Raw genomic sequence first — 57671 nt, 5'->3', positions numbered from 1 at the left:
GAGAATAAAAAGATAAAAATTTAAGTCAACTATTCCGTGAGGCGCAAGATAAATTGATAAGGCGAACAAAGACGGATGCGTAACGAAAATCGATTATGAGCATAAAGCCTCGGTTAACAACCTTACTTCATCTTCCGAATCTTTTAAAATAGTGCTTAGTGTTACATCATCGGTTAACAAATCAACGTTGGCGCAAGCATTACACCCTTTTTGGTCAGAGGGTAAAGCAAAAGGAGATTTGATCGGAGCCAGTTGATTGGCAATTAGCAGTGTATCGCCGAGTGAGCTTGGTGGAAATGCTAAATACCCTTGCCATAGATAAATTATATTCTCCAATACCAACTCTGGTACTGAAAGTGCTTTTAAGATGGCAGTGCCGATGATAATTTCACAATTGAGCTCATTCTCGTCTTCCAGCTCGTCGTCACTGTTCCATGAACTCGCCATGCTTTCATCGATTAATCCCGGAAAATATTTTTCTCGAGCTAATAAGTAAAACCAGCTGATTTCATGGATCATTCCGGCAAACATGGCTGTTTCCGGATCTTGCCGTGTGACTCGACGTGCGATCACTTGGGCTAGTGCAGCTACATAAGCGGAATGTTTCCATAATTGGGTAACTTGCTCACTTTTAGCTAACGATGCTACTAGTTGTTGCACCACCACGGCTGTTGCTAAATTTCGCACCGTTCGCATGCCAATCAGCGTAACCGCTGAGCGCACATCGGTGATTTTTCTGCCTGAGCGGTTAAACACAACTGAATTAGCGATTGCAACCACCTTTGTCGATAGCAACGGTTCGGCTTGAATCAACCGTACTACAGAATCGATACTACAATCGGGATCTTCTAATTTTTCCTTGATCTTGATCGCCGCAGTGGCTGACGTCGGAAAAATCAATCGACCTTGTTCTACTTCGGCTGCCAATACACCTAATATTGCGCTTTTTTCCATAAATACCTCTTTTCACTGTACCGGGCACTGCGTGATTTATTTTCACTATCCTGTAGGTTACGCCAAGATGCTAAAAATAAATTAACAAAAAGAGCAGCTAATAGAAGCTATTTCTAGTGCATTCTGTTGTAACAACTGAAATAATGAATAGTTTTGTAACCGGCAGCGTCTGTGGCAGCTTATAATGAAACCTTTATCTTGTATATAATCCTAATTATTGCAAATTTAAATATCGGTTAAAACTCAATCCATGGACACCACAGACATCAAAAGTTATATGTATTTCGTTGGCCAGGAGGCACGTGCGGCTTCCCGCTTGGTTGCGAAAGCCGATACTGCGGCTAAAAACCAAGCATTAACCGCGATGGCCAGTGCAATCCGACGCGATGAATCATCTCTATTGGCGGCCAATGCTAAAGATCTGGAGAATGCGCGCGCGAAAGGCCTGGATGCCTCAATGATCGACCGGTTAGCTTTGTCGGCTAAAAGTGTGGCAACGATGGCGGAAGGTTTGATGCAGATTGCTGCATTGGCTGATCCGGTGGGAGAAATCAGTGAATTGAATTACCGTCCATCCGGCATCCAGGTAGGAAAAATGCGTGTGCCTCTTGGTGTCATCGGAATTATTTATGAAGCACGCCCAAATGTGACGGCTGACGCTGCGGGTTTGTGTTTGAAATCGGGCAATGCAGCTATTTTGCGTGGCGGCTCGGAAGCCATTAATAGTAATCAGGCAATTGCTGCATGCGTAAAAGAAGGATTGCGCTTGGCCGGATTACCGGAAACGGCGGTACAAGTGATTGAAACCATCGATCGCGCGGCAGTTGGTGAACTAATCGCGATGAAAGATTTTGTTGACGTGATCGTACCTCGTGGTGGTAAAGGTTTGATCGAACGTATTACAAAAGATGCACGCATTCCAGTGATTAAACACTTGGATGGTGTTTGTCATGTTTACATTGACAATGAAGCAGACTTTGATAAAGCGGTACGGATAGCGGATAACGCAAAAACCCAACGATACGGTACCTGCAACACGATGGAAACGCTACTGATCCACGAAGCAATTGCACCGAGGATATTGCCAGTGCTGAGCAAAATCTATTTAGATAAAGGCGTCGAGCTACGAGGCGATGAAACGGCTTGTAGCATCATCCCACATATGAAAGCGGCTACTGAGCAAGATTGGTATGAAGAATACCTGGCCCCTATATTGAGCATCCGCATTGTCGATGGATTGGATCAGGCGATTGACCACATTACGAAATACGGCTCGCAACATACCGATGCGATTGTTACCGAAAACTATGCCCGTGCGCGCCGCTTTCTACGTGAAGTCGATTCCAGTTCAGTGATGGTCAATACCACTCCGCGTTTCGCAGATGGATTTGAATACGGTCTGGGTGCAGAAATTGGCATTTCTACCGACAAAATCCATGCTCGCGGCCCAGTTGGACTAGAGGGATTGACCAGTCAAAAATATATCGTGCTGGGTGACGGGCAGATAAGACAATAAATTCATCAATAAAAAAGGTGTTATGGCGCAAGTTGTTGAAGTAAAGATTCCCGATATCGGTGATTTTAAGGATGTTCCAGTTATCGAAGTGCTTGTTGCACCCGGAGCATCAGTTGAAAAAGAAACCTCGCTTATTACGCTGGAAACTGATAAAGCTTCGCTGGAAATACCTTCTCCACACGCCGGAGTGATTAAGGAAATCACAGTTAAAGTCGGCGATAAAGTATCTGAAGGCTCGGTTATCCTGACTTTGACAATAGCTGAACAATCCACGGATGCAGGGAGTCTTAAAAGAGCAGCCAGAGACAGCCAAGAAATACCGGCGGCATCAGTCGCTACTTCAATCCCATCAACGCAATCCATGTCACAAGGCGATATTCATGCGGAAGTGGCGGTTATTGGTGCCGGCCCCGGAGGATATACCGCGGCTTTCCGCGCAGCTGATCTAGGGAAAAAAGTGGTCCTAATCGAGCGTTATCCGACGCTCGGTGGCGTGTGTTTGAATGTAGGCTGCATTCCATCCAAGGCTTTGCTACATATTGCCAAGGTAATTACTGAGGCGGAAGAGGTGCAAGCACAAGGAATCGTATTTGGCAAGTCTCAAGTAGATATTAGCAAGCTGCGCAACTGGAAGGAATCAGTCATCAGCAAGCTGACCAAAAGCCTGAAAGTGTTGGCTAAACAACGAAAAATTACAATTATTCATGGTATCGGAAAATTTGCCACGCCACATCTAATACAAGTTGAAACAAGCGAAGGCGAAAAAACGGTATCATTTGACAATTGTATTATTGCAGCGGGCTCCAGTGTGACCCGTATCCCCGGTTTTCCGTATGACGATCCACGCTTGATGGATTCTACCGATGCTCTCAAATTAAGCGATATACCTCAACGTATGTTGGTTATCGGAGGCGGTATTATCGGTTTGGAAATGGCGACCGCCTATGACGCACTGGGAAGCAAAATCAGTGTTGTGGAATGGATGGATCAATTGATTCCGGGCGCTGATGCTGACCTGGTAAAGCCATTGTACCGCCGCATTAAGAAACGCTACGAAGCGATTTATCTTAAAACCAAAGTAACTCAGATTGAGGCTGGAAAAGACGGACTCACTGTGACCTTTGAAGGCGAGAATGCGCCGAAACCGCAAATCTATGATCGCATTCTGCTGGCGGTTGGGCGCCGCCCTAACGGACGCGCCATCGGTGCCGAGGAAATTGGCATTCAAATCAACGAGCGCGGTTTCATTTCTGTGGATCAGCAGATGCGCACCAATCTTCCGCATATCTTTGCAATCGGAGATATCGCTAGCGAACCAATGCTAGCCCATAAAGCAACCTATGAAGGTAAACTAGCCGCCGAGATAATCGCCGGACACAAAGCAGCTTTTGATGCCCGCACCATTCCTTCAGTGGCATATACCGATCCCGAGATCGCCTGGATGGGCCTGACCGAGAAAGAAGTTATTCAGCAGGGAATTGATTACGAAAAAACCAGCTTCCCTTGGGCAGCCAGCGGCAGGGCAATCTCAATAGCACGTGAAGAAGGATTAACGCAACTACTCCTGGACAAAAGCACACGACGTATCCTGGGTGCCGGTATTACAGGCGTCAATGCCGGTGAACTGATCACTGAAACTGTACTGGCATTGGAAATGGGCGCAGATATGCAAGACATTAGTTTGACAATCCATCCCCACCCCACCCTTTCGGAAACAGTTTTATTTGCAGCCGAAATGGCAGAAGGAACTATTACCGATCTTTTTATACCTAGGAAATAGTTTCATTGACAAACCCATAAGTTATTGTCAAAAAATAATCTTTACAATTACTTCAATTTCTATCATGACCCGCAAAAAAATTTATCTCATTTTATTCATCCTCCTCAGTATATGCAGTGGGGTGAAAAATTCATTTGCGACACATATTTCGCAACCTATCTTAATCAACCCTAAAACACACTATGCTGTTGGCGACACCATTATTCTAAGTGGATGGGTGGAATACAATATGCAACCCGCACCTGATGTTTTACTTAATTTCAGGCTAATTCGTTTTGATGGATCGCTAGTAGCGGATCAATCCTATCCTAGCAACCAGGAAGGCAGTTTTGAATTTAAATTAGATACCCAGAAAGAAACTCCCGGTGAATATCAATTCACCGTTACGTCGCATTGTTTGGAAATTCATCGGTATACCTGTACTTATAAAAGTCAAACGCTATCTATTCAGCTAAGCAATCCATAGCAATATATGACCGCGTAAAGCTTATTGAGTATCGCAAAGCAAGGATATTTCAAGCTGCGCTCAATAAATGGACAGATTAACTGATATTATTCGTGCAATTATAATGCCATCGTTTAGATAATTAAAAATAAGAAAGCTATGAGAATTATTCACCGGCCTTACGCGAAAACTTGTTGCTGTTATTTGTTGTTAGCGTTCGCAGTATTCATCTTATCGGCCTGTAACACACGTGAAAGCCAACTAGTTGAACGTGAAGCCAAGATTAGTGCTAGAGAATCAGAGCTAGTTTCCTTGTTATCTGAATTGGTTGAACAAAAAAAATTGTTAGAAAAAAACGATTCCGAGAATCTTCCCGAGGCAATACAGAACTCAGCGGAAAAAACTTGTTCGTGCGATTCAAACCCTGATGAAGAAACCATAAAGAAACCACCGGATATGACTGAGGCTAAAACTAAAACATTATTGGGTGACATAGAAAATATTTTTCTTGATCCTCCTGGCATGGAATTTAGCGCACGAATCGACACCGGAGCGCAAACTTCCTCGTTGAATGCGCTCGATATTGTTGAGTTTGAACGAGATGGAAAGCCTTTCGTAAAATTCAACATCATTCATCCGCTTACTGGAGAGAAACTGGAACTGACTCGGCGATTACGACGGCACGTACGAATTAAGGGACGTGGCGGCAGGGAATCACATCGCCGCCCGGTGGTCAAAATTCGTGTTGTACTCGCCGATATTGATGAGCAAATCAATTTTACACTGGAGGATCGCAGTCGCTTCAAACACCAAATACTGATCGGGCGCAATTTACTGCAAGATCTAGCTATTGTCGATGTCAGCAGGAGAAATGTTGCAACACCCAAAACCGAAAACTCAGACACAACGGGCAAGATTAAATAATGCATGCAAAACTAAGACTCTATATTCTCGTTATCCTAATCATGGGATTTGGAATTGGTCTGATTTTGTACAAACACTTTGCTTTAGGATTTCCCTTATTACCAGACGACAAGAAAGCAGTCTGGACTATTGAAGCTCGAATAGATTTTACCGCGCGCGGCGATCCTGTAATCGTGTCTTTTGCATTACCCCCGAAGACTCCTGATATTGTTTTTATGAAAGAAGACTTCGCTTCCCCTGATTACGGGTTTAGTGAAGTTACTTCACCGACTGGGCGTCGTGCTGAGTGGAGCAAAAGAACCGCAAATGGCCTGCAAACAGCTTATTATCGGCTTAGTCTGTATGAGACCGAGCAAATTGTTCCTACTCAATTAACAGATGACCTTCCCGCAGAACCTGAGAAACCTGAATTTGATGAAGTTATCAAGACGGCAGCAATTACTCTGTTGGAACAAGTGCATGGCAGATCAGCCAATACTGAAATTTTTACTCGTGAATTGATCACTACATTAAACTCCAAGGCGCCCAGCCAGAATCAGAGCCTACTACTTAATGAAAAATCTAGTGAAGATTATAAAACGCATTTAATTATCAATCTGCTGGCAATGGAAGGGATCAGCGCGCGTATTGTCCGCGGGTTGTACTTGGAAGATGGCCGTCGCAGACAATCACTCATCAATTTTGTGGAAGTTTATATTGGTGGGCAATGGCTCTTGTTTAATCAGAATACCGGCATACATGGAAAACCGGAGAATTTTCTGATCTGGCAGCGTGGCGATCAATCTTTGCTCGATGTAGTGGGCGGCAAGAACTCACAAATATCATTCGCTATTATTAAGAACGTTCATTCGACCCGCAACTTGGTGGTAAGCGATGGCATGAACAAACAAGCTGGCTTGGTAGATTTCTCTATCTACAGTCTACCCATTGAGCAGCAGAATGCATTCAAAATGATTTTATTGCTCCCTATTGGCGCTCTAATTGTTGTTATCATGCGTTTACTGATAGGCATAAGGACTTCCGGCACTTTTATGCCTATTCTGATTGCATTAGCGTTAATACAAACGACCTTGCTGACTGGCATTATCATTTTCTTAACAGTTGTCGGAATAGGACTACTGATCCGATCATACTTGTCACGTCTAAATCTCCTGTTTGTAGCGCGCATCTCGGCCGTGATTATTGTCGTGATCGCAATCATCGCAAGTATCAGCATCATCAGCAACAAACTCGGGCTTGATCAGGCCATGACGGTCACTTTCTTTCCAATGATTATTCTATCTTGGACCATTGAACGTATGTCGGTGCTATGGGAAGAAGATGGTCCCCGAGAAGTATTTATCCAGGGAGGCGGTAGTCTGTTGACGGCGGTGATTGCCTATTTGTTTATGACCAACCAAACCGTTGAGTACTTGACTTTTAATTTTCCCGAATTGATGCTGGTTAATCTGGCCCTCATCCTAGTGTTGGGACAATATACCGGTTACCGTTTGTCCGAGTTGTATCGATTTCATTCACTGGAAAGACGCAATGCTTCTGGCAAGCGCTAAAAAACTCAGAAGTTTAGGCATCATCGGGATGAATCAAAGAAATTTTGGTTTGATCTCTCGTTATAACCCGCGCCATTTGTATCCCCTTGTTGATGACAAGCTCAAGACTAAACTGTTAGCGCAAAAAGCCGGCATTACGGTGCCGAAGTTACTCGGCACCGTGCAATATCAGCATGATGTCAAGTTATTGAAAGAAATACTCCACCCACATGATCAATTTGTGATCAAGCCAGTCAAAGGAAGTGGGGGCAAAGGTATTCTGGTTATTACTGAACATGATCATAGTCTTTACTTCAAACCCAGTGGTGATTCCATCCAGCTGGCGGAAATTGAAAGACACGTATCAAATATTCTAAGCGGTTTACATAGTCTGGGCGGCAAACCGGATACTGTCATGATTGAATCGCTGATACAATTGGATCCAGTTTTTTCAGACTATAGTTACGAAGGTATTCCAGATATACGTATTATTGTTTTTCGAGGCTACCCCATCATGGCAATGTTACGACTGACGACGCATGTTTCGGATGGTAAAGCCAATTTACATCAAGGTGCAGTGGGTGTCGGGATCGATATGGGATCAGGCAAAGCGTTGCATGCAGTGCAATACGGCAAATCTATTTCACACCACCCCGATACACGCAAGACATTCTCAGAATTAGCGGTTCCTCATTGGGATAAACTGCTGCAACTTGCCGCTGCATGTTATGAAATGACCGGATTGGGGTATTTAGGTGCTGATCTGGTATTGGACAGAGATCAGGGCCCCATGATTATTGAACTTAACGCGCGTCCTGGATTGGCCATCCAAGTGGCTAACTTTTCCGGCCTAGCGCCGCGCGTTGCTGCAATCGAGGCACTTAAAACTATTGATCTCGATCCGAAACTACGCGCCGCTTTCAGTAAGACTCATTTCGCTGCCGATGCAGATACTCCATCGGCTCGTCAGCTCCGCACACGTAGTAATGACCCTTGAGCTTGAAGCTATTTTGCAAAATCAGACTTATCGCCAGTCAGCATTTTAATCATTTTTATTGACAACTACTTTGTTCCGCCCTCTTTGTTTTGCTTGATAAAGCGCAGCATCAGCTGCTTCATTCAAGCTTGCAGCATCGGGAAAATGTGCAAGATCTCCTATACCGCAACTAAAATTCACAGAAAATTCCTCATCGTGACTCAAATGTAATAGCCGCGAGAAAACATTACGTATCTCGTCAATCACTTTCGCTGCCGAAGTTGCATCCGTATCATTCATAATAATTGCAAATTCTTCGCCGCCATACCGCCCGACAATATCCGTTTCTCTTAAACGTTGCTTGAGCAACCGCGCTAGGCTTTTGATAACGCGATCGCCTGCAGCATGCCCATAGGTATCATTAATATTCTTAAAAAAATCAATATCCACCATAGCAAATGATAATGAAGTATTCAATCGACTGGAACGTATTACTTCACGCGCCAGCTCTTCTTTGATGGCAGTATGGTTGAGTAAGCCGGTCAACCCATCATGAATCATTAAAGATCGTAAGAATCGTGCCCGAGTCACGCGTGTTGTTACTGCTGAAATCAAATAGACCGGATCGATGGGCTTAACCAGAAAGTCATCACCGCTCAGACTCATAGCTTCCGGTTGCGTATTGAAATCATTCTCAGAAGAAAGATAAACGATAGGCGTACTCAGAAAACCATCTATCTGCCGGATAATTTTTGCTAATTCAACACCATTACATCCCGGCATGTACAGATCCATCAAAATGAGATCAGGATTAAAATCATTCAATTTATTTAATAGTTGCATTGGCTCGGAAACTGTTTTTACATGCATTTCTGCCTGTTCTAATATGGCTGCATGATAAGCAAGCAGCGTTGGACTATCATCCACAATCAATACACGAAATGGTTCCTGAATTTGCGATGCTGTGATTAAGTCCAGTTGATCAATCAATTCATTGGAGTTAATAGGTTTTGTAAAATATGCGACACTGCCGGCTCGTACTGCGCCTAACCGATACGCCATATCGTCATGCGCTGAAATAAATATCACTCGAACTGGCTGAGCTCGCACTTTCTGAATTTGTTCCATGATTTGAATTCCGCCCATTTCATCCTCAGGAAATTCGATATCCATTAGGATAATCGCATGAGGGTACTGTTCAACGGCGACACGGAATTTATCGAGATGATTGTAAACTTCAACTTCATAGCCATAATAACGTAACTGCAAAGCAAGCTCTTGCGCGGCCTCGTAATCATCTTCCACTACAAAAATTAGATTGGATGCGGGAATATTTGGAAGAAGTGCAGGCTCATCAGTAGCTTTTGAAATAACCTCGATAGTTAGTATCGATTCTTTTTCAATCGAAATTTTCTTCAATTCAAGAATCTGTTGCAGAATCCGGGATGTTTGCAATGCATCGGCTGATATATCTTTCTGCATCAGGTTCTTAAGAACCTGTTCCAGTGCTCGCGCCTCTATACTCAGTTCGGGATAACCAAATGTTTTACCATTGCTGACTAAATTATGTACAGAACGATGCAGCTCTTGAAGCACTTTGATATCCCATTCAATTTGTAGCTTGGCCCAGAGAGCTTCAATTTCATCCATTCTATCTGGAAGCTCGTGCGCAAATAGTGCTAATAACAAACGCATCCTTTCCCGGAATTCTTTGTGTTCTATCACGTTCATAGTTTTATCTGCCTAATGATATGAGATTTCAGCTATCAGTTACATTGAAGGGATCTTCCCGATCCTGCTTGTTGTTTTCAAAGTAGAGTCCAATAAAGTACTCCGCTCCAAGGAGCAAGGAATTAACCCTAGAAGAGATTAAATTCACATCCCCATTCATTTTAATTTTAAAAATTTAATCTCTAAATCTAACATATAAAAATCAATTACTAAATCAAATTACTTCTAAACTTTCTTATCATCATATATAAGATTGCAAATCCAATAAATAAAATCACGAACGAGTTGATTCTCCCGAAATATAAAAATCTATTGTCAATATAAAATAATCCATTGATTATAAATATCAAAACAAATAACTCCTGGAGGCCGTCACTTTAATCAAGCGAAGAAGTGGCCACACTTGATTGGACAGTTTTTTCCATATCTTAAGTGGAAATCTCGCGTTAATGCCTACGCTGTATTTTGCATTGCAGGCAGGTTATCGAAGTAGAACTCATTTGGCGTTTTGTCGTCAAGCGCGGTGTGAGGTCTATATTGGTTGTAGAACATGAAATATTTTTCTAAGCCTTGTTTTGCATCAAAATAAGTGCAATTGGCCCGGCTAAAGAGAATTTATTCAGCGCTTTCGTAAGCTTATTATTTCAATAAGATTATATTTTTCCGATATATCGTCGATATTCACATTTCACACATTATTCACATGTGCTACGATATGATCCACCAAACAATAACCTCGATAAACGAACGGTTTATTCTAACTGCTTCTAAGCCGCGGTTTCCAAAACAGAATTTAAGCAAGGAGAATAAATTATTATGCCACCAAGAATTGCCCACGTTGACGACGATTCAGATATTCGTGAATCAGTTCAACGCATATTACTTAAAAATGGATATGAAGTAGATAGCTATTTGTCAATGCAGGAGTTTATCGATTCATTACAAGATGAAACAAAAAAACCAGATTTGGCTATTCTGGATGTTATGGTTGAATCCATGGATGCCGGATTGACAACTTATGCAAAAATTCACAAGCAATATCCGCAAATTCAGACTATTTTTCTGACGTCGTTAGGTGACATGATTCGACCATATTTTGAAGATGGTTCACATGAATGGGTTTGCATTATGGAGAAACCTGTTGAGCCAATCAGTCTCATGGCAACGATTAATGAACGCTTGAAGAAAGCAGGTGAGGCTGCATAATTTTGTGCAATAAATAATATGGCAAGCACTGAATTCTCCTGGAACAAGCCGAATACTCAAAGTGTATTGCTTGAAATAAAGGGAGATAAATTAAAACTTAGTGACGATGTTTTAATCAGCAATATTCGTTGGTTCATAACTTTCCGCTGGATACTGGTTGCTACACTGGTTTTCTTTGAAATCCTGATGCTATCGACATCAGATGCGCTGATGCAATTAGGCATCAGCGAGCAGCAGAAATGGCCGATCGCCATTATCATCGTACTGATTGTAGCCAATATTGCTTACATCTTTGCGTTAGATCATTGCAAGCCAGGAAAATATAACTCGCCTTCGACTAATTTATGGATTCAGATTATTGTTGACCTGATCTGCTTGTCAGTCGTCGTGCATTATATTGGCAGTACTTCCACGCCAATTTCTTTTTTCTACGTACTCCATATTGCTCTTGCCTGTATCTTTTTTTCTACCCGTGAAAGCCTGTATGTAACAATTTTGGTCTGCTTCATGGATTCGATCGTAATCATGATTGATAACTTTCTAATCACTCAAGCACCGCTTTCTACACTAATAAACAATCAATTTTTGTCTGAAAGTGCTCGCAAAGATGGCGCTTTGATATGGATGTTTTTCCTTGATATACTTTTTTTTGTCGTTTGGTATGTTGTTTCAAGGCTTTCTCTAATCGTTCGCGCACATGAGCACCATCTTCTCGATGCATACAGGAAAATCAACCAAGCACAAGTCGAGAAAGATCAATATGCGCTATTGATCACGCATCAACTTAAATCCCCGCTTGATGCTATTCGCAGCAAAATAAACTTAATCAAAGAAGGTTATTTGGGTGAAACAACACTTGAGATAAGTACTGCACTAGAGCAGATTGATCACCGGGCAAAAAATATGTCTAGCCTAATACTTGATCTACTCCGACTGGAGCGTTTGAAAGATACTTGTCTTGACACTGCAGTTTTCGAGTATGTTGAAATTCAATCTGCCTTACAAAAATGTATTGAAAAACTGACCCCGGTCGCTAGTTCTAAGAATGTTGCACTCAATTTATCCATTGAGAATTTTATTTGCAAAGTAATCCCTGATCAATTAGAAATACTTATAGAAAATATCATCACCAATGCGATCACCTATTCGCACGAAAATACTAGCGTTGAAATCTCATCTAAAGTAGATCGCAATAATTTTCGTGCTAACATTACCATCACCGACCATGGCATTGGTATCGAAGAGAAAGATTTGCCCAATATATTCAACGAATATTTTTATTCTCCTAGAGCAGCACTTCATAACAAGGCATCTAGTGGGATTGGTTTATCCATCGTTAAGATCGCGGCAGAAAATAATCAATTAAAAATTAAGGTTACCAGTGAGCCAGGAGTAGGGACTACATTTACTGTGGCTTTCAGCACAATCGAGTTTCCAGCAGCAACTGGAAGTGCCATACCAATACCCTTAATCAATACCAGCTTGTCTTAGCTGGATAACTCAGTGTAATATGCAGGAAGTTGCTCCATGCTGAAGGAGTTATTGCAAGTTTAATTCAGTTCAGAACTACCATGCCAATAGCGCCGATTTAATTTTCTCCAGCTCTTGACAGACCAATTATTATTTTCAAAACGTATCAAAATAGCACCATCGTTATCGCTACGCATCAACTGACTACTCGAATTATGATAACGCGAGGTTACAGTTTCGCGCGGATGACTATAACGATTAAGATAACCAACCGTGAAAATTGTTAGAGCAGGATTTATTTCTTGTATAAAAGCATCGGTTGATGAAGTGTGGCTGCCATGATGCGGTGCAATCAATACTGTTGCAGGAAGCTTATCACTGGAGCGAGCTAGCAATGCCAACTCGTCTTTCCTTTCAATATCAGCCGGCAATAATACACTGCCATGAGCTGATGTAATTTTTAATACACAACTTCTTGCGTTGGTACTCCGTTTTGAGTTCAAATAATCCCGCTCTAATGGATGCAGCAATTCAAAATGCACTTCGTCCCATTGCCAGGTCTGTCCCGCGCGGCACTGGTCCTTTAAGATTGCTGCCTGCGCTATGGGATGTCGATCGTCTAGTGATGACCACAACTGCATAACCGGTATCTCATTCAACACTGATAGTGCACCGCCACTATGATCCGAATCAGCATGCGACACGACCATAGCATCAAGTCTGCTAATTCCTTCTCCACGTAGAAAGGGCACAATAATGCGACTACCACTATCGGTTTCACCGAATCCAGGGCCCGTGTCAAATAATAATGCATGATGCTCGGTACGTGCTACGACCGCAAGCCCTTGACCAACATCAAGCACAGTCAGCCACAAATCCCCGGTTTTTGGTTGATCCAACTTAACCAAAAACATGGACAGAACTGCAACCATACCCAACCAACGTGCTGGAAAACCAGAAAAAAAGCCCATCCCCAAGCTTCCCGGCAACAGCATCCACAGAATTCCAATAGTAGCTACACTTATTGTCCATATTGGTGGAAAGTGTTGCTGCCATACCGCATGCGGCAAATTGCTTAGTGACTGCAGCATTGCCATGATGACACTTAACACATCATGGATGAACGGTAACATAAAATCGAATGCAGGTATGGTTGCTAACAATGTTAGCGGAACTACTATAAGACTTATCAGGGGAATGGCGATGGCATTAGCGATCGGCGATACTAAGGATATCTGTTGAAATAGCACCAGCAATAAAGGAATTAAAGCCAGCGTAATAGCCCACTGAATCCGCAACCAACCACTGAGCCAATGTATTTTTCCGGTCCGGCCAACAGTTAGTAGCATTATGACGGCAACTGCGCCAAAAGATAACCAGAATCCAGGAGCTAGAATTGCCCATGGATCTAATAATATCACTCCAAGCAACGCCCATGCCAACACTGTAGTTGCCGGTGTCTGACGCCCCATCCATAACACAATCGCCACTACCGCCAGCATATAAAACGCCCGCTGTGCCGGAATTGCAAAACCTGAAAGCACAGCATAGCTAAAAGCCACAATTAATCCAGCCATCACAGCAGCACGCCGTGCCGGAACACGTAATGTCAGATAAATATTACAGCGCCACAACCAATATACCACTGCAAATACTATGCTCGAGATCATCGTGATATGCAAACCGGAAATCGCCATGAGATGGTTAGTTCCAGTACGCGTAAAAACTTGCCATTGATCACGGGGAATTGCATTCTGATCACCTGTTGCCAACGTTTGCAATATTCCTAAATAAGTTTGATTTGCTAAGCTTGCAGCAAAACGATGTTGAATTCCTTCGCGAATATGCGCTATCCAATATACAGGACGTTGAACCATCGGTTGCAGGCGTTGATTCTCAGGCGATACACGCACATATCCAGTTGCACGGATATTGCGCTCCAATGCCCATCTTTCAAAATCGAAACTATGCGGATTTTGATTGCCATGTGGCCGCTTCAAATGCACTGTTAGTTGCCAACGCTCACCTGCACTAACCTTAGGTAATACTGCTTGATTGGCTCCCGACTGTCGCACTTTATACCAAGACAATGCAATCCGCTTGGGCACGATCGCACCCTCAGTATTCACATGCTCGACGTCAAGCTGAAAACGCACACTTCGATCATTTTCTTGCGGCACATTAGCTATCACACCGACTATTTGTATGGCCTTACGCTCCCAGATACGAGGCAGAGAATCGCTCAAACGCCAGTGCGCTAAAATCGCCGCCCAACAAAACCCAAACACGAGAAAAACAATTCCCAACAAGATTCTGCTTATTACAATATGAATTGCCGCTCGGAAAAACCCAAACAGCCCAGCTGCAATTGCCATTGACAACAACAACCCAATCCATTCTACTTCTGGCAGTACGGTTCGGTACTGCAGCCAACCAACGCCAAAAACAAACGCTAGGATATTTAATCTCACGCAAGCATTCTTCAAATTTAGTTTATCTGCGATAACACTATTTATTTACTTTACTTGGAACTTCATTGGGCATTTACTATATTTTATATCATAAAATTAGTATGTTACAATTTACAATAATTTGTTCCATATACATAGCGGCGGTATTTCCTCTGAATATAATGCAAAATCCATCCAATATTCGAAAAGCTAGCTGTAGGTAGCCTCCAAAACTTAATAACAGCAAACATAGAGGAGAAAACGGTGATATTAGATGCAGAGAATTCAAGCCACTCAATGGATTACGGATCTTCGAGCAGAAATTATAAGCTCATTATCAGTATCTCAGAGTTACTCAAAAACGACTCGAAGAATCACATAATCGTTATGTAAATCTTATGATTATGCAACATGGAACAAAGAAAATACTTATTTCTCAAAAATGATGACTACACTATAGAGTATCAGATTGAATTAAAAACTTAACACCCTATACCTCAAAGGAATAAGAATGACAAATATTACTGCAATTCTGGGCAACGAAAGCGAATTACTTCTCAACCATGTTTGCAATACGATACCTAAAGATAATTTGCAACTGCCAGGTTCCGATTTTGTCGATCGTGTAATGTTATTGAGCAATCGCAAGCCGAATGTTTTGCGCAATCTTCAGGCACTTTATTGTCACGGACGTTTATCCAGCACAGGCTATTTATCATTATTGCCCGTAGATCAAGGGGTCGAACATTCAGCGGGTGCATCATTTGCGCCTAATCCAATGTTCTTTGATCCCAAAAATATCGTAGAGCTTGCTATTGAAGGCGGTTGCAATGGCGTTGCTTCCACCCTGGGGGTATTGGCAATTGTGTCACGCCAATATGCGCACAAAATCCCCATGATTCTCAAAATCAACCATAATGAATTACTGACTTATCCTAATAAATTTGATCAGACAATGTTTGCTAGTGTTAACCAGGCCTTCAACATGGGAGCTTGTGCTGTAGGTGCGACTATTTTTTACGGCTCGGATGAATCGCGTCGCCAAATACGAGAGGTTTCTGCAGCATTTGAACATGCACATGATCTGGGCATGGCCACTATACTATGGGCATACACACGCAATAGCGCATTTAAAGTTGCAGACAAAGATTACCATGAGAGCGCCGATTTAACCGGTCAAGCGAATCATCTGGCAGTCACCATTGGCGCAGACATCGTTAAACAGAAAATGGCTACCAATAATGGAGGGTATAACGCAATAAAATTCGGAAAAACTCACTCTAAAGTATATAGCGAACTAACAACAGACCATCCGATTGATCTTGTACGATACCAAGTGGCTAATTGTTACATGGGACGGATCGGTATGATCAATTCAGGTGGCGAATCGGGTAGTGATGATTTGCATCAAGCCGTTCGAACTGCTGTAATTAACAAACGCGCTGGGGGCATGGGGCTCATATCCGGACGCAAGGCATTCCAGAAACCTGTTGCCGAAGGCATCAAGTTGCTCAACGCAATCCAAGACGTATATTTATCACATGAAGTAACGATAGCTTGAGCGGTATAGTAGTTCAGACCCCTACCTGAACTACTATAGCAACAACTAATCACTTGGCAGATGATTTTATAGCATCCAAGTTGATTCGCGCATCTTCGTTTCCCTGTGCGGCTGCTTTCTCAAACCACTCGATAGCTTCCTTTTCATCTCTCGCTACGCCTTCACCAGTAAAATACATGGCACCTAAATTATTTTGTGCATCTACATGTCCTTGTTCGGCAGCTTTCTTGAATAACTCAACAGCTTGCTCCATATCTTGAGGCACACCTTCGCCATTTGCATACATGAGCCCTAAATTGAATTGTGCATCGGCATAGCCCTGCTCTGCTGCGCGGTAAAACCATCCGGCTGCAAGCTCCGGGTCGGTATTCAACACTTGACCAGAAACTGTCTTGGAAACAGCATCACCGGTATAATACATCACACCTAAACCATTCTGAGCAACCGGATCTCCAGCTCTCGCATCTTCCATGAGCGCCTTAAATTTTTCCTCGGCAAAATTTTCATCGTCTATACCTGCCGGCATAATTTGTTCCTTCAGCGCAGCTTTTTCTTCTTCCGTCAAGCCTTCACTCATAAATGACGGGATCTCACCCATCCTGGTGATTTCGCTCATGGGGTTTGGTATTGAGCTACTTTCTGATTTATCATTTTTTGTTTCTTCGCCGCAACCTTGAAGTAATAAAACTACTATAGCAAATAATAAAACAGCAAAAACTTTCATTTATAATTTCCTTTATTTCTCAAATGAAACGATATAAGTAAATACACTATAGCAAACTCGATTAGAAGTTGTGATTGATATTTACTAATTAGCACCAGATTTTCTTAACAATTCAACAATCTCCCGATAACGATAGTGACTAGCAAGCATCAATGCAGTCATTCCATTGCTAGCTTTAAGATCCAGATTGGCATTTGCTGCAATCAATGAATAAACTGCTCTCAAATTACCATGTTGGGCCGCAAGCATTAGCGCGGTAGCTCCATTTTCCAACTGATAATTTACTTCGGCTTTTGCATTAACCAAATTTTCAATGGTTTGTTGATGCCCCTCTCGTGCAGCCAGCATGAGAGCTGTCATACCATCGTCTCGTTTAGCATTTACGTCAGCATGGGCATCTAACAACAAAGTAATCACCTTCCTTCTGTCTTTCTCAGCAGCTAAGATTAAAGCCGTGCCATCTCCTTTAGAAACAGCATTTACATCAGCACCGGCTCTCAGTAAAATTTCAACAACCTGTTCACGACCATCCCGGGAAGCTCTCATCAAAGCCGACAAACCATCCTCTGCTCTTAAATTCGCATCCACACCAGCTTGCAGGAATTGTTCAACGATAGCAGAATTTCCTTTATTAACTGCAGCTAGAAAAGCCGCACTCAATTCTTGCGAATTTATCTGTTGATTATCAAGAATATTCTTAACCAAAGAAAAATTTCCTCTCTCTGCAGCAGCGATCAATTCACTATCAATAACCGCTGACCAAGCATTGAAAGCTTGAGAGGCAAATAAAAACACTATTCCTGGTAAAAATTCTTTGATAAAAAATCTTGGCATGAAAAATTCTCCCTGATAATTCAATGATATTCACACAGATAATTCTAATAATCCCACTTGAACCCTAATCAACTTATCGGTTTCGTATTTATTGGTCGAATGACAGAATTATACAATTTAAATAATTCTTTTACCGCTGTCTCGCCTTGAATTCTCATGCCAATTACATTTCAAGACCATGTGCAGTATGCTATTCTTGCAAAAGCTGTTATTAAGTACTGCTCTCAATACAAAAAGAATCTCATTCAAGCCACTATATCAATTGGAATGTTTTAACGTTGGCATCTTGGCAGATTATGTGATTATAGTTAATAAGCTAAAGTTCTTACTCCAATAACCATTCAAAAAATTAATTTTATGATCATTGATCATTATGACATCGTTATTGTGGGTGGTGGCCCGGTAGGCATGGCATTAGCTCTTGGCCTACGCGATAGTGGAGTATCGAGTCTACTTCTTGAAGCTCGCGGGTTACCAGAGAAAGACGAAGACCCGCGCCCATTGGCATTATCACATGGCAGTTATCTGATATTGCAGCGCCTAGAAGTATGGAACAGGTTAATAAAAAACACTCCGATTCAAACGATTCATATTTCTAATCGCGGCAGCTTTGGGCGCACTATTTTGGAATCTCAGGATGCCGGTGTTCCTGCATTAGGTTATGTAGTGAATTATCATGATCTTTTTAGTGCCATGCATGCGCAATTGACTACCTCACAATCCAATTATATTACGGGCGCTTTAGTTACCCGAATCGATACTACTGAAAACTCGGGTAATGTATTTTTTGACCAACACGGAAAACCAAAGCAAATAACCGCTAAGCTTCTTGTCTTAGCTGATGGCGGTCAACTGATCAAGCAAATACCCGACATCAATTATCGATCATATGATTATCAACAGTGGGCTGTAGTGGCAAATATTAAAGCTGAACAAAAACAAACAGGTATCGCTTATGAACGCTTTACTTCAGATGGACCTGTTGCACTACTTCCAAATGATCAGGATTTTTCTCTGGTATGGACCGTAGCTCCAGATATTGTAAAAGAAATTACTGAACTGAATGACAAGTCTTTTCTGTTCCAGTTGCACCAACATTTTGGCGACAGGCTCGGAAAATTTATCGGCGCGGGAAAAAGATCAGCATTTCCATTAGCGCTTAAGTATGCCACATCCACCGTATCTCAAAGAATCGCGCTCATCGGCAATGCAGCACAGACTTTACATCCGGTTGCAGGACAGGGGTTTAATCTAGGTCTGAGAGATGCCTATGAATTGGCATGTGAAATCATTCACGCGAAAAATATATCTCAAGAACTCGGCACACCCACCATGTTATCCAAATACCTTCAACGAAGACGAAAGGACAGTAACGTTGTTAGAACCTTCACTGACACTCTGGTCAAGTTATTTTCTAATGATAGCAAAATACTCAGTCAAGCTTGTGGACTCGGTTTAAGTACTTTAGATTGTGTACCGCCACTTAAACGTTTTATTGCCCGTCGCATGATATTTGGTGCAAAAGAATAATTCTCGATCTTTATTCCACGGTCAATTTGACAAAGGTTATAATAAAGCTCGCAATAAGATATACAATTTTATTTTCCTGACCAAGCTTTAAGCTACTTGCAAATAACAGTAATACTCAACATCAGATTTAACTGCTTACTATTTATAATCTCTCCCAAAGATGTTTCCATGCAAATTGGTTCTCACATTCTAAAAAATAAATTGATTGTTGCTCCAATGGCTGGTGTTACCGATCGACCATTTAGGCAACTATGCAAATCAATGGGTGCTGGCATGGCTGTTTCCGAAATGGTGTCGTGCAACTCACTGCTATGGGGTTCTATAAAAACACGGCGGCGCGCGAACCATGAAGGAGAAGTTTCTCCAATTTCTGTTCAAATTGCTGGCGCTGATCCTCAGATGCTTGCGGCAGCAGCGCAGTATAATGCAGAAAATGGCGCTCAGATTATCGATATCAATATGGGATGCCCAGCAAAAAAAATATGTAATGTCATGGCCGGTTCAGCGCTATTACAAGATGAAAAATTAGTAGAAAAAATCTTAGTCGCAGTAGTAAGATCCGTCGATATTCCGGTAACCCTTAAAATTCGCACTGGATGGGATAAACAACATAAAAATGCCTTATCTATTGCACATATTGCGGAAAGCTCGGGTATTCAAGCGCTCGCAATTCATGGGCGAACACGGGCATGTGCATACACTGGCACCGCGGAATACGACACCATAGCAGCTGTAAAGGCAGCAGTTAAAATTCCTGTCATTGCAAATGGTGATATCACTACCCCTGAACAAGCAAAGCAGATACTCGCTTATACTAAAGCAGATGCGATTATGATAGGTCGCGCTGCGCAAGGAAGACCCTGGATTTTCCGCGAAATAGATCATTTTCTTACAACCGGCCAACACCTCCAATCTCCTGAAGTATCTGATATACATCAAGTTTTAATTAATCATCTTCATGATTTATATCATTTCTACGGTGAATACTCGGGTATTCGCATCGCACGCAAACATATATCTTGGTATACCAAAGGACTCATAGGATCAGCTGGCTTTCGTCAGGCAATGAACCAATTACAAACCACTGATCAGCAAATTTCTGAAACCAATAAATTTTTTACCCAATTAGCTAAGCAAGGCCAAAGATTGAGTTACATCAAAATGGGGAGTAATTAGTTTATGAGCGCAGCAAAGGAGAATGAAATTGCATCATGCATACGTAATGCCATAGTCGGATATCTCAATGATCTAGATGGAGAAAAACCCGGAAATATCTATAGTATGGTGATTCAAAGTGTTGAAAAACCTTTAATAGAAGTTGTTATCCAGCATACCCACGGTAACCAAACACAAGCAGCTGTATTACTTGGGGTAAACCGTAATACACTGCGTCAAAAAATGAAACAGTATCGAATCAAATGATCATAAAACAAGCACTCATCAGTGTTTCTGACAAAACCGGAATCATTGAATTAGCCCAGAAATTGACCCATTGTGATATCAAAATTATCTCAACGGGCGGCACTGCAAGACTACTAAGCGAAGCTGGAATATCCGTTCATGAAGTAAGTGATTACACTGGTTTCCCAGAAATGCTGGATGGTCGAATTAAAACGCTCCATCCTAAAATTCATGCTGGCATTCTCGCACGTAACGATTTGCCAGATCATCAGCAAGCACTTGATCAAGCATCGATACCGAATATCGAACTGGTAATTGTTAATTTATATCCGTTCAAGCAAACGATCGCAAAACAAAACTCTACGCTCATTGATGCGATTGAAAATATTGACATTGGAGGCCCCACGATGATTCGGGCAGCTGCCAAAAATTATCAGAAGGTTACTGTAATCACCGATCCACTAGATTATTCTTCACTTTGCGATGAACTTGAAGGTAATAATAAATCGATCAGTTTGGCAACTCGTTTTAAGTTGGCGCAAAAGGCTTTTGCACACACGGCTTCCTATGACGGCGTTATCGGTAATTATTTGACTGCATTGGATGAGAATTTTCTTCACAAGGATTTCCCAGAATCACTGAATCTGAATTTCAATATCGTGCAGAATTTACGCTATGGAGAAAACCCGCATCAAAAAGCGGCATTCTATCGAGATTCGACTATAACCTCTGGCAGCTTAGCAAATTATCAACAGCTGCAGGGCAAGGAATTATCCTATAATAATATTGCAGATACGGACGCGGCTTGGGAGTGTGTCAAAACGTTTGACAAACCGGCCTGTGTAATCGTGAAACACGCTAATCCTTGCGGAATAGCCATTTCAGAATCAATATTGAATGCCTACCACCTTGCATTTGCAACCGATCCGGTATCTGCTTTTGGTGGCATCATCGCTTTTAACCAAGTTATCGACAAGAACACTGCAGAAGCAATCCTTAAACAATTTGTTGAAGTGATTATTGCACCGGAAATTTCGTCCGAGGCGCAACAGCTCTTGTCGCAAAAAAATAATATCCGGGTGTTGGTTGTACCGTTACAAATGGAAAACTCTATCTATGACTTGAAAAGAGTTAATGGCGGACTTCTTGTTCAAACACCGGACACTTCCAACATTACAGTGTCCGATCTAGCTATAGTCACCAAAGTAAAACCCACCCCACAGCAATTAGATGATTTATTGTTTGCATGGCGAGCGGCAAAGTTTGTTAAATCTAATGCTATTGTATTTTGTCGTAATGGCCAGACAATCGGCATTGGCGCCGGTCAAATGAGCCGGATTGACAGTGCGCGAATCGCATCCATAAAAGCCCAGCAGGCAGGTTATACACTGACAGACTCTGTTGTCGCATCGGATGCATTCTTCCCTTTTCGCGATGGTTTAGACGTTGTTGTACAAGCAGGAGCAACAGCGATAATTCAACCTGGCGGCAGTATTCGTGACGACGAAGTTATTGCTGCTGCGGACGAGCAAGGAATCTCGATGATATTCACGAGCATTCGTCATTTTCGACATTAGACAACCTCTATATCATGAAGCTATTAGTTATTGGTGGAGGGGGTAGAGAACACGCGCTAGCGTGGAAGTTAAGTCTTTCACCGCGCGTACATAAAGTGTTTGTGGCACCTGGTAATGCGGGCACAGCACTTGAACGCGGTTTAGAGAATATCCCAATTACATCAATCCCTGATCTAATCGAATTTGCACGGAAAGAACATATTGCAATTACGGTCGTCGGGCCAGAAATACCACTTGCTGCAGGTATTGTTGATGCGTTTCAGGCCAGCAACTTAAAAATCTTTGGGCCAAACCAACAGGCAGCCCAGCTTGAGACTTCAAAGATTTTTGCCAAGAAATTCATGCAGCGGCACCAAATCCCCACCGCATCTTATGAGAGTTTTACTAACCCTGAACTGGCACATCAGTATATAGACCAACAGCATGTCCCTTTAGTAATTAAAGCGGATGGTCTCGCAGCAGGAAAAGGCGTTATTGTCGCGCAAACCCACGATGAAGCTCACTCGGCTGTCAATACGATACTGGTTGAGAAAAATCTTGGTGCTGCAGGCTGCGAAATTATTATTGAAGAATTTCTTCAAGGCATAGAAGTCAGCTTTATCGTCATGACTGATAGCCTCCATATTCTCCCATTAGCGACTAGCCAGGATCATAAACGCCTTTACGATGGAGAATTGGGCCCAAATACTGGTGGAATGGGTGCATACTCGCCCGCTCCTTTTATTTCGCCCAATCTACATGCACAAATCATGCGCAATATCATTGATCCCGTTATCAGCGGATTAAAACAAGAAGGCATCCACTATACCGGATTTCTTTATGCCGGTTTAATGATTACAGCGGATGGCCATGCAAACGTGCTGGAATTTAACTGCCGCCTGGGAGATCCGGAAACGCAACCTATTATGCTACGCTTAAAAAGTGATCTCTTGACACTCATTGAGCATGCCACCAATGAAACGCTTAATAAAGCTGATGCCGAATGGGACAAGCGTGCTGCACTTGGCGTTGTAATGGCTGCGCATGGTTATCCGGAAAATCCGAGAAAAAATGATGTAGTTCATGGCCTACATGAGCTCATCAATGAACAGGAAAATACTGATAATTTTCATATTTTTCATGCCGGAACGTTCATGGGCGGAAAAGATGAAAAGGAAATTATGACTGCAGGTGGACGAGTTTTATGCGTAACAGCACTTGGAGAAAACGTAAAAATAGCGCAGCAGAATACTTATAAGCTCATTAAAAAAATTTACTTTGATGGTTATCAGATTCGTCACGATATCGGCTATCAAAGTATAAATTATCAGAAAAAAGGCTAAACAAAGCGCAATTAATTGTTTTCAAATATAATTGAATAAGGATAACCCAGAAATCTTAACATAGGATTGCTGTGCAGCCTGAAGGTATAGCTGTTGTCTTTGGAAATTAGAAATCACTTCCGACAAATCAGCGTCTTGTAAATTAGAAAGTGATTTTTCAAATTGAATATTTTGATCATCGCCAACACTTTCTAAGCTATCGATTTCATTCATCCGAGCCCCAATGGCAGACTGTTTTGTAAGCACATGTTCCAGACTATTGTTAATGTTTTGTAGCACTGTATCTAAACTATTTGACAACCGCGCACCTCCAGGTTGACCGCTGGAAGGTGTTTCGAGCGCCGTAATTAAGTCGCTCATGGTTTTAAAAATACTTTGATTGCTGCTTGGAGAAACCGTAAATTTATCTCCATTTTCTGGATCTCCTTTGATACTTAACTGTATTCCATCAAAACTAATCGCACTGTCACTTGTATAAGAATTGCCTGATGAAACCGCCAATCCAGTAGTTATATTTACGATGTTATAAGTTGTCACGCCAGCAGCAACTGTGAAATCAATCTCATAATTCGCACCTGTAAGATTAGCTGGTGTAATTACTGATCCTTTATCAATAATACCGGTACCATTGTTTAGTGAGTCAGCTGCCGTTGAAAAAACACCATTTCCGTTCTTTATACGTTCAAAAACATCAGTACCCGAGTCGTTGACAGCAAGTTGACGCGCCGGCCCAACTTGATTCATTCTCTGCCCTTGATCTCCTGCATACTGCACATTAAGCCCCGTTTTCACAAAAGGTTTTGTATTGGCCTGATATCCTGAAAACAAGAATTGTCCATTCTCGTCCGTAGTATTGGCTAAGCCAACTAACGAATCAAACTTACCACGCAGTTCAGTCGCAAGAATTTTTTTATCCGCATCGTTTAGTGATGAATTTCCAGCGTAAACTGTTGAGCTGTGCACACTTTGGAGAATCGAGGTCAATTCCTTCAATACATTTTCTTCCAGCCCCAATGAGGAACTCGCACTGGCACGATTAACTGAGAATTGCTTATTCAATGATGCTGCTTGAGCGATATTCAATGCTTGTGCAGCAGCAATTGGATCATCCGAAGGTGTAAGGATTCGTTTACCAGTAGATAGCTGCTGTTGAGTCTTAACTAAAGTACTCTGGTTCTGAAGCATCAAATTTGTCCCAGTTTCATAAATTGTATTGGTACTAACACGCATGATATTGTCTCCAGGTTAGAAATACATCTAACTAATGCGAAGAATTGAATCGAATAATGTATTGCTCATTTCAATGATCTTACTTGCAGCTTGGTAAGCCTGCTGGAAGCGCATTAAGTTGGCAGCTTCTTCATCAAGATTAACACCTGATGTAGACTGTATAGTATTTTCAATTTGTGTAAGAAAATTAGCTTGCGACTTACTGGTCACTTCTAACTCCCGCGTCTTATTACCAATTTGACTAACCAGCTGTCCGTACGCAGACTGATATGATGCCGTCCCATTTTCTACGGTATTTTTAGTTTGCAAAGCACCCAGCAACAATGCATTACGATTATCAGCAGATCCGTTAAGGTTAGGTGCAATTGTAAAGATGTCTCCTGCAGCGGGGCTCCCACTAATTTGGAAAGTATAACCATTGAAGCTAATATCAGCTCCTTCGGCATATGCTTGATTAGTAGCCGGCAACCCAGTACCAGTACCAGTCACATCATATTGGCCATCGTATGGTGTATGAAATGTTATAGTTAGCGGTTGTTGTAGATCAGGATCTAGGGGCAATGGATTTACAGTTCCGGCACTAATTTTGCCAGTGCCAGTATTCGTTGTTGCTGCATTGGTACGATTAGGTCCCGCCGCAGCAATTTTGGATGTGTCATTAATATTTACTGCGATATCTTTCGCACCATTTACAGTAGGCTGTATCCGAAATCTTTCGTTAATAAGAATAGTCGCTCCCGTAACTGAAATACCATCAAGCATTAATGGCGCCCCTCCTGATGGGGCAATTAAAGTGCTTATCGAAGTATTATCGGATAGTCTTGTCAATGTATAGTTAGTACCATCGTACGAGAACTGATAGTCGCTCGCAGTTAAGGCACCATAATCACTTATACTTGTAGTAATACTAGAAGTTGGATTATTGGTTAAGGCTGACGTTACTTTAGGTGAAGGCACAGTGAAGAAATTCACTCCCATATCTCCATTTAGATCCACACCCAATTGATGTTGCGCATTAAAACTATGCGCTAACGTAATAGCCACTCTTCCTAATGCATTTTGTGCGCTATCCAGCGTATCACCTCGAAAATGCAAAAGCCCTCCTAAAGCTCCGCCTGTAATCTGATTCTCAGGAATTTGAATAGTACTGTTTCTAGAAACAAGACCTAAGGTTAAATCACTAGGATTATCAGATGATTGAATCGCTTGCAACGTTAGTGTTTTACTTCCAACAACTAATGCTTGGCCATTACCAACGAAAACATTTATAACGCCACTGCTATCCCGAACGATATCCGTATTGACTAATTTACTTAATCGATTTATGAGTTCATCGCGCTGATCCAGCATATCATTAGCAGGCTGCCCGCCAGCCGCACCTTCCGCCAACGTGATCTGTTGATTCATATCGGCCAATTGGCTTGCTAATGAATTTACCTCGACCACAATACTGGTAATTTGGCCGTTAATACCTTCTCTCATTTGTGACATACGCTGATCCATGGCTTGGAAACGTGCCGCAAGCGCTTCTCCATTACTTATCATAGCCTGGCGTGATGGAACTACCGATGGATTTGATGTCACATCTTGTAGTGCACTAAAAAAATTTTGAAGTGCCGGGGAAAGTCCGGAAGCAGTATCTCCCAGCATATCGTCTAATTGTTTTATTTGTGCATAATGACTATCGAGCGACTGGCTTTGTGTTTGAATCTGTAAAGATTGGTTAGCAAGAAATTGATTGTATACGCGTTGAACTGTGGTCGAGTGAACTCCGCGCCCAAAAAATCCGGCTCCCGATGATTGTGGTATATTGGTATTAAGCATAACCTGTTGGCGATTATATCCAGGGGTAGCCACATTACTAATATTATGGCTGGTTGTTAATAGCTGGTTTTGCGCAGCTAATAAACCAGAAATCCCAATGTCAAGAATACCATTTCCCATAGCTTATATCCGGCCTTTAATTTTTAATAATCTCAATAGTTATATCGGTAAGTTAATAAAAGAATTGAAAATTTTTCTTTATCAAATGAACTTACGATTCTGTAACGCTTCGCTATTATTTATTTGAATCAACTTCTCGGCATATTTTGGATCGGTAGCATAACCGGCTCGCTGCAGACCCGTTGCAAACGCCGCAAAATCAGAAGATTCCAAAACTTTTGCATAACGTGGGTTATCCAATAACAATCTAGCATAATCATTAAATCCTTCCGCATAGGAGCTATAAGCACGAAATTTATCGACTATCTTTTGCGGTGTACCATTAATATATTCAGTAGTTACCTTCTCCACAGTGTCACCTTTCCAGCTTGCACCGGCTTTAATACCAAACAGGTTGTAACTTGGGCTATTATCAGCACGACGAATCTCATGTTTACCCCATCCACTCTCCAGTGCCGCTTGGGCCAGCATAAAATGAGGAGGAATACCCGTCGATTGTGAGGCAATCTTTGCATGTGGCAAAAGCGTATTGATAAAATCCATTGATCGATTAAATGAGTTCTTCAGTTGTGATTCGACTTGGACAGGTGCAACAAAAGCCTCATCTGGCGAATTCATTTTTTCTACTGGAATCATCGTTTGCTTTGAATTAGATGCACTAGGCCACAATTGTTCTGATCTATCATTGGGATGCCCACTCTTTATCACTAATGGTTGATTAATTGCATTGATAGAAGACAAAAGGGCATCGGCCTGGCTTATCGAAGTCTGTGGTTCAATCGAGCCATCCGCTCTACCTAATTGTTTTACTAATATATTAGCAATACCAATCCCCTTGGTTGACAGGTGCTGAGCAAGCTGCTGGTCATACATTTGCGTAAAAAACTGTGTTTGCTGACTATCAAACATTCCGTCCTTAGGAGTTGCTTCCCGCATGCTTTTAAGTAACATATTCATGAACAGTGCTTCGAATTGCTGCGCTGCTTTATGCAAAGCCTGCTCCGGATCCCGCTTAGCCATCAAGTGCAAATCATCAATGCTTTTGGCATCAACCGCAAGCTTGCTCGAAATATCCGGTGATATCATCATGTGTGTATTCTCAGGGTTAAATAATTTCCAAATCTGCGCGCAGTGAACCTGCCGCTTTTAGTGCTTGTAAAATTGACAATAAATCTTGTGTTGTTGCGCCAATCGCTGTTAAAGCTTTAACAACCTCACCAAGATCAGCACCATTTGGCAACAACATTAAATTTCCTTCGTCGGTACGTATTTCGACTTGAGATCGTTGTGTGACAACAGTCTCACCACGTTGCGCGAATGGGCCCGGTTGACTAATGACAGGTTCCGTATTGATAATGATCGATAAATTGCCATGCGCGATCGCACTTGTTTCAAGCGTGACCGATTGATTCATTACAATGGATCCGGTGCGGGAATTGACAATAACTTTTGCTGTTGCTTTAGCCGGAACGACATCCATGCTTTCAATCTGAGAAATAAACATAATTCTCTGACTGGTATCTATAGGCGCTTTTACTTGCACAACACGTCCATCAACCGCAACAGCAGAAGATGGATAAAGTGAATTGATGGCATCCACAATTCGATTCACCGTTGTAAAATCGGTTGAATTTAACTCAAGATTAATATAATCCCCCTGCCCGACTACTGTGGGAATTTCACGCTCAACTATACCTCCCCCACTGATTCTCCCAACGCTAAGATGATTAACCTGTACACTACTTCCTCCAGCAGCAGCTCCAACACCACCTACCAGAATACTTCCTTGCGCCATCGCATAAACTTGATTATCCGCCCCTTTTAGCGGGGTCATTAACAATGTGCCTCCACGCAAGCTTTTTGCATTACCCATAGATGACACCGTAACATCAATATGTTGCCCGGTTTTAGTAAATGCAGGCAGAGTCGCTGTTACCATCACAGCAGCAACATTTCGTAACTGCAAATTGGTGCCGGGCGGCAAATTAACACCTAATTGACCCAACATACTAATAACGCTTTGTACCGTAAATGGCGTCTGGGTAGTCATATCACCACTGCCATCTAGGCCGACAACTAATCCATAGCCTATCAATTGATTATTACGCACCCCCTGAATCGATGCTAAATCCTTAATTCGATCTGCAAAATTTATGCCCGGTAACAACAAACATACCATCAGTAAGCTATGGATAATTAGGTGCGGAATTTTCATAATGGCATGTGTTTTCTTAGGAAATCAGATAAATATATTAAAACTATCAAAAAGGTGTCACATTTAGAAAAAAGCGTGATAGCCATCCCATTGTCTGTGCTTCATCAATATAACCGTTGGCGCGGTATTCAATGCGTGCATCCGCTATCTGTGTTGATGATATGGTGTTTGCCATAATATGTATTGGATTGATCACTCCAGAAAGCCTTATAAACTCTTGCCCTTGGTTAATTCCAATTTGTTTCTCTCCGCTGACAACCAGATTTCCATTTGGTAGCGCCTCAATCACTGTTACCGTAATCGTTCCTATAAAATTATTCTTACTAGAACTTTCACCGCCGCCATCAAAACTATTGTTGGATTTAGCTTCAACTGTGGCATGTTTTTTTAAAAAACTTAAAGGTATCCCCAAAAGACTAGGGACCGAGAAATCAATACTTCCAGAGCGATCCACATTACTTTCTGAACTCTTACTTGCATTTGTCCGTTCGTTCAAGGTGACAATGATCGTATCGCCAACACTTCTTGCGCGTCGATCCTCAAATAATGGTGTATAGCGCACTCCATTCGTCGTGCTATTAAGGGCTTGTAAAATGGAACCATTAGGCTGAATAACTGCCAAGCTTTGATGGGCTGGACGCAAAGAATTAGGTTGATGGGTAACTGTCGCTGGAATGGATGTGCAACCCGATGCAAACATGAAGAGTATCAAGACATACAAAGAGCTATATTTATTGTCTATCAACAGTTGCCAGTTAACCATTCTATTGCTCCCGTTAATTTACCAATTATAGTTGCGCCAGTCTTTGCAACATTTGATCAGAAGTCTCAATAGACTTGGAATTCATTTCATAAGCACGCTGGGTTTGAATCATATTAACCAATTCCTCTACCACGCTTACATTTGAAGTTTCAACAAACCCCTGATCTAGAATCCCTAGTCCATTGGTGCCAGGCGCATTCTGATTGGGTGTTCCGCTGGATGCAGTTTCCATGTATAAATTCTCACCCATTTTCTGTAATCCAGATGGATTAATAAAACTTGCCAATTGGATATTACCAAGCTGTATCGGCGCAGTTGCACCTGGTACCGTTGCAGATACCGTACCATCCCGTCCTACAGTAACCGTCTGTGTATTCGGGGGAACAACAATTGCCGGCTGCACCATATACCCACTGGACGTTACAAGTTGACCATTAAGGTCTAATTGAAATGCTCCATCACGCGTGTAAGCGGTTGTGCCATCAGGCATTAAAACCTGAAAAAAACCCAGTCCACGGATTGCAACGTCGCGTGGATTATCAGTTGGCTGTATTATTCCCTGAGTGAATATACTCTCAGTTGCAACTGGTTTAACGCCCGTGCCAAGCTGTAAGCCGGAAGGCAACTGAGTTTGTTGCGAGGACTGAGCACCTGGTTGACGCAATGTTTGATACATCAAATCTTCAAATACTGCGCGAGACCGCTTAAAGCCATTGGTATTGACATTCGCCAAATTATTAGCAATAACATCCAATTTGGTTTGCTGTGCTTCTAAACCCGTTTTGGAAATCCATAATGAACGTATCATTTGATCAATTCCTATATTTAATTGTTGCTAAGCTCTAACCAGCATAACTTGACTTGCCTGTTGCGCATTGCTCTGCGCGTTTTCCAGCATCTTCATTTGCATATCGAACTGACGAGCCAGAGCGATCATATTGACCATTTCATGCACAACATTCACGTTACTCCCTTCCAGGGTTCCATCAATCAGTCGGACTCTGGCATCAACCAGCGCCTCTTTGCCATCTTTTTGACGAAACAAGCCATCGGCACCCTTTACAAGATTTTCTTCTGGTGGATTAACCAATTTAATTCGCCCAACTATAGCCACCGTATTAGGCAGAGCATTAAGCGGGACTGTCGATACAGTTCCATCTACACCGATAGTAATGCGCGTTTCCGGCGGAACAGAAATAACCCCAACGTCACCTTTGACTTTCAATCCATTCTGGGTTGAAAGCAAGCCATTGGCACCAACTTGCAAGCTGCCATTCCGGGTATACGCCTCTTCACCATTATCAAGTTGCACAGCAATCCAACCAGGACCCCGAATAGCAACATCAAGATCTCGTCCAGTCGTCTCTAATGGACCCGCGGTAAAATCGGAACCTGTCGTTGAATCCACTACAAAAGCGCGTGTTGGCAATCCATCTCCAAATAGTGGAACAGCACGGAATGCATTGGTCTCAGCCCGGTAACCCGTTGTCGATGCATTAGCGAGATTGTGTGCAACGGTCGCTTGTTGATTCAGCGTATGGTTTGCACCAGTCATCGATGTATAAATAAGTCGGTCCATGAATGCTTACTCAGCTCGGGTAAAAAAGTTAAAGATTAACCAATGTTTGCAAAACAGTATCCTGAGTCTCAATGGTCTTGGCATTCGCTTGATACATCCGCTGCGCGGTAATCATTTTCACCAATTCAGAGGTTAAATCCACATTAGCAGCTTCAACGGCTGAAGCTTGGAGTGTTCCTAATGTTCCCGAATTTGGCTGCCCAACCAAAGGTTGGCCTGAGCTGGGTGTTTCTATCCAACGACCATCACCAATAGGATTTAGGCCCTGTGGATTAACAAAATTGGCCAAGACAACTTGTCCCAGCGACCTATTTTGCCCATTACTATAATTTCCTTGAATCACGCCATCAGCGCCTGTTGTAAAACCAGCCAACCGACCCGATGCATACCCATCACTTTGTGATAAATTAACGCCAAAATCAGATCCAAATTGTGTTGCTGTAGTTAAATCCAAGGCGAAGATCAATGGAGAATCTGCTCCCAGTGTTGGTTCGATGGTGGCAAAATCAACCGACACGTTAAAAGATGCAGAGGGTGCAGTCAAAATTCCATTTTCATCAAACGTTAATGTTACTGAAGGTGCCCCATCTAAGGTAACTCCAATAGGAACTCCCGTTGTTCCATCTACTGCACCATCGACGCTCGCGTACATATTCCATGTATTGGCTGTTGTATCCGATTTCTGGAAATAATACGAAAGCACATGATTATTACCCAGACTATCGAAAAACTCTCCAGATCTTGTCCGATTAAAGCTCCTGAGGTTATTCGCATCAAAAGTAGCTACGTCAGGTGCTGTTGCATTTGATGGCAAATTGAAACCTAAGTTGAAAGTTGATGTAATCTTTGGTGGAATATCAGATGTACTTAATTTTAAAAGGGTGGGTTGACTGGAGTCTATGTTTCCATCGGCACCTGCAGCATATCCCGTTAAATTTGTTCCATTTGCATCTGTAAGAAACCCATTTCCATCAAGACGAAATTGACCATTCCGACTATAACTGATCACACCGTTATCACTCATGCGGAAAAAGCCTTGTCCATTTATCGCTATATCCAGCGGATTATTGGTCGGCGCAATATCTCCTTGATTGAACGATTGTGCGACTGTGGCTACCCGTGCGCCGATACCTATCTGCGTACGGGAGGAACCTGCTCCATCCAACGAGTTTGCAAATATATCGGTAAATTGAGCTTGAGCCTGTTTATATCCAACAGTATTTGCATTGGCAATGTTATTGCCAACGACATCAAGATTTGTCGACGCCGCACTTAAACCACTTAAACCTTGTTGAAAACTCATCTTGCTCTCCTAATCAAAAAACCTGTTTAATATCAGACAAACTGACTAATCCCAACTTATTACCCATATCCAGATGCGTTCCCAGATCTCCATGGGAAACACTGTTTACTGTGCCAAATGAAAGTGTATTGACCTTAACTTCCTTATCACCCTGCTTTGCCGTGACTGTAAAGGTATAGTCTCCATCTGCAGCTTTAGCGCCACTATCTGTCGCACCATCCCAACCAATAGTACTAACACCGGCCGGTTGCACACCAAGTGTCTTAGTGTGAATTGCAATCCCCGAACTATCGAATATCGTTACAATAGCTTGATCGACCGATTGTTCTAATTCGATCCCGGCTATGGCACCCTCTCCTTCAAGAGATATTGACTTTCCGGGAACAAAAGCACTATGTCCAATCATTTCCAGTGCCTCTACTGATCGACTATCATCAGTACTGGAAACCAATTGCTGCAGCGTTGAATTTAATTTATCGATACCTGTCACCGTGCTAATTTGCGCCAACTGACTAGTCACTTCTGCGTTATCCAGCGGTTTCAATGGGTCCTGATTTTTCATTTGGGTAACCAGGAGCTTCAGAAAGCGATCTTGAGGATCTTCGGCTTGTTTCTTAGCTGTGATACCTGTCGTGGTTCCCGATGATACTGATGGCAAATCGGCTTGTTGTTGAACTGAATTCATAAAATGCTCCTTTATTGACCTATAGTCAGGGTTTTTTGTAGCAGTGATTTAGTAGTGTTCATCATATCGACACTATTTTGATACGAGCGTGAAGCCGACATCATATTGACCATTTCATCGACGACACTAACATTCGGCATCGTTACATAACCGCTTGGGCTCGCAAATGGATGGTTGGGATCAAATACTTGGCGCATCGGCGAAGGATCATGAACAACACCTGCAACCTTAACGCCAGCTGCACCATTAGCATCCGCACGTAATGTACTGAAAACAACTTGACGTCCACGGTAAGGCTCTCCAGTCGAGCTGGTTACACTGTCCGCATTCGAAAGATTACTCGCCACCACATTCAGACGTTGTGACTGTGCAGACATGGACGAGCTTGCTATACCAAATACATTAAACAATGACATTTTCTATCTCTCCTGCAATGCTAATGATAAAAATCTAAATTCATAATTTAAGAAAGCGATGCTCGCATCGTACTTAATTGCGTTATCAGCAAATCGGGTACGTTCCATATCCATATCCACCGTATTCCCATCTGCACTGGGTTGTAGGGGGACGCGATATAGAATATTGTCTCCGAATAATCCAGGTGCAGAGGAATTAATGTGCATTGTCGATGTCGTATTAAGGTTTACATTTTTCAGGCCTGGAGTTGAAGAAATCTTTTCTTGAAGCATGCTGGCAAAGTCGATATCTTTCGCTTTAAAATTAGGGGTATCAGCATTAGCCACATTGCTTGAAAGCAATTCCTGCCTTGCGACCCTTAAACTTAAAGCGTTATGGTGATAATTTAATTCTTTATCAAGTTTGTTTATCATCTTCTTTGTCGCCTTAATCAAATATTTTCTATTCATTTATTAGCAGTTAGCATGCCAACTATGTTAAATGTTCAGATTGATAGACGAATCAACAATAAAGACAAGAAACAGACGTTATCTTTGAGCATCAATCCATTTGCAATTGTTTAATATGTGGATATGGCGGCAATATTTGCCGAAACCGGCAAGAACGAATGGCTCAGTGGATAAAAAATTATGATACGTTACTCAATGTTAATTCTTTGCCTATTCATGTTGACACTTGTTTTTTTTACTCCTGCATTTGCATCTCGGCACAAAACTGTTCTCCCTAATCAAGAAATACCTCTGATAAATAATGCAATTGAGAATTTCCTTTACAACAACACAACTAATCTACCTGGACAAGTCATCGTGAATGTCGGTCAAATTGATAAACATCTGGCGTTACCAAAATGTCCGCAATTAGAACCCTTTATTCCCGCAGGCAATCGCCTGTGGGGGAAAACTTCGATTGGTGTTCGTTGTAATAGCGAGCTTGCAACTTGGACCATCTACGTGCAAACAGAAATAAATGTAATGTCGGACGTATTACATACCACGCGGCCTATAGCTACTGGACAAATTATTACATATGAGGATATAGCACCTCAGAATACTAATTTGGCACAATTACCCGAGGGCATACTCACCGATGTCGCGCTAATAGTTGGCAAAGTCGCTGCAACCAATTTACCTGCCGGCCAGCCACTACGTCCGCAAATGCTACGAGCTCCTCATGTAATCTTGCGTGGACAAACCGTCAATCTGGTTGTACAAGGCCGCGGGTTTAATATCCAATCAGAAGGACAAGCATTAGCTGATGCAGCTGATGGTCAGGTTATTCAAGTTCGCAATAAATCAGGACGAATCATCAGCGGATTGGCACGCCCCAATTCAATCGTTGAAATAAGGCCATAATTCATCGCCAGTAAAATAATTCCCATGTAATAACCAAGCGCTAAAAATTATCACTGTGTAAATCAGTGATAATCACCTAAATCAGATTTATAATCATGCAATACTGAATAACAAATAATTTTTTACTGTGATTAATACAAACCATACTTTGGAAATCAAAAAAATTCTGACTGATACCCTGGGATTAGGCAAACGACTTGATACAATGGGGCCGGATGCAAAATTACTTGGCGGCATTCCTGAGCTTGATTCAGTGGCAGTCGTCACGGTTATCTTGGCTTTAGAGAAAAAATTTTCCATCTCAATAGAAGATGACGAGATTAGTGCCAAGACTTTTGAAAAACTTAGTTCATTAGTTAACTTTGTAGAAATAAAGCTAGCTGAAAAAAATGAGCAATTAGCTTGAGTCTGTTCAAAAACACCGACATGATGCTAGTTGTATCCTGATTCAATTCATGCATAATCTCTGTTGATACGATCAAATCATTATGGAGCAAAGCGTTGAAATTACACCCTGCCAATTTCTCTCATCAATATATTTTCACTGGGTATGGTGACGGATATGTAGTAATCAACCAAATAAGATATGAAAAAAATTTGATTGTATTACCGGATCGGCTGATTGAAAACTGGCCGGTTATTTCAGTTTCTGAACTAGAAATTCAACATTTTGAAAATTTGTTGCCTCATGCACTTGAAATCATTGTTCTAGGCACGGGTATCGCACATCAATTTCCAAGTCATTCCATACTGAGTCAAGCGGCTAAAATGGGTATTGGAATTGAGATTATGGATACAAAAGCTTGTTGCAGGACTTATAATATTCTAGTTGAAGAAGGGCGACGAGTCGGAGCGGTTCTATTTATATGATAAATCAATTAGTTTAATAAAGTCTGCTACCCCACTTAGTCAATCTAAACTTAATCAATCCCAAAAACACACTCGTTCACCATTTCTTTATTATAAGATTTAAAAAAAGAAATGGCCATTTCAGTCATGATTGTGATAAATTCATGGTTGGTAAGTCAGGTATATAAAATTGGCTTCCTTCATAACATTAATATAGGAGTTGAAAATGAGCAAATTTCTAATCGCTGCAATCGGTTTAGCCTTTTTACTAGGATCATCTGTCACTATGGCAAGCGGAAACAAAGAATCTTCAATGCCCCCCATGTCTGCCCAAGACATCTTGAATAAAATGCAATGCGATAACAAAAAAGCCGGCGAAAAAATCAAAGATCGTGTTGATGGTGAAATGGTCACCTGTCCTGCCAAATTAAAACAACCAAACTTTGGTAAATAATAAATCAGTAGCAGGGTAGCTATAAATAGGTCAAGTTTGGGTAGAAGAGTTTTTTGCTTCATCTAGGGAATTGCATAGATTGGATGGAGAATAAATAAATTAAGCAACTGTCAGCTTGGCCTATTGTTTTGTGTATGAGAAACAGAAAGCACGTCTCAAAATGCGCGTACAATCACCCAACCAAATAAATATTCTTTGCTATAAAGTATCTTGATAAAAAATTAAAAAATATTTTCCTCGTTCATAAAAATGCGTGAATTAATGTGTACTTGATTTGCAATTTTCATCCATTGAGAAGGAAAATAATGAAACAAATATTTATTCTGTCTTGCATCCTATTTTTTTATGCCAATAGTTCACTGGCACAAAAAAACAGTCCAGATGTTAAATCTCATGCGGCTCTTGTTTTTAATGCAAAGAATGAGCATGTCATTTATGACAAGAATGCCGATAAGGTTATGCCCATTGCTTCAATCACCAAGCTGATGACTGCCATAGTCACACTTGATGCACGTTTACCACCGGATGAAATTATCACAATAGAAAATGCTGATGTCGATAAATTGAAATACACGACTTCCCGGCTTCCAGTAGGCAGTAAGCTTTCGCGACATGAATTGTTGAAATTGGCGCTCATGTCTTCAGAAAACCGGGCAGCAGCAGCATTAGGCCGGACCTATCCCGGCGGCGCCGAGGAATTTGTGAATGCCATGAACATTAAAGCCAAACAGATTGGCATGTTCAACAGTCAATTTGTCGAACCTACCGGATTGAGCAGTAATAATGTAGCAACCGCACGCGATTTAGCCAAATTGGTCGCTGCCTCTAACGGCTATGCTGTTATACGCGAATTTTCCACCGCATTTCAACATTCCGTATCCCCAGGAAATAAGCGCGGTCAATTGCAGTACGTCAATTCCAATAGCTTAGTACGGAGCCAAAACTGGACTATCGACGTTTCCAAAACTGGCTACCTGAATGAGGCCGGACGCTGCTTAGTTATGCACACCAAAATTTCCGGACAACCCGTTGTCATCGTACTACTCAATTCATGGGGTAAAAATACGCGCATCGGTGACGCAAATCGTGTCAAGAAATGGATAGAAAGTAATCAGGTCATAAGTAAACACAACAAAACTGAATCAGATCAAAGAATTTTGCTTACTGCAAAGCCGAGCCTAAGTAATAACCACTAAACCAGCGCATAAATTTCACTATATTTATTTTTTAAGTAACCAATAAAATAATCCGGATTCAATGCCTCGCCTGTCACACGCTGAACAAGCTCTTGCGATGTGTAGAGCCTGCCTTGACGATGAATTTTCTCGTTTAACCAACCTTTAATCGGTGCAAAATTCCCTGCTGCAATGTTTTTTTCCACCTCCGGTTGCTCGTTCAGCAATGTATTATAAAACTGGCACGCATACATTGCACCCAGCGTATACGAAGGGAAATACCCAAATGCCCCACCGCTCCAATGCGAATCTTGTAGTACGCCCAACGTATCCGTAGGTGGCTTAATTCCTAGATATTTCTGCATCAATTCATTCCAAATACCAGGTAAATCATCGACCTGCATCGAGCCTCCAAACAAGCCCTTCTCGATTTCGTAGCGCAATATGACGTGCAACGGGTAAGTCACTTCATCCGCCTCCACGCGAATAAAATCCGGTTTGCAGCTATTGATCGCGCGATAAAACGAGTCCACGGTAGCAGATTGCAAGTTATCCGGAAATGCTGTGCGGATCGTATCGAAATAATGCGAGCAAAATGGCTTACTTTGCGCAACCATGCGCTCCCAAAACAGCGACTGGGACTCATGAATTCCCATCGTTAATGATTCGGATGCAGGTAAATCCCCCAGCTCATGCGGTCGCCCCTGCTCGTAAAGTGCATGACCCGTCTCGTGAATTACTGAATACAATGACTCGATAAAATCGCTCTCTTTATAGCGCGTTGTGATCCGCACATCAGTCGGGTGACTGCCGCCACAAAAAGGATGTACCGACACATCAATGCGACCTCGATCCGTATTAAAGCCGATATCCTGGCTGATTTTTCGCGCCAATGCTTCCTGCTTATCCAGCGCAAACCTGCCCTGCAAGAACGACGTATCCGGTTGCTGCGGATGGTTTTGAATAGCCTCAATCAACGGTATCAATTCCTGTTTTAGGCGTTCAAATATGGGCGTAATCATATCCATTGTTGTCCCGCGCTCGAACAGATCAATATTGGCATCATAAGGTTTCAAATCGGGTGATATACGCTGTGCCCACTCCGTCTTCAATTCCAAAAATTGCTTCAACACCGGCACGAAATTGGAAAATTTATTCTCTTGCCGCGCCATCACCCAAATACCCTGTCCACGCGAACCCAGCTCTGCCAACTCCTGCACCAATCGCTTCGGTACTTTGGTTTCCAATTCATAACTATGCAGCGCTTCGCGGATATTGCAGCGTTCCGCCTCACCCAAACAATCAGAATTCTTTTCTTTCAATTCATTGAGACAATCCCCCAACGCAGGATCAGTCATGCACTCATGAATCACCCCTGCCAGCGCCGCAATCTGCTTCGCGCGTGCTTCACTGGCACCCGCAGGCATCATCACTTCCTGATCCCACCCCAGCGTGCTCATCACACCATTCAAATGAGTAATCTCTTCCAGTTTCTGAACTAAATTCAGATAATGTCGATCCATAGCCATTCCGCTCTTTAATCAAATTACTAATCATTACACATAATCCCCTAATCTTAGGGAATAGCGCTAAAATCACAAACTCCATTTGGTACAACTTTAACACTAATCATTCACACAAACATGCTCTGGATAAAATCACTGCACATCATTTTCATGGTCACCTGGTTCGCCGGATTATTCTACCTGCCACGCTTATTCGTCTATCACGCCCAATGCGAAGATCAACCCGGCAAAGAGCGCTTCAAAATCATGGAACGCAAACTGTATTATGGCATCATGACACCCGGCGCGGTGCTCACCGTGGTGTTCGGCGTGTGGCTGTGGCTGGGTTACGGTTTTTCCGGAAGCTGGTTATATGCGAAGCTGGCACTGGTTTTGATATTGATTGTTTATCATTATTACTGCGGAAAATTTGTCACGGCGTTTAAAAATGATATCAACCAGCATGGTCATGTGTTTTATCGCTGGTTCAATGAATTTCCAGTACTGGTTTTATTTGCGGTGGTGATATTGGTGGTGGTTAAGCCGGATTTGATAACAGTGATTTCTGGGTTATTTGAGTAGCGACCGAAGCGCAAGATGAGCCTCATCTCTCCAACCCAGACTACCACGCATCAATTTCTCGTTTAAGTTCCTCACTGGTCAGAATTTTTCCCTGCCCCACAGCTTCTTGCCCTTTTCTGATCCTATCCAGCACATAAAGCCGATACATAATTTCATCCATATCTGCATCAGCAGGTAATTGATCAATCATTTTCAATGCTTCTTGTTTTGCTGCCAGCATGTTGCTTACCTCATTTATCGGTTAAAAAGACTTTATAAGGATTCAATTAATGTCCTAATTTTTATATTTAATTTCTCTGCAATTTGCTCTTGGGTTAAATGGAGATCTTTTTTGGCTTGTCGAAGCAACACACCTATCTTAAAAGCCTGATAACCCTCTTCATAATTGTCATTAAATGCAGTATCAACAGCCTTCCGCTTACTGATATATTTTTTAAATTACTCATAATTTTTTTCCTTCGGAGATAATCATTCTCTCTTGTTTCTGGATGATAATAGATGATACAAACTTATTCCGCCCTACCGAGTTGAGCTCTCACTCGAACATTTTAAAAATTTTTGTCCCACAGCATCAACATATTTTTGTACAAGAGACAAGAACATAAACGACATAGAATAATCTAGCTCATTTGACTCATCTTCTATATATACAGTCAAAAATGCTGACGTTATTTGGCTTAAGGTGATTGCCGTCATATGAGCAGGCTCAACCAAGCCAGAATTTGATGGGCCAGCAAGAAGCAAATCTTGTTTTGCCTCGGACATAGCAAAAAGAGAAAGCATTTCGCTAAAATCCGCATGTACATTTTTGCTAGCTAGTTTATAGTAATGAGACCATTTCCCTAATCCCGCATGTTCCCTAAGCTTTTCTAACCTTCCAGATCCAATATACTTCCTCGCCCAGCTAAAAGAATTATCGCCACCACTAAGTGTTTCTTTCATCTGAATAGCGACTTCTAATTCATCATTCGGATAAGGTTCCAAGTTCATTTCTCTTGCTGTTTTTTGATACTCTTGCATACCTTCAACAGCCTTAATCCTGCCATGCTTGATATAATCAATGGCGGCATCACATCCATACCTACGAATAACCAGACAAGTTACTGAAATCTCAAAAAGTGTACGCCATCTAGCAAGAGCACCATCAGCATATCCACCTTTCAGAAGCCATATTATTTCTCCAGTTATTCTGCAAGCGTTCGCATGCTGTCGCATTAAAACGCCAAGCAAAGGATCTGTTTTATAAACTGGATATTGTAAAAATTGTTTTTGAAACTCTATTCCAGCTTCAAGCGATACTTGTTTAAGCATTTGTAATTTTTGGAAACCAAATATCCATCGATCGTAATTTCTTTCAACAAATGCTTCATTTTCTTTGTTTAATTGGTCAACATTGTTAACCTCATTAGAAACCATCAAATCGTACAGTTTCTCTGAAGCTAAATTAAGAACATCTTCATAATTTATTGAATCTAAATCAGCTTTAAGCTCTGTTTCTGCCATTCTGAATAATTCTGTAAACATGAAATTTCCTTGGTATTGAGCAGTAGCACTTAGGCTAGAGCTAAACAAAATAGCTAACCTACTCATCAACAACCGTCTGTCCCGGAAACAACACATCCGTATACCCAAATAGCCGAAAATCCTTAATCCGCATCGGATACAGAATCCCTTGCAAATGGTCGCACTCATGCTGCACCACGCGCGCATGAAAGCCGCTGACGGTGCGATCGATTGCTTTACCATATTGATCGAAGCCTTGATAGCGCAGCTGTGCATAGCGCGGCACGACGCCGCGCATTCCGGGCACACTGAGACAACCTTCCCAGCCGTCTTCTTTCTCGTCGGTTAATTGCGTCAAATGTGGATTGAGTAGCACCGTAAAGGGGACTTCATCGGCATCGGGATAGCGTTGATTCTTTTTAAACCCAAAAATGACCACTTGCAGGCTCACGCCAATTTGGGGCGCCGCCAAACCTGCGCCACTTAGATCCTCCATGGTATCCTGCATATCCTGAATCAATGCGTGCAGTTCTAGGGTATCGAATCGTTCGACAAGTTTGCCCACTTGCAGCAGCAACGGCTCACCCATTTTGAGTACGGGTTTAATGGCCATCGCGACTCACCACATGTTCCAGAATATTTCTGACACCCACCATCGCTTGTTCCAACACGGCATAAATCTCCTTCAATGGAATGCCACTCACGTTAGTGCCGCGTCCTGCGGCATAATTGGCGACCACGGCAATGCTGGCGTAGTCCAAGCCCAATTCCCTAGCCAGCGCTGCTTCCGGCATACCGGTCATGCCCACGATATCCGCGCCGTCGCGTTCCAGTCGGTTAATTTCGGCGGCCGTTTCCAACCTGGGGCCCTGCGTTGCGGCATAAACCCCGCCATCGAAAATGTCCTTATTAGCATTTTTCGCTGCTTGTAGCAGCAATGCGCGAGTGCGCTGGCTATACGGAAGAGTTAAATCAATATGCGTTACCGGTTGATCCTTGCCTTCAAAAAAAGTAAAGCCGCGTCCATAGGTATAATCAATGATTTGATCTGGAATCACCAGCTGGCCCGGCGTCAGGTCGACGCGAATACCGCCCACCGACGCTACGGCAATGACATGCGAAGGCCTCAATGAGTGCAGTGCCCATAAATTTGCGCGATAATTGATCGCATGCGGCGGAATCGTATGTCCGTGTCCGTGCCGCGCCAGGAAAACGATATCTTCATTCTTCATCTTACCAAAAGTCAACGGGCCGGAAGGCTCGCCGTAAGGTGTGCGGATAATTTCCCGACGGGATATTTCCAGGCAGGATAATTGCGTCATTCCACTGCCGCCAATAATTGCAAACATGATTCTCCCAAACTTAGATTCAATCTTTTACTGCATAAACGGCAGGTAAATTCCGCCATGCCCCGTGTATATCCATGCCAAACCCGAAAACATAACGGTCCGGAACAGTCAACCCAACAAAATCAGCTTGCAGAGGCTTCGGCTTGCTCGTTTCTTTTTCTGCAAACACCGCACTATAAAATGCTTTCGCGCCATTTTCCAACACTTTGTCACGAATGGCGGCCAGCGTAATGCCTTCATCCAGAATATCATCCAGCACTAAAATAACCCGATCCTTGACACTTTCTCCAGGCTCCACCCGCCACTGAATTTCCCCGCCATGCAATTGTTTGTTATATCGTGATACATGCAAATAATCAAAATCAAGCGGGAAAGAAAGTTTTGGCAGCAGTTGTCCGACAAATACTACCGCACCGCCCATCACGCATAAAACCAGGGGTTGTTGCTGCGATAGCAACTGTGCAATATTCAGCGCCATGCGGTGTATCGTTTGCGCGACCATTTGCTCGGAATAAATAAGCTCAGCTGTATCGAGGATTTGTTGCGCTTGTTGGTAAGTCAGCATGGTAATTTTGAGATTATTGCAGCAGTTTCAGTAGCCCTAACTCATCCAGCACTAAAATTCCTAAACTCAGCGCCTTGTCGTATTTACTGCCCGGATCTACACCCACGACAACATAATCCGTTTTTTTTGAAACACTGCCACTGACTTTACCACCCAGTGCTTCAATTTTTTCTTTGGCTTCTTCGCGGCTCAGTGTGGGCAATGTTCCGGTCAACACAAACGTCTTACCATGCAACGGTTTCATTCCAACAACTAAAGCAGATATTCCCTCATGCTCAACCCAGTGCACCCCACAGGCACGCAGTTGCTCAATCACTTCGCAGTTATGTGCTTCAGCAAAAAAATCTGCGATGCTTTGCGCAACCACCGGGCCAACGTCCGGAATCTGTTGCAGACGTTCGCTACCAGCTTCGATCAGTCGGTCGAGACTGCCCAGATGTATCGCCAAATCCTTTGCGGTTGCTTCTCCAACGTTACGGATTCCCAATGCATAGATAAATCTTGCCAATGTCGTATGTTTACTCTTTTCTATCGCACGCAGGATATTATTGGCCGATTTCTCCGCCATGCGCTCCAGATTGGCAAGTGCGCCTAATCCCAATTTATACAAATCCGCTGGGGTGCGCACAATTGCTTGATCGACCATTTGATTCACCAGTTTATCCCCCAGACCTTCAATATCCATTGCTCGGCGCGAAGCAAAATGCAAAATTGCCTGCTTGCGCTGCGCGGGACAAAATAATCCACCGGTACAGCGCAATACCGCCTCATTGGCAAGCCGCACTGCTTTAGCGCCACACACCGGACAATGCTCTGGCATCAAAAAAATCTGCGCATCAGCCCGACGTTTTTCCAGTATCACCGCTACAATTTCCGGAATCACATCGCCCGCGCGGCGAACAATGACAGTATCACCGATGTGAACATCCTTGCGCTCGATTTCATCCGCATTATGCAAGGTGGCGTTGGTCACAGTCGCGCCGCCGACAAACACCGGCTTCAGACGTGCAACTGGTGTCAAGGCACCGGTTCTGCCAACCTGTACATCAATGCCCAACAGTTGCGTAACCGCCTCCTGCGCCGCAAATTTGTGCGCCAGTGCAAATCGCGGTGCACGCGACACGAATCCCAGCTGCTTCTGTTGCGTCAAAGAATTGACTTTATACACCACCCCATCAATATCATACGGCAAGCACTCACGCTGCACCTCGATCGCCTGATAATACGCTAACAATTCTTGCAGCCCTTTAACCACGCCACATTCTTTGGCAACGGGGAAATGCAACAATGCAAGATAGGCCATTACATGACTGTGCTTATCCAACGGCATGTGACTATCTTGATAGTCTCCAACGCCGTAAGCAAAGAAAGTTAAACGCCGTGTTGCGGTAATACCAGGATCCAGTTGACGTAACGACCCTGCTGCTGCATTGCGCGGATTGGCAAACTCTTTTTCGCCTTTAGCTACCTGGCGTTGATTTAAATTTAAGAAATCTGCTTTCAGCATTAACACTTCGCCTCTCACTTCCAACAATGGCGGCGGATTATCGACTGGAAGCGACAAAGGGATCGATTTAATCGTCCTTAGATTCAACGTGATATCTTCTCCCGTATAGCCATCACCACGTGTTGCACCGATTTTAAAAATGCCATCTTCATAGCATAAGCTGACAGCCAATCCGTCGAATTTAGGCTCTACCGCATACTCGATGCTGTCCACCGATAATCCTTCACAAACACGCCGATTGAATGTCTCCAGCTCCACATCCTCAAATGCATTATTCAGTGACAGCATTGGCTTACGATGCAAAATTTGTGGAAAAGCTTTAAGCGGAGCCGCGCCAACGCGTTGCGTCGGCGAATCGGCCGTGATGAGTTGCGGATAGTCTTGCTCAATGCGCTGTAATTCGCGCAGTTGTTTGTCGTATTCGGCATCGGGAATAATCGGATTATCGAGCACATAATACCGGTAATTGTGCCGTTCGATCTCAGCACGTAAATCTTGTGCATGTTGTTTTATTTTATCGATTTTCTCATTCATATCGAATTAGTATAACGAATACCGGTGAAACACGGTTTCAGTTCTTGACCAAAAATCCTTTATACTGCGTATTCATCAAAAAATTAACCCTGCGACTTCATCTTGTCTTAGAAAGTACATCATGAGTGATAATAACAACACATTAAAAATCCGTATTCAAATACAGCAGGAACCTCCACAAGCCATCGAGGAAATCTACCCTGAGCCTGAAATCATTTATGAAGAATCGCTGGATTGGAAAAAAATTTCCATTGCTGCACTTGCATTACTAACCATTTTGGCCTTACTCGGTTATTTGATTTTCAGTAGCGAAAGCTCTGAAGAGCCCTTGAATGAATCGGTTATTTCTGCACCTGAGAATATGTTTCCCCCAGAAAAGCTTGAGGCAGAACCCGATACACGCGATGACTCAGCAGAAACTCAGTTAAATGTCCCAATTAGCACACACCCTGCTCAATCAACCCCGGCAAAATCCGACAGTAATGCTATCACACCCAAAACCATAATTACGCCTACCAGAAAACCAAAAAAAAACTCTATTACTGACCAATTAGGTAATCCTGACAAAAGTGTGCCCAAAACCGCATCACAATCCAAACCGCATAAAACATCGGATCAACCCGAGGTTCTTAGAGCATTGTTAACTCATGCAATCAAAGAACGTGAACCCGTTGATTCGATTGAAACTGTACAATTGAAACCAGGTGAAACCAAGCCCATCTATTTCTACCTGCAATTACAAAACCTACAAGGAAATAATATCCGCGTTAACTGGTATTTTAATAATCAACTCAATTCACAATTGCGTTTGCAAGTACACAATGACAACTGGCGTACTCACGCCAGCAAGCAACTTGATCGCGAACGAATAGGTTCCTGGCGCGTGGAATTAATCGATGGATCGGGAAATCAACTGGCAACCCGAGATTTTACCGTCACGCAAAACTAAGTTTATTGATATTACTGAATAAGCAAGTTAGGATGCACCATGAAATATTGCAGCAACTGTAGTGCCACTGTTGAATTGATGATTCCTGAGGGTGATTCTTTACTCCGCTATGTATGTAACACCTGTAATATCATTCATTATCAGAACCCCAAAATGGTTGTCGGGTGCATTCCTGAATGGGAAGATAAAATTTTATTGTGCAAGCGTGCCATAGAACCCCGTAAAGGCTGGTGGACGTTGCCCGCCGGCTTTATGGAAAACAACGAAACGTTGGCACAAGCTGCCGCGAGAGAAACCCTGGAAGAAGCCAATGCACGAGTAGAAATAGGCGATCTATACGCTGTCTATAGCCTGCCTCATATCAGCCAAGTTTATTTTATTTTCAGGGCAAAATTGCTCGATCTCGATTTCAAACCCGGAATCGAAAGTTTGGAAGTTAAACTCGTATCTGAACAGGAAATACCATGGGAAGAAATGGCGTTTCGGGTTATTCACGATCCGCTCAGACAATACTTTAAAGAACGCAACCAGGGAAAATTCAGCCTTCATATCGGTGTAATTAACAAAACTCAGAATACTTCATGAATAATCAATTCTGAGCATTTTTTATAAGAGCGCAGAGACAATCCAATCTTAACCCTATACTGGATAGTATTGCAGAGGGCGTCACACAAATAGCTCTATTCCCATTCGGTTGATTTGCGATTATTGATTTCTACAAGCAGATCATAAAAATCTGACAAAGCGCGCGATATGTCATAATTTGAACAATGATTATATAGGCATAAGTAAATTCTAATATGGAAAATTACGAAACGCTGCTAGCAACAATAGCTTTAATGATGGGTGCTTCTTGGGCAAGCGGCATTAATCTGTACGCCGTTCTACTAGTGCTCGGGCTAGGTGGCTCTACAGGGCACATAGATTTGCCTGCTGAACTATTGGTATTGCAAGAACCGTTAGTGATAGGCGCAGCTGGCATTATGTATTTCATTGAATTTTTTATGGACAAAATCCCTGGAATGGACTCTGTATGGGACTCCATTCATACCTTTGTTAGAATTCCTGCAGGTGCCATGTTAGCGGCAGGCGCGGTTGGAGATGTAACGCCCGCACTCGAAATTGCAGCGGGTATTTTAGGAGCTGGCGTGGCTGCAACGAGCCATGCCACCAAAGCTGGTACACGACTCCTGATAAATACATCCCCCGAACCTGTTACCAATTGGTCAGCCTCCATCATGGAGGATTTCTTAGTGCTGGCTGGGATGTGGGCGGCACTGAAGCAACCAGAAATCTTTCTAATATTATTTGTTGTCTTTATGGGCATTGCCATCTGGTCATTACCAAAACTATGGTTTCTAATTAGAACCTTACTTTCTAAGATCGCAAAATTTCTTGGCTTCACAAGTGAGCAAGCTGTGGCAAGCAATGTATCGGATTCTATTACCTCAGCAATGCAATTTCAGCCGCATGACCAAATAATGGCATTAGAACGATTGCAGCAACTACACGACAAAGGCGTGCTCACAGAACAAGAATTTGAACAGCAAAAAAAAATCATTCTGAATAAAAAAAATTAGTAAGGTAATTTTACGATTAAATTTCTCAATGATTGCAATGCAATATTCTTAACAGTGTTAGCACTCAAAAAAGATTTCGAATATAACCTATAGTTAGTTCAATGCGACGCCAATGGGATATTTTTTGTACCGTTATCGATAACTTTGGTGATATTGGCGTATGTTGGCGCCTTGCCAAACAGCTAGCCCATGAACATGATCAGTCAGTGCGCTTATGGGTTGATGATCTAGTCAGCTTTGCCACTATAGTACCAAATGTAAATCCCCGGGTTCAGCAACAAAACATCCTATGCATTGAGATTTGCTACTGGCAACAGGCGTTTGTGGAAGCTAAACCGGCAGATGTGGTCATTGAAGCATTCGCGTGCGAACTGCCGGAGGTGTATGTAACTGCGATGTTACAGAAAAAAAAACCTCCCATTTGGATTAACCTGGAATATCTTAGTGCCGAGCCTTGGGTAACTCAATACCACGGCCTACCTTCACCGCATCCCCACTTTTGTTTAACCAAAACATTCTTTTTCCCTGGCTTTGTGTTGGGTAGCGGCGGCTTGCTGCGAGAAAAAAATTTACTGGAACGACAAGATGCATTTGATCAGAAAGCGGAGCAGGCATTTTTGCAACGCAAGGGCCTACTCAATAGAACAGATGATGAAATACGTATCTCTTTGTTTTGTTATGAGAACGCACCTATTGAAAAATTTATTCAAGTATTATCGGAATCAACAGTGCCTGTTTTGCTGATCGTACCGCAAGGAATTGTTGCTGATCGTATTGCAGCATTGCTTAATCATGCAGCATCCCAGATTAATGCATTAATACACCATAAGCAACTGACTATTCAGATTATTCCTTTTATGGAACAAACGGATTATGATTTAATGCTATGGAGTTGCGACTTCAATTTTGTGCGAGGCGAAGATTCTTTTGTACGTGCGCAATGGGCGACTAAGCCTTTTATCTGGAATATTTATCCTCAGCAGGAAGGTGTGCATTGGAAAAAACTGGATGCATTTCTTACGCTTTATATGGCGGATTTACCAGTGGAAGCTGCATCTGCTGTGCAAGCAATGTGGTACTGTTGGAATGGAAAGTATGAAATGAATAGCCTGATTTGGGAGAACTTGGCAGCGTTTCACAGGTCTTTGATACAGCATAATAAAAACTGGGTCAATCAATTACTGGAACTGAAAGATTTGGCGTCCAATCTGGTGCAGCTTGCAAAAAATCGGCTATAATCCTTGGTTTTTTGAACTCAGAATTCACTGTTGATAACAGATTAATCTTGCTTCTAACTTACAATTTGGAATTGAACTATGAAAACCGCAATGGAACTACGATCAGGTAACGTCATAATGATTGGTAATGACCCCATGGTTGTGCAACGGGCAGAATTTACCAAGTCTGGCCGTAACGCATCTGTGGTTAAAATGAAGTTGAAAAACTTGTTTTCCAGCACCACAACCGAAACCGTTTACAAAGCGGATGAAAAATTCGATTTGGTGGTTCTGGATAGAAAAGACTGCACATATAGCTACTACGCCGATCCGCTCTATGTTTTTATGGATGCCGACTATAATCAAATTGAGGTTGAAGCTGACAACATGTCAGACGTACTGAACTACCTAACCGATGGTATGGAAGATGTATGTCAGGTAACTTTCTACGATGGCAAGGCAATTTCTGTCGAGTTACCCAATACGATTGTACGTGAAGTTGAGTATACCGAGCCCGCAGTACGAGGCGACACGACGGGTAAGATCATGAAACCAGCCCGGCTTGCAGGAACAAATTTTGAAATTCAAGTGGCAGCTTTCGTAGAGATTGGCGATAAAATAGAAATTGCCCCACACAACAATGAATTCAGAAAGCGTGTTTGATATATCCCAATGAATTCTCAGAAAGGTGAATTTTGTCACCTTTTTATTTGGCCGCTAACTGGCGACGACTTGAATATCGGGTTCGATAGTCTTGAGCATATTCTCAATTCCTCTCAATGTGCCTGAAATAGAGCTGGGACATGTTCCACATGCACCCTGGTAATGGATGTGTAAAATGTTACCTTCGAGTCCTAGAACATGCAAATCTCCACCATCACTTTGCAGATAAGGACGCACCTCTTCATCTAGTAAGACATTGATTTTTTCCAGGCGCAGTTGATCTTCCGGACTCAAGTTAACAAGAGCCTCATTAGCAGTAGCGACAGTTTCAGCAGATTGCGCAGAAGCCGCCGGGGCTGCACGGATGGGATCGGCAATATCTCGCGCCAGGTCTTGCCAATTAGCTTCGCCATCCTGAGTGACGGTGATCCAATGATCGATATAAAAAACATTCGTGACATGATCTATATCAAATAACGCGGATGCTAACGGGTCATCTCTGGCGGCCTCGACATTATCGTATGAACGTGCCACGCCCCATGTCAGTGGTTCTTTAAGAATGAATTTCAAAGCGTTCTTATTGGGTGTTCCTTCAATATCAGCAATTTTTGGCATTTTGTCAGTATTAAAATATTGAAGCTGCTATTACATGCAGCATGGATTGCTTAATAGATGTTTTGCGCGACACTATCAACCAAAAGGATGATTCGACACCGCTTGCGTGGATTCATTATTAGCTTCAGTCGAAGTGCTAGCGATAGAGTTGAGCGCGGCATGCAGAGTGTGCCACGGTAAAATCGCGCATTTAACCCGCGTCGGTAAGTCGCGAATGCCGGAGAAAACCGTTAATCGTCCAAGATGGTGCGGATGACCGGTATCCAATTTTCCGGTGGTCAATTCGCGAAATTCGTGAATCAGTGTTTCCGCATCCGTACGAGACCTTCCTTTGACTGCTGCTGTCATCATTGATGCGGAAGCCTTGCAGATGGCGCAGGACTCTCCTTGGAAGGCAATATCACAAATCTGCTCATTTTCAAGTTTCAACGTAATATCCAAACGATCACCACACAATGGATTGTGACCAACCGCATGATGACTGGCCTGATCCAGCCTGCCATAATTGCGTGGTTTTCTATTATGGTCGAGTATGACCTCCTGATACAGAGAATTGGTATGCATTATAAAAAAACCTTTTGAACAGTTTTAATTCCAGCAACCAAAGCATCAACCTCTGTTTTGTTATTATAGAAAGCAAATGAAGCCCGAGAAGTAGCCGGCACGTTAAATCGCTGCATGACAGGCTGTGCGCAGTGGTGCCCGGTGCGAACGGCAATGCCATCCTGATTTAAGATGGTTCCAATATCATGGGGATGGATTCCATCGATGGTGAAAGAAATAACGGCAGTTTTTTCTTTCGCCGTGCCAATAATCTTAACACCAGGGATTTGGACAAGACAATCTGTTGCATAATCAAGCAATGTGGATTCATATGCAGCAATATTCTCAAGACCAATAGCTGTCAAATAATCAATGGCAGCGCCAAAACCAATGGCAGCGGCAATAGGTGGAGTACCCGCCTCAAACTTGTGAGGAATGGTGTTATAGATCGTTTCTTCAAAAGTTACCGATGCAATCATGTCCCCGCCACCTTTGTAGGGCTGCATGGATTCTAGGAGAGCAGCTTTGCCATAGAGCATGCCTACGCCAGTTGGGCCGCATAATTTATGCGCCGAGAATGCATAAAAATCGCAATCAAGCGCCTGCACATCAATAGACATGTGCGGAGCACCCTGCGCACCATCAATCAATACCGGTACATCGTATCGATGAGCAAAATCAATCATTCTTTTAATTGGATTGATTGTGCCGAGTGCATTCGAAACATGGATCAAACCGACAAACTTAGTACGCTCATTAAATAATTTTTCATACTCGTCAACTTCCAATTCGCCTTTGTCATTAATTGGAACGACACGAATCTTTGCGCCTTTTTCATTAGCCAGCATTTGCCACGGAACGATATTAGAGTGGTGCTCCAAGGTCGTAAGAATAATTTCATCGTTCGCTTTGATAAATTTACGCCCATATCCTTGCATGACCAAATTAATGGAATCGGTGGTGCCACTGGTAAAAATGACTTCCCTGTCCTCGCGTGCATTGATGAATTGTTGCAATTTGCATCGTGCATCGTGATATTCCTGCGTAGCAACTTCAGAGAGATAATGTACGGCACGATTGATATTTGCGTGTTGTTTAGTTTGATAACGTACTAAACGATCAATGACAAATTGCGGCATTTGACTAGATGCAGCATTGTCAAGGTAGACCAGCGGTTTTCCATCAATTTTCAGATCGAGAATAGGAAAATCAGCGCGAATTCTTCCCCAATCGACATCAGAAGTAATTTCTGATTTCAGAGAAATATTGACTGAATTCATAATTTATTATCCTGTGTCTGATTAAGCACAGTTTGTTCCAGTTGCTGCCTGAGGGAGCTTACGGGAATACGATTGATTATTTCTGCGCCAAAGGCGTAAGTTAATAAACTGCGTGCCGCTGTTTCCGATAAGCCACGGCTTTCCAGATAAAAAATTTCTTCTTTATCAAGCTGCCCAACTGTTGCGCCATGTGCACATTTAACATCATCGGCAAAAATTTCTAACTGTGGCTTTGTGTCTACTTGTGCGGTTTTACTAAGTAACAAGTTACGGCTTGATTGTGATGAATTTGTTTGCTGTGCATGAGGCCGTACAATAATCTTCCCATTAAACACAGCATGCGCTTTATCATTGACAATACATTTGTGCTGCTGACGACTGGTTCCATTTGGCTTTATGTGATCAATGCAGGTATGCGTATCGGCTAATTGGTTATCTGAAATCAGCGCAAGTCCATCAATAGTGCATTCTGCAGCTTCGTCAATTAACTGGACATCCAGATTGTAGCGAGAAATTTGTGCTCCCGATGAAATGCTGACCGATTGATAGTTACTTCCGTGAACCAGTGAAACCGCGCAATTTGCCAAATGATAAGCTTGTGTGCTTTCACGTTGAATTCTAATGTGTCTGGCATGTGCATTCGCAGACAAACTAATTTCTGTTACCGAATTTGTAACGTAGGCAGCCTCTCGCAGAGAGACATATTCTTCAACAAATGTTACGCTACTTCCGGACTCTCCAATTATCAAACAGCGTGGATAACTGGTCACTTCTGATTGTGCCGCAATGAACAATAAGTGAACGGGCTCTGCGATGGCGGTATTCTTTGGCACAATGATCAGTGCGCAATCACGAAGGAATGCCGTATTAAGCGCCGCGAATACGTTGTTATCAAATTTTGCGTATTGACCAAAGTGAGATTCAAGAATTGCTGCATGCGTTAATAAAAACTCTGATAAATTGCCAATTTCGAGTGTTGCAGAATCAATGATGGTCGATAATTGTGCAGAATAGTGACCGTCCACAAATACCAAAGAATTTTTTGCTTCTTTTAGATGCAGGTGTTTAATATCTTGCGCTTGCAGATCAGTGTTCGATTGTGCAGATTGAAACGATAAACGAGCAAGCGCTGAAATATCAGTGAAACGCCATTCTTCATCGCCTTTAGTAGGTAATCTCTGAGTGCCGACATAATCAATTGCGCTAGCGCGTAATTGATTTAACCAAGATAATGGCTGATTCGATTTCGTCGACCAAGATTTTAACAAGCAATCAAGATAATCAGTGGTAGCCGTTTCGCTCATGCGACTGCTCCGGCAATTGACTGTTTATTTGCAGTAACCCAATCATAACCGCGTGTCTCCAGTTCAAGCGCTAATTCTTTGCCACCTGTCATAACTATGCTACCCGACTGTATGATATGCACAAAATCCGGTACAACATAATCCAGCAAACGTTGATAGTGTGTCACCAGAATGGTGGCATTGTCTTTATTGGCAATTTGATTAACGCCATTAGCTACAGTCTTAAGCGCATCGATATCGAGTCCGGAATCCATTTCATCCAAGATGCTCAATTTCGGTTCTAGCAAGGCCATTTGCAAAATTTCGTTACGTTTTTTCTCGCCACCTGAGAAACCCTCATTGACACTCCGGTCCAGGAAATCGGGGTTCATATCTAATAATTTCATTTTTTCGCGTACGAAATCATCAAATTCGAGAGGATCCAGCTCGTCTTTGCCCCGCTGAGCTTGTATTGTGTTATAGGCAAGACGAAGAAATTGTGTATTGGCTACGCCTGGAATTTCGATAGGGTATTGAAAGGCTAAAAATAGCCCGGCACGTGCCCGATCTTCAGGTGCCAGCTCCAATAAATCTTTGTCTTCAAACCGGACGGTCCCTCCCGTAATTTCATACGCGGAGTGGCCTGCCAATACCTTTGCTAAGGTACTTTTTCCAGATCCATTCAAACCCATGATCGCATGAATCTCCCCACTTTTCACCGTGAGGTCAATACCTTTGAGAATTTCTGTGCCATTAATACTGGCGCGAAGCCCCTCAACTGAAAGGAGGGTTTTACTATTTTTAACAATCATCCGACACTTCCTTCTAATTTAAAACTGAGAAGCTTAGTTGCTTCAACAGCAAACTCCATCGGTAGTTGTTGAAATACATCTTTACAAAAACCATTAATAATCATAGAAACTGCTTCTTCCGCATCAATGCCGCGTTGTGAGAAATAAAAAAGCTGATCTTCACCAATTTTAGAAGTAGAAGCCTCATGTTCAACGATCGCACTGTTATTATGAACTTGAATGTAAGGAAAAGTATGCGCCCCACATTGATCTCCAATGAGCATGGAGTCGCATTGCGAGTAATTTCGCGCACTTTCGGCGGTTGGAGCGATGCGTACCAGACCACGATAGCTACTATTAGAGTGGCCAGCCGAGATACCTTTACTCACTATAGTGCTGCGCGTATTCTTCCCGAGATGGATCATTTTCGTCCCAGTATCAGCTTGTTGGTAATTATTGGTTACTGCCACTGAATAAAATTCACCAACAGAATTATCACCCCGCAATATGCACGATGGATATTTCCACGTGATTGCAGAACCGGTTTCTACTTGTGTCCATGAAATTCGGGAATTCTTGCCTTTTGCCAAACCTCGCTTAGTAACAAAATTATAGATACCACCAATACCATTCTCATCACCGGCATACCAGTTTTGGACTGTTGAGTATTTAATATCTGCATTATCTAATGCAACCAGCTCAACTACAGCAGCATGCAACTGATTAGTATCAAATCTAGGCGCAGTACACCCTTCAAGATAAGAAACAGCAGCGTCTTCCTCAGCAATGATTAGTGTGCGCTCAAACTGCCCGGATCCTTCTGTGTTAATGCGGAAATAGGTAGATAGATCCATCGGGCATTTAACGCCTTTAGGAATAAAGCAGAAAGAACCGTCAGTAAATACAGCAGAATTCAAAGCTGCAAAGTAATTATCACCGACAGGAACAACCGTTCCCAGATATTTCTGAATAAGTTCAGGATGGGTATGCACAGCCTCAGAAATGGAACAAAAAATAATGCCCACTTCAGCAAGCTTCTGTTTATAGGTAGTGGCTACTGAAACACTGTCAAAGATAACATCGACAGCGACACCCGCCAAGGCTGCGCGTTCGTGCATCGGCACACCAAGCTTTTCAAATGTGCGTAATAATTCAGGATCAACCTCATCCATGCTAGCCAATTTTTTCTTAGGCTTCGGCGCGGAATAATAGCTGATTGCTTGAAAATCAATTTTCGGATAGTGAACGTTTTGCCACTCAGGCTCCGTCATCGTCAACCATTTCTGATAAGCTTTCAGACGAAATGACAAAAGCCACTCAGGTTCATTCTTTTTAGCTGAAATTAATCGAATAGTATCTTCATTGAGTCCTTTGGGCGCGATATCAGACTCAATTTCAGTAACGAAGCCGTGTTTATACGGTTGATTAACCAGACTTTGCAGTACTGCACTCATTTGGTATCTTCCTTTATTTTAGTATTTATATATTTTGAAACAGATATCTTACAATCCTAAATTGCATCACATCGACCTGCTTATAGGCTAACCTGAAACAACGCTATAATTGAGATTGCTGCTAGCTAAATCTGAGCAGATTCTTTTATACTGAAACTATCACCACAGCCACATGTGCTATCAATATTCGGATTGATAAACTGGAAAGAACTATTGAGTCCTTCCTTGACAAAATCAATTTGAGAACCATCCAAGTAAGGCAGGCTATATCTATCCACCACTATTTTCGTTTTATGTGACTCAAATAACTGATCGTCGGGCCTAATCTCATCAGCATAGTCAAACGTATAAGAGAATCCTGAACAGCCCGATTTTTTAATCCCCACTCGGAGTGCAAGTCCTTTGCCGCGCTTAGCAATTTGTTGCTGGATATGTTTCGCAGCATTTTTAGTTAATGTAATTAGCATAACTTGGTCCAATATATTATCTCTTCGTATAAGCAGAAACTTATGTTAATTTGATTAGACACAGACCTAATAATATTGTTCTATAGCAATTTATCGATAAAGTAATTGTTAAACTTTTAAGAATTAAAAATATTCTTAAAACCCAATGCTCAGTTGTATGCAGCAGTTGTTTCACGTCGCATATCAAGCAGCGGCACGATTGCCTCAGTCTGCTTAGTTATCTGATTATCGACTAACTCCTTAAGTGTAACAGCTCCAAGATATTCAAAAATAAGCTCATTCAATTTTGCCCACAAATCATGCGTCATACACTTACCATCGTTATGGCAATTTTCTTTACCGCCACATTGCGTTGCATCGATAGGCTCATCAACCGCAAGAATAATGTCGGCGATTGATACCTTATCTAAATCTTTTGAAAGACAATAACCACCTCCTGGACCACGAACACTATCTACTAATTCAGATTGGCGCAGCTTTGCAAATAACTGCTCCAAGTAAGATAAGGAAATCTTTTGTCTTTGACTGATGTCTGCAAGTGTTATTGGATGGTTACTTTGCTGCAAAGCAAGATCAAGTAGCGCGGTTACCGCAAATCTTCCTTTTGTAGTTAATCTCATGATTGATCCTCTAAATTTGAGTGTTTGCAAAAATAATACCCGATTGATTTAGTCAACTATATAATACCTGATTGATTTGGTCAACTATATAATACCTGATTGATTTAATCAACTATAAATTAGATAATTATCCAACCATGCAGAAACCAGATAACCATTTAATAAATAGATGTAAAATGTGGCAACCCCCGAAAAACAACTGAGATCAAAATTAGAATTTTCTTGTAATGCACAGCAGGTTCTGAGATGAAAAAATCGAAATTCAATGATAGCCAGATCATGGCGATTCTCAAACAGGCGGAGTCAGGCGTACCTGTGCCTGAGCTGTGTCGTGTCGTGTCGTGTCGTGTCGTGTCGTGTCGTGTCGTGAACATGGTATGAGTAGTGCGACGCTCTACGAATGGCGCAGCAAATACGACGGCATGGATGCATCACTCGGAACTGGAAGATGAAAGCCGTCGGTTGAAAAAGATGTATGCCGAAGAGCGAATAAAATCCGAGTTACGTCAGGAGGCGCTTGAGAAAAAGTGGTAGTGCCTCAGCAGCGGCGCGATATGGCCAAACAGGCAGTTAAGCAAAGAAAGATCAGTATCCGTTTGGCCTGTAAGCCCTATGGTATCAGTGAAACCTGCTGTGGCTGACACACAACCAGAGAAACTGGCTGTTGCCGCTAACTAAAAACTGACCAGCTCTGCTAATTCAAAATTGAGCAAGTGAAATAGTGGCATAGCGTACTACACCGCTGTGGATAAGTCGACCAGACTGAAA

At 42.4% G+C, this 57671-nt stretch carries 58 protein-coding genes and 1 pseudogene; 26 read left to right on the top strand and 33 right to left on the bottom strand.

Going from position 1 to position 57671, the window contains the following annotated elements:
- Nucleotides 1–93: 93 nt before the first annotated feature.
- On the bottom strand, nucleotides 94–954 hold the full coding sequence (locus QZV86_RS02905) for an HDOD domain-containing protein (protein ID WP_295623857.1): 861 nt from the start codon (nucleotides 952–954) through the stop codon (nucleotides 94–96).
- Between the two features lie 250 nt (nucleotides 955–1204).
- Between QZV86_RS02905 and QZV86_RS02900 the strand changes: the two genes are divergently transcribed.
- The 6 genes from QZV86_RS02900 (at nucleotide 1205) to QZV86_RS02875 (ending at nucleotide 8145) form a co-directional block, all read left to right on the top strand.
- On the top strand, nucleotides 1205–2470 hold the full coding sequence (locus QZV86_RS02900) for a glutamate-5-semialdehyde dehydrogenase (protein ID WP_295623855.1): 1266 nt from the start codon (nucleotides 1205–1207) through the stop codon (nucleotides 2468–2470).
- Between the two features lie 22 nt (nucleotides 2471–2492).
- Nucleotides 2493–4250 carry a dihydrolipoyl dehydrogenase gene (gene lpdA, locus QZV86_RS02895; RefSeq protein WP_295623853.1) on the top strand — a complete coding sequence of 586 codons (1758 nt, stop codon included), beginning with the start codon at nucleotides 2493–2495 and terminating at the stop codon, nucleotides 4248–4250.
- A 121-nt stretch (nucleotides 4251–4371) separates the two neighbouring features.
- Complete coding sequence (locus tag QZV86_RS02890; protein ID WP_295623851.1) at nucleotides 4372–4716, top strand: hypothetical protein; 345 nt, start codon at nucleotides 4372–4374, stop codon at nucleotides 4714–4716.
- Nucleotides 4717–4854: 138 nt separating this feature from the next.
- A complete protein-coding gene (locus QZV86_RS02885; protein ID WP_295623849.1) occupies nucleotides 4855–5619 on the top strand; it encodes a RimK/LysX family protein in 765 nt (254 codons plus the stop codon).
- Entirely contained in the window at nucleotides 5619–7169 is a 1551-nt protein-coding gene (locus QZV86_RS02880; RefSeq protein WP_295623847.1) for an inactive transglutaminase family protein, read from the top strand. Before QZV86_RS02885 ends, QZV86_RS02880 begins: the two co-directional genes overlap by 1 nt.
- A gap of 28 nt (nucleotides 7170–7197) precedes the next feature.
- The gene (locus tag QZV86_RS02875) at nucleotides 7198–8145 is read left to right on the top strand and encodes an alpha-L-glutamate ligase-like protein (RefSeq protein ID WP_295623845.1); all 948 of its coding nucleotides are present in this window, start codon (nucleotides 7198–7200) and stop codon (nucleotides 8143–8145) included.
- 45 nt (nucleotides 8146–8190) lie between these two features.
- Here QZV86_RS02875 and QZV86_RS02870 read toward each other — a convergent pair whose 3' ends face one another.
- Together QZV86_RS02870 and QZV86_RS13765 are read right to left on the bottom strand one after the other, a co-directional pair.
- The gene (locus QZV86_RS02870; protein WP_295623843.1) at nucleotides 8191–9855 is read right to left on the bottom strand and encodes a diguanylate cyclase; all 1665 of its coding nucleotides are present in this window, start codon (nucleotides 9853–9855) and stop codon (nucleotides 8191–8193) included.
- A gap of 453 nt (nucleotides 9856–10308) precedes the next feature.
- Nucleotides 10309–10470 carry an integrase core domain-containing protein gene (locus QZV86_RS13765; protein ID WP_366925680.1) on the bottom strand — a complete coding sequence of 54 codons (162 nt, stop codon included), beginning with the start codon at nucleotides 10468–10470 and terminating at the stop codon, nucleotides 10309–10311.
- Nucleotides 10471–10671: 201 nt separating this feature from the next.
- Here QZV86_RS13765 and QZV86_RS02865 point away from each other — a divergent pair, with 201 nt between their 5' ends.
- Nucleotides 10672–11061 carry a response regulator gene (locus QZV86_RS02865; RefSeq protein ID WP_295623841.1) on the top strand — a complete coding sequence of 130 codons (390 nt, stop codon included), beginning with the start codon at nucleotides 10672–10674 and terminating at the stop codon, nucleotides 11059–11061.
- A 989-nt stretch (nucleotides 11062–12050) separates the two neighbouring features.
- On the opposite strand, the gene QZV86_RS13760 is transcribed toward QZV86_RS02865, so the two are convergent.
- Nucleotides 12051–12128 carry a hypothetical protein gene (locus QZV86_RS13760; RefSeq protein WP_366925679.1) on the bottom strand — a complete coding sequence of 26 codons (78 nt, stop codon included), beginning with the start codon at nucleotides 12126–12128 and terminating at the stop codon, nucleotides 12051–12053.
- Between QZV86_RS13760 and QZV86_RS13755 the strand changes: the two genes are divergently transcribed.
- On the top strand, nucleotides 12127–12552 hold the full coding sequence (locus QZV86_RS13755; RefSeq protein ID WP_366925678.1) for an ATP-binding protein: 426 nt from the start codon (nucleotides 12127–12129) through the stop codon (nucleotides 12550–12552). The genes QZV86_RS13760 and QZV86_RS13755 overlap by 2 nt on opposite strands.
- 59 nt (nucleotides 12553–12611) lie before the next feature.
- Here QZV86_RS13755 and QZV86_RS02855 read toward each other — a convergent pair whose 3' ends face one another.
- The gene (locus tag QZV86_RS02855) at nucleotides 12612–15002 is read right to left on the bottom strand and encodes a DNA internalization-related competence protein ComEC/Rec2 (RefSeq protein WP_295623837.1); all 2391 of its coding nucleotides are present in this window, start codon (nucleotides 15000–15002) and stop codon (nucleotides 12612–12614) included.
- A 490-nt stretch (nucleotides 15003–15492) separates the two neighbouring features.
- Between QZV86_RS02855 and QZV86_RS02850 the strand changes: the two genes are divergently transcribed.
- Nucleotides 15493–16542 (top strand): class I fructose-bisphosphate aldolase, encoded by a 1050-nt coding sequence (locus tag QZV86_RS02850; protein ID WP_295623835.1) that lies wholly within the window; start codon nucleotides 15493–15495, stop codon nucleotides 16540–16542.
- Between the two features lie 49 nt (nucleotides 16543–16591).
- Here QZV86_RS02850 and QZV86_RS02845 read toward each other — a convergent pair whose 3' ends face one another.
- A complete protein-coding gene (locus QZV86_RS02845; RefSeq protein WP_295623833.1) occupies nucleotides 16592–17266 on the bottom strand; it encodes a tetratricopeptide repeat protein in 675 nt (224 codons plus the stop codon).
- A gap of 84 nt (nucleotides 17267–17350) precedes the next feature.
- Entirely contained in the window at nucleotides 17351–18100 is a 750-nt protein-coding gene (locus tag QZV86_RS02840) for an ankyrin repeat domain-containing protein (protein WP_295623832.1), read from the bottom strand.
- A 357-nt stretch (nucleotides 18101–18457) separates the two neighbouring features.
- Between QZV86_RS02840 and QZV86_RS02835 the strand changes: the two genes are divergently transcribed.
- The 5 genes from QZV86_RS02835 to purD all read left to right on the top strand — a co-directional run bounded on the left by QZV86_RS02835 (nucleotide 18458) and on the right by purD (nucleotide 23930).
- The gene (locus QZV86_RS02835; protein ID WP_295623830.1) at nucleotides 18458–19630 is read left to right on the top strand and encodes an FAD-dependent monooxygenase; all 1173 of its coding nucleotides are present in this window, start codon (nucleotides 18458–18460) and stop codon (nucleotides 19628–19630) included.
- Nucleotides 19631–19798: 168 nt separating this feature from the next.
- On the top strand, nucleotides 19799–20806 hold the full coding sequence (dusB, locus tag QZV86_RS02830) for a tRNA dihydrouridine synthase DusB (protein ID WP_295623828.1): 1008 nt from the start codon (nucleotides 19799–19801) through the stop codon (nucleotides 20804–20806).
- 3 nt (nucleotides 20807–20809) lie between these two features.
- Nucleotides 20810–21052, top strand: a complete 243-nt coding sequence (locus tag QZV86_RS02825; RefSeq protein WP_295623826.1) for a helix-turn-helix domain-containing protein — start codon at nucleotides 20810–20812, stop codon at nucleotides 21050–21052.
- Entirely contained in the window at nucleotides 21049–22608 is a 1560-nt protein-coding gene (gene purH, locus QZV86_RS02820) for a bifunctional phosphoribosylaminoimidazolecarboxamide formyltransferase/IMP cyclohydrolase (protein WP_295623824.1), read from the top strand. The genes QZV86_RS02825 and purH overlap by 4 nt, the downstream gene beginning before the upstream one ends.
- A gap of 14 nt (nucleotides 22609–22622) precedes the next feature.
- On the top strand, nucleotides 22623–23930 hold the full coding sequence (gene purD / locus QZV86_RS02815; protein WP_295623822.1) for a phosphoribosylamine--glycine ligase: 1308 nt from the start codon (nucleotides 22623–22625) through the stop codon (nucleotides 23928–23930).
- Nucleotides 23931–23951: 21 nt separating this feature from the next.
- Here purD and flgL read toward each other — a convergent pair whose 3' ends face one another.
- From flgL to flgB, 11 genes are all read right to left on the bottom strand, one after another.
- A complete protein-coding gene (flgL, locus tag QZV86_RS02810) occupies nucleotides 23952–25160 on the bottom strand; it encodes a flagellar hook-associated protein FlgL (RefSeq protein WP_295623820.1) in 1209 nt (402 codons plus the stop codon).
- A 27-nt stretch (nucleotides 25161–25187) separates the two neighbouring features.
- Entirely contained in the window at nucleotides 25188–27104 is a 1917-nt protein-coding gene (gene flgK / locus QZV86_RS02805) for a flagellar hook-associated protein FlgK (protein WP_295623818.1), read from the bottom strand.
- Between the two features lie 81 nt (nucleotides 27105–27185).
- Nucleotides 27186–28193, bottom strand: coding sequence for a flagellar assembly peptidoglycan hydrolase FlgJ (flgJ, locus tag QZV86_RS02800; protein ID WP_295623816.1), 1008 nt, complete (start codon nucleotides 28191–28193; stop codon nucleotides 27186–27188).
- Between the two features lie 16 nt (nucleotides 28194–28209).
- Nucleotides 28210–29283 carry a flagellar basal body P-ring protein FlgI gene (locus QZV86_RS02795; RefSeq protein WP_295623862.1) on the bottom strand — a complete coding sequence of 358 codons (1074 nt, stop codon included), beginning with the start codon at nucleotides 29281–29283 and terminating at the stop codon, nucleotides 28210–28212.
- Nucleotides 29284–29365: 82 nt separating this feature from the next.
- A complete protein-coding gene (locus QZV86_RS02790; RefSeq protein ID WP_295623814.1) occupies nucleotides 29366–30082 on the bottom strand; it encodes a flagellar basal body L-ring protein FlgH in 717 nt (238 codons plus the stop codon).
- A 25-nt stretch (nucleotides 30083–30107) separates the two neighbouring features.
- Entirely contained in the window at nucleotides 30108–30890 is a 783-nt protein-coding gene (flgG, locus tag QZV86_RS02785) for a flagellar basal-body rod protein FlgG (protein WP_295623812.1), read from the bottom strand.
- A 27-nt stretch (nucleotides 30891–30917) separates the two neighbouring features.
- A complete protein-coding gene (gene flgF, locus QZV86_RS02780; protein WP_295623810.1) occupies nucleotides 30918–31661 on the bottom strand; it encodes a flagellar basal-body rod protein FlgF in 744 nt (247 codons plus the stop codon).
- Between the two features lie 28 nt (nucleotides 31662–31689).
- A complete protein-coding gene (flgE, locus tag QZV86_RS02775) occupies nucleotides 31690–32964 on the bottom strand; it encodes a flagellar hook protein FlgE (protein ID WP_295623808.1) in 1275 nt (424 codons plus the stop codon).
- Between the two features lie 13 nt (nucleotides 32965–32977).
- Entirely contained in the window at nucleotides 32978–33649 is a 672-nt protein-coding gene (locus QZV86_RS02770; protein ID WP_295623806.1) for a flagellar hook assembly protein FlgD, read from the bottom strand.
- 11 nt (nucleotides 33650–33660) lie between these two features.
- Entirely contained in the window at nucleotides 33661–34065 is a 405-nt protein-coding gene (gene flgC, locus QZV86_RS02765; protein ID WP_295623804.1) for a flagellar basal body rod protein FlgC, read from the bottom strand.
- Between the two features lie 3 nt (nucleotides 34066–34068).
- Nucleotides 34069–34515 (bottom strand): flagellar basal body rod protein FlgB, encoded by a 447-nt coding sequence (flgB, locus tag QZV86_RS02760; RefSeq protein ID WP_366925677.1) that lies wholly within the window; start codon nucleotides 34513–34515, stop codon nucleotides 34069–34071.
- A gap of 180 nt (nucleotides 34516–34695) precedes the next feature.
- On the opposite strand from flgB, the gene flgA reads away from it, so the two are divergent.
- The 5 genes from flgA (at nucleotide 34696) to pbpG (ending at nucleotide 37917) form a co-directional block, all read left to right on the top strand.
- Nucleotides 34696–35418 (top strand): flagellar basal body P-ring formation chaperone FlgA, encoded by a 723-nt coding sequence (flgA, locus tag QZV86_RS02755; protein ID WP_295623802.1) that lies wholly within the window; start codon nucleotides 34696–34698, stop codon nucleotides 35416–35418.
- 127 nt (nucleotides 35419–35545) lie between these two features.
- On the top strand, nucleotides 35546–35824 hold the full coding sequence (locus QZV86_RS02750; protein ID WP_295623800.1) for a phosphopantetheine-binding protein: 279 nt from the start codon (nucleotides 35546–35548) through the stop codon (nucleotides 35822–35824).
- Nucleotides 35825–35919: 95 nt separating this feature from the next.
- The gene (locus QZV86_RS02745; RefSeq protein ID WP_295623798.1) at nucleotides 35920–36288 is read left to right on the top strand and encodes an Mth938-like domain-containing protein; all 369 of its coding nucleotides are present in this window, start codon (nucleotides 35920–35922) and stop codon (nucleotides 36286–36288) included.
- Nucleotides 36289–36493: 205 nt separating this feature from the next.
- Nucleotides 36494–36721: a hypothetical protein gene (locus QZV86_RS02740; protein ID WP_292920598.1), complete on the top strand. Its 228-nt coding sequence runs from the start codon at nucleotides 36494–36496 to the stop codon at nucleotides 36719–36721.
- A gap of 305 nt (nucleotides 36722–37026) precedes the next feature.
- Nucleotides 37027–37917: a D-alanyl-D-alanine endopeptidase gene (gene pbpG / locus QZV86_RS02735; protein WP_295623796.1), complete on the top strand. Its 891-nt coding sequence runs from the start codon at nucleotides 37027–37029 to the stop codon at nucleotides 37915–37917.
- On the opposite strand, the gene QZV86_RS02730 is transcribed toward pbpG, so the two are convergent.
- Nucleotides 37914–39419, bottom strand: coding sequence for a carboxypeptidase M32 (locus tag QZV86_RS02730; protein WP_295623794.1), 1506 nt, complete (start codon nucleotides 39417–39419; stop codon nucleotides 37914–37916). The two genes, pbpG and QZV86_RS02730, sit on opposite strands and share 4 nt — an antisense overlap.
- A gap of 120 nt (nucleotides 39420–39539) precedes the next feature.
- Between QZV86_RS02730 and hemJ the strand changes: the two genes are divergently transcribed.
- A complete protein-coding gene (gene hemJ, locus QZV86_RS02725; RefSeq protein WP_295623792.1) occupies nucleotides 39540–39983 on the top strand; it encodes a protoporphyrinogen oxidase HemJ in 444 nt (147 codons plus the stop codon).
- Between the two features lie 40 nt (nucleotides 39984–40023).
- Here hemJ and QZV86_RS02720 read toward each other — a convergent pair whose 3' ends face one another.
- The 6 genes from QZV86_RS02720 to ligA all read right to left on the bottom strand — a co-directional run bounded on the left by QZV86_RS02720 (nucleotide 40024) and on the right by ligA (nucleotide 45441).
- Entirely contained in the window at nucleotides 40024–40203 is a 180-nt protein-coding gene (locus tag QZV86_RS02720; protein WP_295623790.1) for a hypothetical protein, read from the bottom strand.
- Between the two features lie 299 nt (nucleotides 40204–40502).
- Complete coding sequence (locus tag QZV86_RS02715) at nucleotides 40503–41507, bottom strand: DUF5677 domain-containing protein (RefSeq protein ID WP_295623788.1); 1005 nt, start codon at nucleotides 41505–41507, stop codon at nucleotides 40503–40505.
- A gap of 58 nt (nucleotides 41508–41565) precedes the next feature.
- A complete protein-coding gene (gene def / locus QZV86_RS02710) occupies nucleotides 41566–42099 on the bottom strand; it encodes a peptide deformylase (RefSeq protein ID WP_295623787.1) in 534 nt (177 codons plus the stop codon).
- Nucleotides 42089–42835: an S-methyl-5'-thioinosine phosphorylase gene (locus QZV86_RS02705; protein ID WP_295623785.1), complete on the bottom strand. Its 747-nt coding sequence runs from the start codon at nucleotides 42833–42835 to the stop codon at nucleotides 42089–42091. Before QZV86_RS02705 ends, def begins: the two co-directional genes overlap by 11 nt.
- 19 nt (nucleotides 42836–42854) lie before the next feature.
- Complete coding sequence (locus tag QZV86_RS02700) at nucleotides 42855–43400, bottom strand: hypoxanthine-guanine phosphoribosyltransferase (protein WP_295623783.1); 546 nt, start codon at nucleotides 43398–43400, stop codon at nucleotides 42855–42857.
- A gap of 13 nt (nucleotides 43401–43413) precedes the next feature.
- On the bottom strand, nucleotides 43414–45441 hold the full coding sequence (gene ligA, locus QZV86_RS02695; RefSeq protein WP_295623781.1) for an NAD-dependent DNA ligase LigA: 2028 nt from the start codon (nucleotides 45439–45441) through the stop codon (nucleotides 43414–43416).
- 121 nt (nucleotides 45442–45562) lie between these two features.
- Here ligA and QZV86_RS02690 point away from each other — a divergent pair, with 121 nt between their 5' ends.
- From QZV86_RS02690 to QZV86_RS02670, 5 genes are all read left to right on the top strand, one after another.
- Nucleotides 45563–46390 (top strand): DUF2914 domain-containing protein, encoded by an 828-nt coding sequence (locus tag QZV86_RS02690; RefSeq protein WP_295623779.1) that lies wholly within the window; start codon nucleotides 45563–45565, stop codon nucleotides 46388–46390.
- A gap of 39 nt (nucleotides 46391–46429) precedes the next feature.
- Nucleotides 46430–46975, top strand: a complete 546-nt coding sequence (locus QZV86_RS02685) for an NUDIX hydrolase (protein ID WP_295623777.1) — start codon at nucleotides 46430–46432, stop codon at nucleotides 46973–46975.
- Between the two features lie 215 nt (nucleotides 46976–47190).
- Nucleotides 47191–47970, top strand: coding sequence for a DUF4126 family protein (locus QZV86_RS02680; protein WP_295623775.1), 780 nt, complete (start codon nucleotides 47191–47193; stop codon nucleotides 47968–47970).
- Between the two features lie 101 nt (nucleotides 47971–48071).
- Entirely contained in the window at nucleotides 48072–49208 is a 1137-nt protein-coding gene (gene earP, locus QZV86_RS02675) for an elongation factor P maturation arginine rhamnosyltransferase EarP (RefSeq protein WP_295623773.1), read from the top strand.
- A gap of 78 nt (nucleotides 49209–49286) precedes the next feature.
- The gene (locus QZV86_RS02670) at nucleotides 49287–49850 is read left to right on the top strand and encodes an elongation factor P (protein WP_292920613.1); all 564 of its coding nucleotides are present in this window, start codon (nucleotides 49287–49289) and stop codon (nucleotides 49848–49850) included.
- A 54-nt stretch (nucleotides 49851–49904) separates the two neighbouring features.
- Here the strand turns inward: QZV86_RS02670 and QZV86_RS02665 are convergent, their stop codons facing one another.
- The 8 genes from QZV86_RS02665 to iscR form a co-directional block, all read right to left on the bottom strand.
- Complete coding sequence (locus QZV86_RS02665) at nucleotides 49905–50465, bottom strand: NifU family protein (protein ID WP_295623770.1); 561 nt, start codon at nucleotides 50463–50465, stop codon at nucleotides 49905–49907.
- 75 nt (nucleotides 50466–50540) lie between these two features.
- On the bottom strand, nucleotides 50541–51029 hold the full coding sequence (gene sufU, locus QZV86_RS02660; protein WP_295623768.1) for a Fe-S cluster assembly sulfur transfer protein SufU: 489 nt from the start codon (nucleotides 51027–51029) through the stop codon (nucleotides 50541–50543).
- A complete protein-coding gene (locus QZV86_RS02655) occupies nucleotides 51029–52288 on the bottom strand; it encodes a cysteine desulfurase (RefSeq protein ID WP_295623766.1) in 1260 nt (419 codons plus the stop codon). Before QZV86_RS02655 ends, sufU begins: the two co-directional genes overlap by 1 nt.
- Nucleotides 52285–53592: a Fe-S cluster assembly protein SufD gene (gene sufD / locus QZV86_RS02650; RefSeq protein ID WP_295623764.1), complete on the bottom strand. Its 1308-nt coding sequence runs from the start codon at nucleotides 53590–53592 to the stop codon at nucleotides 52285–52287. The genes QZV86_RS02655 and sufD overlap by 4 nt, the downstream gene beginning before the upstream one ends.
- Nucleotides 53589–54383, bottom strand: coding sequence for a Fe-S cluster assembly ATPase SufC (gene sufC / locus QZV86_RS02645; protein WP_295623762.1), 795 nt, complete (start codon nucleotides 54381–54383; stop codon nucleotides 53589–53591). The genes sufD and sufC overlap by 4 nt, the downstream gene beginning before the upstream one ends.
- A complete protein-coding gene (sufB, locus tag QZV86_RS02640) occupies nucleotides 54380–55816 on the bottom strand; it encodes a Fe-S cluster assembly protein SufB (protein ID WP_295623760.1) in 1437 nt (478 codons plus the stop codon). The genes sufC and sufB overlap by 4 nt, the downstream gene beginning before the upstream one ends.
- Before the next feature lie 125 nt (nucleotides 55817–55941).
- Nucleotides 55942–56283, bottom strand: a complete 342-nt coding sequence (locus tag QZV86_RS02635) for an iron-sulfur cluster assembly accessory protein (RefSeq protein WP_295623758.1) — start codon at nucleotides 56281–56283, stop codon at nucleotides 55942–55944.
- 149 nt (nucleotides 56284–56432) lie between these two features.
- Nucleotides 56433–56903 (bottom strand): Fe-S cluster assembly transcriptional regulator IscR, encoded by a 471-nt coding sequence (gene iscR, locus QZV86_RS02630; RefSeq protein ID WP_295623756.1) that lies wholly within the window; start codon nucleotides 56901–56903, stop codon nucleotides 56433–56435.
- Between the two features lie 246 nt (nucleotides 56904–57149).
- On the opposite strand from iscR, the pseudogene QZV86_RS02625 reads away from it, so the two are divergent.
- A pseudogene (locus tag QZV86_RS02625) lies at nucleotides 57150–57535 on the top strand (transposase); the annotation flags it as partial.
- Between the last annotated feature and the right edge of the window lie 136 nt (nucleotides 57536–57671).

The sequence above is a fragment of the uncultured Nitrosomonas sp. genome, assembly GCF_902826915.1.
Lineage (GTDB): Bacteria > Pseudomonadota > Gammaproteobacteria > Burkholderiales > Nitrosomonadaceae > Nitrosomonas.
This window is presented reverse-complemented; position numbering and strand designations above follow the sequence as displayed.

Excerpts from the sequence above, each read along its gene's own strand:
- flgL (WP_295623820.1), bottom strand. The coding sequence starts at position 25,160 with ATGCGTGTTAGTACCAATACAATTTATGAAACTGGGACAAATTTGATG.
- purD (WP_295623822.1), top strand. The coding sequence starts at position 22,623 with ATGAAGCTATTAGTTATTGGTGGAGGGGGTAGAGAACACGCGCTAGCG.
- QZV86_RS02635 (WP_295623758.1), bottom strand. The coding sequence starts at position 56,283 with ATGCTAATTACATTAACTAAAAATGCTGCGAAACATATCCAGCAACAA.
- hemJ (WP_295623792.1), top strand. The coding sequence starts at position 39,540 with ATGCTCTGGATAAAATCACTGCACATCATTTTCATGGTCACCTGGTTC.
- QZV86_RS02835 (WP_295623830.1), top strand. The coding sequence starts at position 18,458 with ATGATCATTGATCATTATGACATCGTTATTGTGGGTGGTGGCCCGGTA.
- sufU (WP_295623768.1), bottom strand. The coding sequence starts at position 51,029 with ATGCATACCAATTCTCTGTATCAGGAGGTCATACTCGACCATAATAGA.
- QZV86_RS13760 (WP_366925679.1), bottom strand. The coding sequence starts at position 12,128 with ATGGATAAATTGAGTGCAACATTCTTAGAACTAGCGACCGGGGTCAGT.
- QZV86_RS02715 (WP_295623788.1), bottom strand. The coding sequence starts at position 41,507 with ATGTTTACAGAATTATTCAGAATGGCAGAAACAGAGCTTAAAGCTGAT.
- QZV86_RS02885 (WP_295623849.1), top strand. The coding sequence starts at position 4,855 with ATGAGAATTATTCACCGGCCTTACGCGAAAACTTGTTGCTGTTATTTG.
- QZV86_RS02670 (WP_292920613.1), top strand. The coding sequence starts at position 49,287 with ATGAAAACCGCAATGGAACTACGATCAGGTAACGTCATAATGATTGGT.
- flgB (WP_366925677.1), bottom strand. The coding sequence starts at position 34,515 with ATGAATAGAAAATATTTGATTAAGGCGACAAAGAAGATGATAAACAAA.
- QZV86_RS02840 (WP_295623832.1), bottom strand. The coding sequence starts at position 18,100 with ATGCCAAGATTTTTTATCAAAGAATTTTTACCAGGAATAGTGTTTTTA.
- QZV86_RS02875 (WP_295623845.1), top strand. The coding sequence starts at position 7,198 with ATGAATCAAAGAAATTTTGGTTTGATCTCTCGTTATAACCCGCGCCAT.
- flgC (WP_295623804.1), bottom strand. The coding sequence starts at position 34,065 with ATGTCATTGTTTAATGTATTTGGTATAGCAAGCTCGTCCATGTCTGCA.
- sufD (WP_295623764.1), bottom strand. The coding sequence starts at position 53,592 with ATGAGCGAAACGGCTACCACTGATTATCTTGATTGCTTGTTAAAATCT.
- QZV86_RS02705 (WP_295623785.1), bottom strand. The coding sequence starts at position 42,835 with ATGTTTGCAATTATTGGCGGCAGTGGAATGACGCAATTATCCTGCCTG.
- QZV86_RS02680 (WP_295623775.1), top strand. The coding sequence starts at position 47,191 with ATGGAAAATTACGAAACGCTGCTAGCAACAATAGCTTTAATGATGGGT.
- flgG (WP_295623812.1), bottom strand. The coding sequence starts at position 30,890 with ATGATACGTTCATTATGGATTTCCAAAACGGGTTTAGAAGCACAGCAA.
- flgK (WP_295623818.1), bottom strand. The coding sequence starts at position 27,104 with ATGGGAAATGGTATTCTTGACATTGGGATTTCTGGTTTATTAGCTGCG.
- QZV86_RS02905 (WP_295623857.1), bottom strand. The coding sequence starts at position 954 with ATGGAAAAAAGCGCAATATTAGGTGTATTGGCAGCCGAAGTAGAACAA.
- QZV86_RS02690 (WP_295623779.1), top strand. The coding sequence starts at position 45,563 with ATGAGTGATAATAACAACACATTAAAAATCCGTATTCAAATACAGCAG.
- pbpG (WP_295623796.1), top strand. The coding sequence starts at position 37,027 with ATGAAACAAATATTTATTCTGTCTTGCATCCTATTTTTTTATGCCAAT.
- flgJ (WP_295623816.1), bottom strand. The coding sequence starts at position 28,193 with ATGATGATATCACCGGATATTTCGAGCAAGCTTGCGGTTGATGCCAAA.
- earP (WP_295623773.1), top strand. The coding sequence starts at position 48,072 with ATGCGACGCCAATGGGATATTTTTTGTACCGTTATCGATAACTTTGGT.
- QZV86_RS02700 (WP_295623783.1), bottom strand. The coding sequence starts at position 43,400 with ATGCTGACTTACCAACAAGCGCAACAAATCCTCGATACAGCTGAGCTT.
- QZV86_RS02720 (WP_295623790.1), bottom strand. The coding sequence starts at position 40,203 with ATGCTGGCAGCAAAACAAGAAGCATTGAAAATGATTGATCAATTACCT.
- sufB (WP_295623760.1), bottom strand. The coding sequence starts at position 55,816 with ATGAGTGCAGTACTGCAAAGTCTGGTTAATCAACCGTATAAACACGGC.
- QZV86_RS02790 (WP_295623814.1), bottom strand. The coding sequence starts at position 30,082 with ATGGTTAACTGGCAACTGTTGATAGACAATAAATATAGCTCTTTGTAT.
- flgE (WP_295623808.1), bottom strand. The coding sequence starts at position 32,964 with ATGAGTTTTCAACAAGGTTTAAGTGGTTTAAGTGCGGCGTCGACAAAT.
- purH (WP_295623824.1), top strand. The coding sequence starts at position 21,049 with ATGATCATAAAACAAGCACTCATCAGTGTTTCTGACAAAACCGGAATC.
- lpdA (WP_295623853.1), top strand. The coding sequence starts at position 2,493 with ATGGCGCAAGTTGTTGAAGTAAAGATTCCCGATATCGGTGATTTTAAG.
- QZV86_RS02825 (WP_295623826.1), top strand. The coding sequence starts at position 20,810 with ATGAGCGCAGCAAAGGAGAATGAAATTGCATCATGCATACGTAATGCC.
- QZV86_RS02880 (WP_295623847.1), top strand. The coding sequence starts at position 5,619 with ATGCATGCAAAACTAAGACTCTATATTCTCGTTATCCTAATCATGGGA.
- QZV86_RS02845 (WP_295623833.1), bottom strand. The coding sequence starts at position 17,266 with ATGAAAGTTTTTGCTGTTTTATTATTTGCTATAGTAGTTTTATTACTT.
- QZV86_RS02900 (WP_295623855.1), top strand. The coding sequence starts at position 1,205 with ATGGACACCACAGACATCAAAAGTTATATGTATTTCGTTGGCCAGGAG.
- QZV86_RS02655 (WP_295623766.1), bottom strand. The coding sequence starts at position 52,288 with ATGAATTCAGTCAATATTTCTCTGAAATCAGAAATTACTTCTGATGTC.
- def (WP_295623787.1), bottom strand. The coding sequence starts at position 42,099 with ATGGCCATTAAACCCGTACTCAAAATGGGTGAGCCGTTGCTGCTGCAA.
- QZV86_RS02870 (WP_295623843.1), bottom strand. The coding sequence starts at position 9,855 with ATGAACGTGATAGAACACAAAGAATTCCGGGAAAGGATGCGTTTGTTA.
- QZV86_RS02795 (WP_295623862.1), bottom strand. The coding sequence starts at position 29,283 with ATGGTATGTTTGTTGTTACCGGGCATAAATTTTGCAGATCGAATTAAG.
- QZV86_RS02740 (WP_292920598.1), top strand. The coding sequence starts at position 36,494 with ATGAGCAAATTTCTAATCGCTGCAATCGGTTTAGCCTTTTTACTAGGA.
- iscR (WP_295623756.1), bottom strand. The coding sequence starts at position 56,903 with ATGAGATTAACTACAAAAGGAAGATTTGCGGTAACCGCGCTACTTGAT.
- QZV86_RS02685 (WP_295623777.1), top strand. The coding sequence starts at position 46,430 with ATGAAATATTGCAGCAACTGTAGTGCCACTGTTGAATTGATGATTCCT.
- QZV86_RS02730 (WP_295623794.1), bottom strand. The coding sequence starts at position 39,419 with ATGGATCGACATTATCTGAATTTAGTTCAGAAACTGGAAGAGATTACT.
- QZV86_RS02770 (WP_295623806.1), bottom strand. The coding sequence starts at position 33,649 with ATGAATTCAGTTCAACAACAAGCCGATTTGCCATCAGTATCATCGGGA.
- flgF (WP_295623810.1), bottom strand. The coding sequence starts at position 31,661 with ATGGACCGACTTATTTATACATCGATGACTGGTGCAAACCATACGCTG.
- dusB (WP_295623828.1), top strand. The coding sequence starts at position 19,799 with ATGCAAATTGGTTCTCACATTCTAAAAAATAAATTGATTGTTGCTCCA.
- ligA (WP_295623781.1), bottom strand. The coding sequence starts at position 45,441 with ATGAATGAGAAAATCGATAAAATAAAACAACATGCACAAGATTTACGT.
- sufC (WP_295623762.1), bottom strand. The coding sequence starts at position 54,383 with ATGATTGTTAAAAATAGTAAAACCCTCCTTTCAGTTGAGGGGCTTCGC.
- QZV86_RS02850 (WP_295623835.1), top strand. The coding sequence starts at position 15,493 with ATGACAAATATTACTGCAATTCTGGGCAACGAAAGCGAATTACTTCTC.
- flgA (WP_295623802.1), top strand. The coding sequence starts at position 34,696 with ATGATACGTTACTCAATGTTAATTCTTTGCCTATTCATGTTGACACTT.
- QZV86_RS02665 (WP_295623770.1), bottom strand. The coding sequence starts at position 50,465 with ATGCCAAAAATTGCTGATATTGAAGGAACACCCAATAAGAACGCTTTG.
- QZV86_RS02865 (WP_295623841.1), top strand. The coding sequence starts at position 10,672 with ATGCCACCAAGAATTGCCCACGTTGACGACGATTCAGATATTCGTGAA.